General features: G+C 39.9%; 56 protein-coding genes (1 of these 56 running past the window's edge). 19 read left to right on the top strand and 37 right to left on the bottom strand.

Features of this window, described 5'->3' with window-relative positions:
* Window positions 1-793, top strand: partial view of a phosphoenolpyruvate carboxykinase (ATP) gene (pckA, locus tag NON16_RS20420; protein WP_257351267.1) — the 3' portion only. Its footprint begins 791 nt before the window's first position; the window shows 793 of its 1,584 coding nt (coding positions 792-1,584); its start codon lies beyond the left edge, outside the window; it ends in the stop codon at window positions 791-793.
* A gap of 79 nt (window positions 794-872) precedes the next feature.
* Here the strand turns inward: pckA and NON16_RS20415 are convergent, their stop codons facing one another.
* Window positions 873-1,643, bottom strand: coding sequence for an alpha/beta hydrolase family protein (locus NON16_RS20415; RefSeq protein WP_257351271.1), 771 nt, complete (start codon window positions 1,641-1,643; stop codon window positions 873-875).
* Between the two features lie 209 nt (window positions 1,644-1,852).
* On the opposite strand from NON16_RS20415, the gene NON16_RS20410 reads away from it, so the two are divergent.
* From NON16_RS20410 to NON16_RS20400, 3 genes are read left to right on the top strand one after another with little or no spacing between them, the layout of a single operon-like run.
* Window positions 1,853-2,863: an ABC transporter substrate-binding protein gene (locus NON16_RS20410; RefSeq protein ID WP_257351266.1), complete on the top strand. Its 1,011-nt coding sequence runs from the start codon at window positions 1,853-1,855 to the stop codon at window positions 2,861-2,863.
* Window positions 2,864-2,880: 17 nt separating this feature from the next.
* Window positions 2,881-3,654, top strand: a complete 774-nt coding sequence (locus NON16_RS20405; RefSeq protein WP_257351265.1) for an ABC transporter ATP-binding protein — start codon at window positions 2,881-2,883, stop codon at window positions 3,652-3,654.
* Window positions 3,638-4,435 (top strand): ABC transporter permease, encoded by a 798-nt coding sequence (locus tag NON16_RS20400; RefSeq protein ID WP_257351264.1) that lies wholly within the window; start codon window positions 3,638-3,640, stop codon window positions 4,433-4,435. The genes NON16_RS20405 and NON16_RS20400 overlap by 17 nt, the downstream gene beginning before the upstream one ends.
* Before the next feature lie 134 nt (window positions 4,436-4,569).
* On the opposite strand, the gene ytkD is transcribed toward NON16_RS20400, so the two are convergent.
* The 4 genes from ytkD to NON16_RS20380 all read right to left on the bottom strand — a co-directional run bounded on the left by ytkD (window position 4,570) and on the right by NON16_RS20380 (window position 7,701).
* On the bottom strand, window positions 4,570-5,052 hold the full coding sequence (gene ytkD, locus NON16_RS20395) for an RNA deprotection pyrophosphohydrolase (RefSeq protein ID WP_257351263.1): 483 nt from the start codon (window positions 5,050-5,052) through the stop codon (window positions 4,570-4,572).
* A 794-nt stretch (window positions 5,053-5,846) separates the two neighbouring features.
* Window positions 5,847-6,476: a hypothetical protein gene (locus NON16_RS20390; protein ID WP_257351262.1), complete on the bottom strand. Its 630-nt coding sequence runs from the start codon at window positions 6,474-6,476 to the stop codon at window positions 5,847-5,849.
* A 353-nt stretch (window positions 6,477-6,829) separates the two neighbouring features.
* Window positions 6,830-7,315 carry a hypothetical protein gene (locus NON16_RS20385; RefSeq protein ID WP_257351261.1) on the bottom strand — a complete coding sequence of 162 codons (486 nt, stop codon included), beginning with the start codon at window positions 7,313-7,315 and terminating at the stop codon, window positions 6,830-6,832.
* 119 nt (window positions 7,316-7,434) lie between these two features.
* Entirely contained in the window at window positions 7,435-7,701 is a 267-nt protein-coding gene (locus NON16_RS20380) for a holin (protein ID WP_372508852.1), read from the bottom strand.
* Window positions 7,702-8,088: 387 nt separating this feature from the next.
* Here NON16_RS20380 and NON16_RS20375 point away from each other — a divergent pair, with 387 nt between their 5' ends.
* The gene (locus tag NON16_RS20375) at window positions 8,089-8,301 is read left to right on the top strand and encodes a hypothetical protein (RefSeq protein WP_257351260.1); all 213 of its coding nucleotides are present in this window, start codon (window positions 8,089-8,091) and stop codon (window positions 8,299-8,301) included.
* A gap of 138 nt (window positions 8,302-8,439) precedes the next feature.
* On the opposite strand, the gene abbA is transcribed toward NON16_RS20375, so the two are convergent.
* The 6 genes from abbA to NON16_RS20345 all read right to left on the bottom strand — a co-directional run bounded on the left by abbA (window position 8,440) and on the right by NON16_RS20345 (window position 16,324).
* Complete coding sequence (gene abbA, locus NON16_RS20370; protein ID WP_257351259.1) at window positions 8,440-8,637, bottom strand: antirepressor AbbA; 198 nt, start codon at window positions 8,635-8,637, stop codon at window positions 8,440-8,442.
* Between the two features lie 314 nt (window positions 8,638-8,951).
* Window positions 8,952-11,735, bottom strand: coding sequence for a dynamin family protein (locus NON16_RS20365; RefSeq protein WP_257351258.1), 2,784 nt, complete (start codon window positions 11,733-11,735; stop codon window positions 8,952-8,954).
* Window positions 11,736-12,150: 415 nt separating this feature from the next.
* Window positions 12,151-12,987 (bottom strand): SDR family NAD(P)-dependent oxidoreductase, encoded by an 837-nt coding sequence (locus NON16_RS20360; protein WP_257351257.1) that lies wholly within the window; start codon window positions 12,985-12,987, stop codon window positions 12,151-12,153.
* Window positions 12,988-13,034: 47 nt separating this feature from the next.
* The gene (locus NON16_RS20355) at window positions 13,035-14,195 is read right to left on the bottom strand and encodes a thiolase family protein (RefSeq protein WP_257351256.1); all 1,161 of its coding nucleotides are present in this window, start codon (window positions 14,193-14,195) and stop codon (window positions 13,035-13,037) included.
* Window positions 14,192-15,655, bottom strand: coding sequence for an AMP-binding protein (locus tag NON16_RS20350; RefSeq protein ID WP_257351255.1), 1,464 nt, complete (start codon window positions 15,653-15,655; stop codon window positions 14,192-14,194). The genes NON16_RS20355 and NON16_RS20350 overlap by 4 nt, the downstream gene beginning before the upstream one ends.
* Window positions 15,656-15,784: 129 nt before the next feature.
* Window positions 15,785-16,324 (bottom strand): biotin transporter BioY, encoded by a 540-nt coding sequence (locus tag NON16_RS20345; RefSeq protein WP_308216640.1) that lies wholly within the window; start codon window positions 16,322-16,324, stop codon window positions 15,785-15,787.
* Window positions 16,325-16,483: 159 nt separating this feature from the next.
* Between NON16_RS20345 and NON16_RS20340 the strand changes: the two genes are divergently transcribed.
* Window positions 16,484-17,092 carry a DNA-3-methyladenine glycosylase gene (locus NON16_RS20340; protein ID WP_257351253.1) on the top strand — a complete coding sequence of 203 codons (609 nt, stop codon included), beginning with the start codon at window positions 16,484-16,486 and terminating at the stop codon, window positions 17,090-17,092.
* Between the two features lie 163 nt (window positions 17,093-17,255).
* On the opposite strand, the gene NON16_RS20335 is transcribed toward NON16_RS20340, so the two are convergent.
* Window positions 17,256-17,930 (bottom strand): hypothetical protein, encoded by a 675-nt coding sequence (locus tag NON16_RS20335; RefSeq protein ID WP_257351252.1) that lies wholly within the window; start codon window positions 17,928-17,930, stop codon window positions 17,256-17,258.
* A gap of 220 nt (window positions 17,931-18,150) precedes the next feature.
* On the opposite strand from NON16_RS20335, the gene NON16_RS20330 reads away from it, so the two are divergent.
* Entirely contained in the window at window positions 18,151-18,348 is a 198-nt protein-coding gene (locus NON16_RS20330) for a hypothetical protein (RefSeq protein ID WP_257351251.1), read from the top strand.
* Between the two features lie 538 nt (window positions 18,349-18,886).
* Here the strand turns inward: NON16_RS20330 and NON16_RS20325 are convergent.
* Window positions 18,887-19,636, bottom strand: a complete 750-nt coding sequence (locus tag NON16_RS20325; RefSeq protein ID WP_257351250.1) for a GDSL-type esterase/lipase family protein — start codon at window positions 19,634-19,636, stop codon at window positions 18,887-18,889.
* 51 nt (window positions 19,637-19,687) lie between these two features.
* Window positions 19,688-19,846 (bottom strand): hypothetical protein, encoded by a 159-nt coding sequence (locus tag NON16_RS20320; protein WP_257351249.1) that lies wholly within the window; start codon window positions 19,844-19,846, stop codon window positions 19,688-19,690.
* Window positions 19,847-20,005: 159 nt separating this feature from the next.
* On the opposite strand from NON16_RS20320, the gene NON16_RS20315 reads away from it, so the two are divergent.
* Window positions 20,006-20,614, top strand: coding sequence for a superoxide dismutase family protein (locus tag NON16_RS20315; protein WP_257351248.1), 609 nt, complete (start codon window positions 20,006-20,008; stop codon window positions 20,612-20,614).
* 407 nt (window positions 20,615-21,021) lie between these two features.
* On the opposite strand, the gene menC is transcribed toward NON16_RS20315, so the two are convergent.
* The 6 genes from menC to NON16_RS20285 all read right to left on the bottom strand — a co-directional run bounded on the left by menC (window position 21,022) and on the right by NON16_RS20285 (window position 28,640).
* A complete protein-coding gene (gene menC / locus NON16_RS20310) occupies window positions 21,022-22,131 on the bottom strand; it encodes an o-succinylbenzoate synthase (protein WP_257351247.1) in 1,110 nt (369 codons plus the stop codon).
* Window positions 22,121-23,599 carry an o-succinylbenzoate--CoA ligase gene (locus NON16_RS20305; protein WP_257351246.1) on the bottom strand — a complete coding sequence of 493 codons (1,479 nt, stop codon included), beginning with the start codon at window positions 23,597-23,599 and terminating at the stop codon, window positions 22,121-22,123. Before NON16_RS20305 ends, menC begins: the two co-directional genes overlap by 11 nt.
* A gap of 241 nt (window positions 23,600-23,840) precedes the next feature.
* Window positions 23,841-24,662 carry a 1,4-dihydroxy-2-naphthoyl-CoA synthase gene (gene menB, locus NON16_RS20300; RefSeq protein ID WP_257351245.1) on the bottom strand — a complete coding sequence of 274 codons (822 nt, stop codon included), beginning with the start codon at window positions 24,660-24,662 and terminating at the stop codon, window positions 23,841-23,843.
* 2 nt (window positions 24,663-24,664) lie between these two features.
* Window positions 24,665-25,483 (bottom strand): 2-succinyl-6-hydroxy-2,4-cyclohexadiene-1-carboxylate synthase, encoded by an 819-nt coding sequence (gene menH / locus NON16_RS20295; RefSeq protein WP_257351244.1) that lies wholly within the window; start codon window positions 25,481-25,483, stop codon window positions 24,665-24,667.
* Entirely contained in the window at window positions 25,480-27,228 is a 1,749-nt protein-coding gene (menD, locus tag NON16_RS20290; protein WP_257351243.1) for a 2-succinyl-5-enolpyruvyl-6-hydroxy-3-cyclohexene-1-carboxylic-acid synthase, read from the bottom strand. The genes menH and menD overlap by 4 nt, the downstream gene beginning before the upstream one ends.
* A complete protein-coding gene (locus NON16_RS20285) occupies window positions 27,225-28,640 on the bottom strand; it encodes an isochorismate synthase (protein ID WP_257351242.1) in 1,416 nt (471 codons plus the stop codon). Before NON16_RS20285 ends, menD begins: the two co-directional genes overlap by 4 nt.
* Window positions 28,641-28,953: 313 nt before the next feature.
* Here NON16_RS20285 and NON16_RS20280 point away from each other — a divergent pair, with 313 nt between their 5' ends.
* Both NON16_RS20280 and NON16_RS20275 read left to right on the top strand, forming a co-directional pair.
* Window positions 28,954-29,898, top strand: a complete 945-nt coding sequence (locus tag NON16_RS20280; protein WP_257351241.1) for a 1,4-dihydroxy-2-naphthoate polyprenyltransferase — start codon at window positions 28,954-28,956, stop codon at window positions 29,896-29,898.
* A gap of 260 nt (window positions 29,899-30,158) precedes the next feature.
* Window positions 30,159-30,338: an H-type small acid-soluble spore protein gene (locus NON16_RS20275; RefSeq protein WP_257351240.1), complete on the top strand. Its 180-nt coding sequence runs from the start codon at window positions 30,159-30,161 to the stop codon at window positions 30,336-30,338.
* Between the two features lie 84 nt (window positions 30,339-30,422).
* On the opposite strand, the gene NON16_RS20270 is transcribed toward NON16_RS20275, so the two are convergent.
* The 5 genes from NON16_RS20270 to NON16_RS20250 form a co-directional block, all read right to left on the bottom strand.
* On the bottom strand, window positions 30,423-31,061 hold the full coding sequence (locus NON16_RS20270) for a response regulator transcription factor (RefSeq protein WP_257351239.1): 639 nt from the start codon (window positions 31,059-31,061) through the stop codon (window positions 30,423-30,425).
* Window positions 31,045-32,103 (bottom strand): sensor histidine kinase, encoded by a 1,059-nt coding sequence (locus NON16_RS20265; RefSeq protein WP_257351238.1) that lies wholly within the window; start codon window positions 32,101-32,103, stop codon window positions 31,045-31,047. The genes NON16_RS20270 and NON16_RS20265 overlap by 17 nt, the downstream gene beginning before the upstream one ends.
* Window positions 32,104-32,112: 9 nt before the next feature.
* A complete protein-coding gene (gene liaF / locus NON16_RS20260) occupies window positions 32,113-32,871 on the bottom strand; it encodes a cell wall-active antibiotics response protein LiaF (protein ID WP_257351237.1) in 759 nt (252 codons plus the stop codon).
* 299 nt (window positions 32,872-33,170) lie between these two features.
* Complete coding sequence (locus NON16_RS20255) at window positions 33,171-33,617, bottom strand: TraR/DksA family transcriptional regulator (RefSeq protein ID WP_257351236.1); 447 nt, start codon at window positions 33,615-33,617, stop codon at window positions 33,171-33,173.
* 55 nt (window positions 33,618-33,672) lie between these two features.
* Window positions 33,673-34,029 (bottom strand): hypothetical protein, encoded by a 357-nt coding sequence (locus NON16_RS20250; RefSeq protein WP_257351235.1) that lies wholly within the window; start codon window positions 34,027-34,029, stop codon window positions 33,673-33,675.
* A 143-nt stretch (window positions 34,030-34,172) separates the two neighbouring features.
* On the opposite strand from NON16_RS20250, the gene NON16_RS20245 reads away from it, so the two are divergent.
* The 4 genes from NON16_RS20245 to moaA all read left to right on the top strand — a co-directional run bounded on the left by NON16_RS20245 (window position 34,173) and on the right by moaA (window position 37,605).
* A complete protein-coding gene (locus tag NON16_RS20245) occupies window positions 34,173-34,358 on the top strand; it encodes a cold-shock protein (protein ID WP_257351234.1) in 186 nt (61 codons plus the stop codon).
* Window positions 34,359-34,665: 307 nt separating this feature from the next.
* Window positions 34,666-34,941 (top strand): HU family DNA-binding protein, encoded by a 276-nt coding sequence (locus NON16_RS20240; RefSeq protein ID WP_257351233.1) that lies wholly within the window; start codon window positions 34,666-34,668, stop codon window positions 34,939-34,941.
* 834 nt (window positions 34,942-35,775) lie between these two features.
* Window positions 35,776-36,573, top strand: a complete 798-nt coding sequence (gene fdhD / locus NON16_RS20235; RefSeq protein ID WP_257351232.1) for a formate dehydrogenase accessory sulfurtransferase FdhD — start codon at window positions 35,776-35,778, stop codon at window positions 36,571-36,573.
* A gap of 24 nt (window positions 36,574-36,597) precedes the next feature.
* Window positions 36,598-37,605: a GTP 3',8-cyclase MoaA gene (gene moaA, locus NON16_RS20230; RefSeq protein ID WP_257351231.1), complete on the top strand. Its 1,008-nt coding sequence runs from the start codon at window positions 36,598-36,600 to the stop codon at window positions 37,603-37,605.
* 441 nt (window positions 37,606-38,046) lie between these two features.
* Here the strand turns inward: moaA and NON16_RS20225 are convergent, their stop codons facing one another.
* Window positions 38,047-38,406: a DUF4383 domain-containing protein gene (locus tag NON16_RS20225; protein ID WP_257351230.1), complete on the bottom strand. Its 360-nt coding sequence runs from the start codon at window positions 38,404-38,406 to the stop codon at window positions 38,047-38,049.
* 309 nt (window positions 38,407-38,715) lie between these two features.
* Complete coding sequence (locus NON16_RS20220) at window positions 38,716-39,135, bottom strand: organic hydroperoxide resistance protein (RefSeq protein WP_257351229.1); 420 nt, start codon at window positions 39,133-39,135, stop codon at window positions 38,716-38,718.
* A 412-nt stretch (window positions 39,136-39,547) separates the two neighbouring features.
* Between NON16_RS20220 and NON16_RS20215 the strand changes: the two genes are divergently transcribed.
* Window positions 39,548-41,929 carry a M14 family metallopeptidase gene (locus NON16_RS20215; RefSeq protein WP_257351228.1) on the top strand — a complete coding sequence of 794 codons (2,382 nt, stop codon included), beginning with the start codon at window positions 39,548-39,550 and terminating at the stop codon, window positions 41,927-41,929.
* A 192-nt stretch (window positions 41,930-42,121) separates the two neighbouring features.
* Complete coding sequence (locus tag NON16_RS20210; RefSeq protein WP_257351227.1) at window positions 42,122-43,054, top strand: thermonuclease family protein; 933 nt, start codon at window positions 42,122-42,124, stop codon at window positions 43,052-43,054.
* 105 nt (window positions 43,055-43,159) lie between these two features.
* Here NON16_RS20210 and NON16_RS20205 read toward each other — a convergent pair whose 3' ends face one another.
* The gene (locus NON16_RS20205; protein ID WP_257351226.1) at window positions 43,160-43,639 is read right to left on the bottom strand and encodes an HIT family protein; all 480 of its coding nucleotides are present in this window, start codon (window positions 43,637-43,639) and stop codon (window positions 43,160-43,162) included.
* A 1,128-nt stretch (window positions 43,640-44,767) separates the two neighbouring features.
* Between NON16_RS20205 and NON16_RS20200 the strand changes: the two genes are divergently transcribed.
* Window positions 44,768-45,583 (top strand): GNAT family N-acetyltransferase, encoded by an 816-nt coding sequence (locus NON16_RS20200; RefSeq protein WP_257351225.1) that lies wholly within the window; start codon window positions 44,768-44,770, stop codon window positions 45,581-45,583.
* Between the two features lie 199 nt (window positions 45,584-45,782).
* Here NON16_RS20200 and NON16_RS20195 read toward each other — a convergent pair whose 3' ends face one another.
* The 7 genes from NON16_RS20195 to NON16_RS20165 form a co-directional block, all read right to left on the bottom strand.
* Window positions 45,783-46,130, bottom strand: a complete 348-nt coding sequence (locus NON16_RS20195; RefSeq protein ID WP_257351224.1) for a VOC family protein — start codon at window positions 46,128-46,130, stop codon at window positions 45,783-45,785.
* Window positions 46,105-47,190: an S-adenosylmethionine:tRNA ribosyltransferase-isomerase gene (locus tag NON16_RS20190; RefSeq protein ID WP_257351223.1), complete on the bottom strand. Its 1,086-nt coding sequence runs from the start codon at window positions 47,188-47,190 to the stop codon at window positions 46,105-46,107. The genes NON16_RS20195 and NON16_RS20190 overlap by 26 nt, the downstream gene beginning before the upstream one ends.
* 1 nt (window position 47,191) lies before the next feature.
* On the bottom strand, window positions 47,192-47,920 hold the full coding sequence (locus NON16_RS20185; protein ID WP_257351222.1) for an SDR family NAD(P)-dependent oxidoreductase: 729 nt from the start codon (window positions 47,918-47,920) through the stop codon (window positions 47,192-47,194).
* Window positions 47,921-48,101: 181 nt separating this feature from the next.
* The gene (locus NON16_RS20180) at window positions 48,102-48,413 is read right to left on the bottom strand and encodes an MGMT family protein (protein ID WP_257351221.1); all 312 of its coding nucleotides are present in this window, start codon (window positions 48,411-48,413) and stop codon (window positions 48,102-48,104) included.
* 13 nt (window positions 48,414-48,426) lie between these two features.
* Window positions 48,427-49,854: an alanine/glycine:cation symporter family protein gene (locus tag NON16_RS20175; RefSeq protein ID WP_257351220.1), complete on the bottom strand. Its 1,428-nt coding sequence runs from the start codon at window positions 49,852-49,854 to the stop codon at window positions 48,427-48,429.
* A 516-nt stretch (window positions 49,855-50,370) separates the two neighbouring features.
* Complete coding sequence (locus NON16_RS20170) at window positions 50,371-51,993, bottom strand: long-chain fatty acid--CoA ligase (protein ID WP_257351219.1); 1,623 nt, start codon at window positions 51,991-51,993, stop codon at window positions 50,371-50,373.
* Between the two features lie 112 nt (window positions 51,994-52,105).
* On the bottom strand, window positions 52,106-53,671 hold the full coding sequence (locus NON16_RS20165; RefSeq protein ID WP_257351218.1) for a fatty acid--CoA ligase: 1,566 nt from the start codon (window positions 53,669-53,671) through the stop codon (window positions 52,106-52,108).
* Between the two features lie 414 nt (window positions 53,672-54,085).
* Between NON16_RS20165 and NON16_RS20160 the strand changes: the two genes are divergently transcribed.
* Both NON16_RS20160 and NON16_RS20155 read left to right on the top strand, forming a co-directional pair.
* Window positions 54,086-54,427 carry a hypothetical protein gene (locus tag NON16_RS20160; RefSeq protein ID WP_257351217.1) on the top strand — a complete coding sequence of 114 codons (342 nt, stop codon included), beginning with the start codon at window positions 54,086-54,088 and terminating at the stop codon, window positions 54,425-54,427.
* 383 nt (window positions 54,428-54,810) lie between these two features.
* On the top strand, window positions 54,811-56,055 hold the full coding sequence (locus NON16_RS20155; protein WP_257351216.1) for an esterase-like activity of phytase family protein: 1,245 nt from the start codon (window positions 54,811-54,813) through the stop codon (window positions 56,053-56,055).
* 89 nt (window positions 56,056-56,144) lie between these two features.
* Here NON16_RS20155 and NON16_RS20150 read toward each other — a convergent pair whose 3' ends face one another.
* Both NON16_RS20150 and NON16_RS20145 read right to left on the bottom strand, forming a co-directional pair.
* The gene (locus NON16_RS20150) at window positions 56,145-56,990 is read right to left on the bottom strand and encodes a prohibitin family protein (protein WP_257351269.1); all 846 of its coding nucleotides are present in this window, start codon (window positions 56,988-56,990) and stop codon (window positions 56,145-56,147) included.
* Window positions 56,965-57,138: a hypothetical protein gene (locus NON16_RS20145; protein WP_257351215.1), complete on the bottom strand. Its 174-nt coding sequence runs from the start codon at window positions 57,136-57,138 to the stop codon at window positions 56,965-56,967. Before NON16_RS20145 ends, NON16_RS20150 begins: the two co-directional genes overlap by 26 nt.
* Between the last annotated feature and the right edge of the window lie 533 nt (window positions 57,139-57,671).

Below are 57,671 nucleotides of genomic sequence, written 5' to 3'. Positions count from 1 at the left end.
TAATATTGAGGGCGGTTGCTATGCAAAATGCATCAATCTTTCTCAAGGAAAAGAACCTCAGATTTGGAATGCAATTCGCTTTGGTACCGTTCTTGAAAATGTTGTTTCTGACAATAAAACACGGGTGGTAGATTACAGCAATACGACGCTTACTGAAAATACTCGTGCTGCATACCCGATTGATGCAATACCGAATGTAATTACGCCAAGTGTGGCTGGTCATCCAAATACAATTATCTTTTTAACAGCAGATGCATCTGGAGTCTTACCTCCAATCAGCAAGCTAACGAAAGACCAAGCAATGTATCACTTCTTATCTGGATATACAAGTAAATTGGCTGGAACAGAGCGTGGTGTAACTTCACCTCAAGCAACGTTCTCGACATGCTTCGGCTCACCGTTCCTCCCTCTTCCTGCCGTACGTTATGCAGAAATGCTTGGAGAAAGAATTGCTCAACATGACGTCGATGTTTATCTAGTCAACACTGGTTGGTCTGGAGGCGAATATGGAGTTGGGAAGAGAATGGATCTTCCGCACACTCGCTCAATGGTGCAAGCGGCACTTGAAGGAGAGCTTCGTTCAATCGATACAGTGAAGGATCCAATTTTCGGACTTCATATCCCAACCCAGTGCCCTGGCGTACCAGATCACGTTCTACAACCAAAGAAAACATGGAGCGATGCTCATGCGTATGACGTGAAGGCAAAAGAACTTGCCGGAAAATTCAGAAAAAACTTCAAGAAGTTCACAAACGTTAGCGAAGAAATCAAAAACGCTGGACCAACAATATAAGCAGGTAGGTAAGACCTGAATGGAGGAGAATTTGATCTCCATTCAGGTCTATTTTCTTTACCTCTAAAACCGATTGGAATCACCCCCTCTTTTTGTCACTTAGCATCCAGTCGAGTAAATCATGAGTGACCTGACGCTTTTTTCTCAGTGAAAAGTGATGATCACCCTCGTAATACCACGTTTCATAAATTTTCTGATGGTCCTTTAAAGCCTCTTCTAAACGCTTTGCATGCTCAAAGCCTACATTTTGATCGTAAATTCCATGAATAATTAAAACCGGAGCTTTTATATTCAGAACATCATGCAAAGGAGTACGTGCCTCATATCGTTCAGGAAATTTATACACAGAGCCTCCGACAACCCGCTTTAGCATTTTCCTTAGATCATTCCGCTCCTCATAGGTAAGCTTCATATCTGAGACACCACCCCAAACAACAACCGATTTGATCAGGTTCGGATAATGAGCTGCCGTAAATAAAGCCATCGCACCTCCACGTGAAAAGCCGAATACATGCAATGATTCAGAATTCACCTTCGCTAGATTTTGTAAGACAATTAACCCTTCGTACGCATCATTACGATCTTCTTTACAGAAATCCTCATTCCCCTCCCCGCCTTCATTCCCACGGTAATAAGGTGCAAAAACGACAAATCCTCGTGAGGCAAACTGAATAATTCGCGCCACTCGGACCTTTCCTACTTGTTTAATGCCTCCCCTTAGATAAAGCAATCCGGGAAATCGCTTTCCCCAAGTCGGTTGAGCAAGCAAGCCTTTTACACGATAGCCTTGACTTAAATAGGTCACCACGAATAATTGAATTTCTGGATGAGGGGAGGGATATCGTTGCATATGTTCAATGGTTGAATGACTCACTTTAAAGACCTCCAAATTTTAAAGAAAACTTGGTAAAGCCAAGCCTTTGGCGCCGGCTGAGCCTTAGTTGCGCTTATACTATAGAAAGTATTTTTATACTTTCTTAACGTGTAAAATAGGCGAACACACATATTCGAGTACCTTCATAGACTACTATATCTATAAGTGTGTGGAGGGAATAACGAATGAACAAGAGGTTTAGACGCCGATTTATTGGAGTATTTACAGCTTTATTCGCCCTATCTCTATTAGCTGTTGGCTGCTCAAACGACTCACAACAAAAGACGGATAAAGTACAAATTGCAGAAGTAACCCGGTCAATTTTCTATGCTCCCCAATATGTAGCAATCGAAAAGGGTTTCTTTGAAGAAGAAGGCATAGAAATTGAACTTACGACGACATGGGGCGGTGATAAGACCATGACCACCCTGTTATCAGACGGTGCCGATATTGCGTTAGTGGGATCTGAAACATCCATTTATGTCTATGCACAGGGCACAAATGATCCCGTAATCAACTTCGCCCAGCTTACACAAACAGATGGGACATTCTTAGTTGCACGCGAAAAGCAAGAGAACTTCTCATGGGATCAGCTGAAAGGCAGTACATTTCTCGGCCAGCGAAAAGGTGGTATGCCTCAAATGGCTGGTGAATTCGCCCTTAAAAAGCATGGGATTAACCCACATGAGGATATGAACCTCATCCAAAACGTAGATTATGCAAATATCCCAAATGCCTTTGCTTCAGGAACTGGGGATTATGTACAGCTATTTGAACCAACTGCAAGTAAGTTTGAAAAAGAAGGCATTGGTCACATTGTCGCTTCATTTGGTAAGGAATCCGGGAAAATTCCTTATACCACTTTTATGGCAAAAGAAAGCTATCTGAAGGATAACAAAGACCTGGTTGAACGTTTTACTCGCGCCTTATATAAAGGACAACAATGGGTGGATAGCCATAGTGCGAAGGAAATCGCAACTGTCATTGAACCTTACTTTAAGGATACCCCTACTGATTTAATCGAAACCGTAACAGATCGCTACAAAAGTCAGCATAGTTTCGCGACTAACCCCATTCTCGATACTGAGGAATGGAAGAACCTCCAAGAAATCATGAATGAGGCTGGTGAATTACCTCAACAAGTGGATCACAATGTACTTGTTAATACAGACATAGCAGAAAGTGTCGCTAAGTAAGAAAAGGGGGGATAAAGTTGCCGTTCTTGACAGTTGATCACTTAACCCATGCCTATTTCTCAACAAAGTCAGTCACCACAGCGTTGGAGGATATTTCACTTGAGATCGAAGAAGGCGAATTTGTCTCTTTCTTAGGTCCTAGCGGATGTGGCAAAACAACTTTGCTCTCTTTAATAGCGGGTTTATTACAACCGACTTCCGGTGAAATTACGATTGATCATCAGACCATCCATCGGCCACATAAAAGGATAGGTTACATGTTTCAACAGGATTATCTCTTGCCATGGAAGACGATTGAAGAGAACATCTACCTTGGATTAAAAATAAGGCGTACCTTGAATGACTTTAACCGTACACTTGCGCTTGGCTTACTAGACCAAATGAATCTTAAAGAAACACAATCAAAATTCCCACATGAACTATCAGGTGGGATGCGACAACGTGTGGCTCTTGTCCGCACATTAGCCACGAACCCATCACTTTTACTTTTGGATGAACCATTTTCAGCACTTGATTATCAAACAAAACTAAAGCTTGAAAATCTCGTATTTAAAACACTCAAGGAACATAAAAAAACAGCGCTTCTCGTTACCCATGATATTGGAGAAGCAGTAGCAATGTCTGACCGGGTTCTTGTATTTTCTGCGAACCCAGGCAGAATAAAGTCGATTTACACAATTCCTGAGCATTTACAGCGAATGAAGCCATTCGATGTAAGGCACCACAAGGATTATAACGAAATCTTCCAGAGTATCTGGGAGGAGTTGAACCAGCTTGAAGACAAAGATTGATCAGGCACACAAACATTTTTTACAAAAAGAACGCACGATAAAGTCACACGTTTTCTTTACACAATTACTGATTTTGATTGCCTTTATCGGTCTATGGGAGGTTGCTTCTAGGTTACAATGGATTAATCCACTTCTTTTCAGCTCTCCTTCAAGTATTGGAAGGCTATTTTATGAAAAAGTAGTGGATGGTACCCTTTCCATACATGTCGTCGTTACCCTAACTGAGACATTAGCAGGGTTTGTCATTGCAACCGTCCTAGGCACAACATTCGCGGCGATTCTCTGGTGGATCCCGTTCGTTTCCCGCGTTGCAGACCCTTACCTTGTTATTATGAATGCCATGCCTAAAGTCGCACTTGGACCGATATTGATTGTCGCACTCGGTCCTGGTTATTCTGCAATCATTGCGATGGGAGTATTGATTTCACTTATTATCACAACACTTGTCGTATATAATTCATTTCGGGAAACCGACCCAAACTATATTAAAGTCGTTCAAATGTTTGGTGGGAAGAAAATACACATATTTAAAGAGGTGACTTTGCCTGCTTCACTGCCTGCCATCATCTCTACGTTAAAAGTGAATGTAGGGCTTTCATGGGTCGGTGTAATCGTCGGTGAATTTCTCGTATCCAAGCAGGGCCTTGGCTACTTAATGATTTACGGCTTCCAAGTATTCAATTTCACGCTCGTTCTTTTGAGCTTATTGATCATTGCCATTATGGCGACAATCATGTATTCAGGTGTAGGTATCCTTGAACGAAAACTTAGAAACCGATGATGTAGATAGTCCTTATAGAAGGGTTCAAATAGGAGGATAAAAAGAGCCCCGTCGGTAAAAGCGATACGTCCTTCCCCTTTTTCAAGGAGGAAGAAATTCGATCGCTATTCATAACGGTCATTTTGAACATCCTCCTATAGTTCAATCTGTTGATCCGATAAATATGCCAAACTACGTTGAAGAACCTGATCTTTCATCATAAAACTATACTTGTTGTTATTTTCAAAAGAACGAGGTAAGTGTTTCAGTAGTAAAGGTCCATTCGTCTCGAAATAGTGGGCCTTTACTTTTAACTTTTCGATGGTTGCAAAGTATACATTCTTAATAATTGTACCGCCTTTTCCTCTCACTCGATACTGACCAAGATACGTTAATGCATCAACACTTGCACCCGTTTCTTCAAAAACTTCTCGTACAGCTGCTTCCTCCGCTGTCTCACCTTCTTCTACCTTCCCACCAGGGAACTCAATTCCCCTTCTGGGATGTTCAGTTAAAAGCCACTGACCTTTAAATCGGCAAAGCACCCAAACATGTTTCGGTGCTTTTGAATAAGGATGATCTGTAAAAGATAGTTCAACTGTATTCCGATAAAAATCTTGAAATGTGTATTGTTTCATATCAAAACTCCAATTGTCATTTGCCATATATCATATAACTTCCTCTTTTAACTATTGTATGAAAACTTATTAGCAATTGTCCAATAATCGTGTAAAGAAAACTTGGTAATGCCCTTAATCTATTCAACAAAGTTTCATACTACCTCACCTATAACCACCTAAGAAGGAACAGATCGGTCCTCGAATGTTGATCCGTTCGTTTTCTTGTACATTAGGAGTTTACATTTTTTTCATCAAGGGGGAAGTTAAATCGGGGCCATTTTACTATGCGTGGTCGATATATCAGATTCCGTGAACGATATAATTCAATCTGTGACCGAAATATCGGATTGCGTGGCCGAAATAATTCAATCCGTGGCCGATATAACGGATTCCATGTTGAATTAATGTTTGGGGTGGAGGTTAAAGCTTATTAAATCCCCAAAAAGGCATCTCAACTCAACCGTTATTTGACTTTCCCACCTAAATGGGTTGCAATGGATGAACTTTACATCGTTAAGTTGACGTTCCTTCGATTTATTCCTTGTAATAATCCAATACGTCATCCAAAAGCCCACTACAAATTTCAAAAAGACAACCCTAAATCCCTTTCAACATATAAATTCTGATCCTATAGCGCCAAGCTTGGTATAGTCATTATCTTAATGTACCAAAGAAAAACCTGAGAAGGGCGAAATCACTCAGGTCATTCTAGTTTCAATTTTAGGTTATATGGGCGAAAGTCAAAATATATGGACGAATTCGTACTTTTTTCTGCGAACTCAGAATTTTATGGGCGAAATACTCATCAAGTATTACTTGTACGTATATTGGACATCATTAATGATCCACTTTTCACCCTGTTGGCTAAAGGAAAGTTTAATTTGGTAGTTCCCGTAATGATCCGTAGTATTTTCCTGAGTTAACGTATAATGATCGTCATTTATTTTTGCTAATTTCGTAGGTTCTCCCATAACAATCCATGGGGGTAATTCAGTCGGAATCATATATAATTGGCCATTCTTTTCTTCATATAAACCATCAACATAATACCTTGCAACATCAGAGGCTGCATATTGATTTAAGTGATCAACAAGTTGTTCCTTATCTTTAAATGTTTGTACTTTATGTTGTTCGCTCGTTGGTTGTACAATTTTATCTATAAAAGATTCAGCGGCTTTAAGAAAGTCACCTTTTGTTGGTTGATCTCCTTGTGGTTGGTAGACTGTTGTAACTGTTTGTACTTTTCCTTTAGGTTCCTTCTCAACATTTACAGCTTCATCTGACATCGCCATTTCAGTAGGAAGTTCAATAGGTTCTATTGCATATTCTTTTTTTGAAAGTTCACCAGATGCTAAGTTTTGAGGTGTAGATGGTTGCCAGAACCAAAAAGCACTTAAGACGATTACAAGACTAGCACTAAATGAAAGAATTCCTTTCTTCACTTTTCTCTCCCCCTCTAAATTTGCATCATTCCTATTTTAAACAACTATTAAAAGTACTATACCTGTTCTATACCAAGCTAAAACATTTTCTAGACTCCTTTCAGTTCTGAATTTCGATAATATCTGAATTCCACTGAAAGTATCCGTTACCCTTCCCTAATCTCACAAAATCGTTCGTCAACTTTTTTAGTGTATAAGACATCCTGTTGAATATTAATCATATTACCTGAATAATGTATAAACATGCCGATTCGAATTACACAACATAAACTTCTGTATATAAAAAGGGTTGACTTATACATGCCCCGGATCTCTGTTAGAGCTCCTGACTGACATATTGAAATCAACCCCGCTTACGTTTTTAATTCATTGATGATTTTCTCACAGTTTTCCGTGAAATTATGAAACCCCAGTCTATCGATTCTAAAAATTGGTGATTCTGCCAGACTGTGAGCATATAGAACTTCAAGCTGCTGATATACTCGGAATAGCTGATCGGCCAAACTTGGATCTAGTTTTGCTATTTCATACTTAACCTCGTCCCATTCGTCGAGCCGAAACCAATAAATATCCTTCCACACCTTCTCGTTTCCTTGAATTTCTACATTTCCGTGTTCTAAAAAATCCTGAAGGCTTCCACCATTGGAAGGTTCCTTACGTAAATATAATTTCAAGTTTTCCTGCAGCTCCTGTAACAAAGTCGTTTTTGCAAGTTCCTTCGCTGTTTGCTGACGTTCAATTTTATCTGCTTTTGTTTTTAACTTTTGTCTTAACATAACAGCACCTACAGTAGATAAAACACTGACCAACATGGACACGATGAAATATGTCCATTCCATTATTAATACCTCCAGCTTGTACTTCCCCATTACATTATATGTTGCAGACATCTAAAGGAACTCAACGTTTTGCAGAAAAAATGAAAAAGGGCAAGCTGGAGTGTGTTTAACTTTTTACCTTATTTCCGTCTTCGTGTACCAACTCTATATTTACCAAATTCATATAAGCCTGTTGCCGCCAAGCCAGAAATTACACCTGACCAGATTCTTAGCACCCATTCTAACTCCGTTAATGGGTATGCCAACAAACCAATTCCGATTCCCATTAATAAACTAACTAATGAAACGTAACGCTTTGGTACCTTAAACGTTCGTTTTACCACTTCAGTTACACCCGTCACAATCGGAGCCATTAAGGAAGCAAACAATAATACTTGTTCAATCATCGCAATCTCCCCCAACATAAGTGGATTTTTGTTTAACTATTCCACGCGGCGTTTCTACTTTCCTTTATTTTCCGGCTAAATGGTCTAATCGTATGAAATAGCACATATAAATATTATATTTTGACTCGAACTTTTAAGAACATGAATACTTTTTCAATTAATTGAAATAATTATTATTAGAGGTTATGCACTAATAGTACGTGTTCAAAAAGGAGGACAAAAAGAGCCGAGAAGTTCGAGGCACGAAAATCTCGAGGACCGGAACGTATGCTATTAATACATGAGGACCGGAGAGATCGAGCAACGAAGAAATTCGACAGCTATTTTTACCGGACTTTTTGAACAACCTCTAATAGAGTTAACTTTTGAACCCCAGGAGTGAATAAAATGACAAAACAATATGACTTCTACCTTATTCAGTTAGAAAACAACAAACTAAATTGGTGGGAATATGCAAGAAAAGTTCCGACTAAGTTCCGTCCACCGATTTATTCGAATTACTGGACATATTTACGAAACAGGAAGACTGCATCTAAACGTTGGATTAAAGAAGCAGAATGGAGAATGGAGGCAAGAAGAAAGGGACTGCTAGACTATTAAACCGATAAAGGAAACTTGGCTATCATAAAGCTATTGCGCAGGTGACCCCCTTAGTTACACTTTACTTTCTTAACGTACGAAAAAAGGACCGACACAATGGTCAGCCCTTTTTAGAGTTTAAATTTGATTTTATTCGAATTAGTACCCTGCCTTATGTAGCCTCACTAATAAGTTGTTTAGCATTCGGACACGACTTTCTTCACTATTTTTTTGGCCAGTTTCAATGTCCGTTAGTTCACTGCTTACCAATTCAGACGCATATCTTTGTTGGACAACCACATCTAACAACAAAGCTTTTTCTTCTTCAGATAAACTGAGCATCGTTAAAGTCTCCATAAGAATCCCCCTTAAAAAGTTTCTTACTATATTATAAACATATAAGATAATAGTAGGAAGGGTTTTCATTAAAGTTATAGGGGGTCAAAATAATGGAAATCATTGAAACCTTTGGCACATAAGGATAACAACGTTTTTTAAAAACTAAATTTTCTGAAAAGATATTCTAATCCCATTATTACGATCGGGTTTACATTATTCCAATAAAACAATATTCGACAAATTCTACCTATGTGTTTTTTAACTTGTATGAGTTTCCAAATAGAAAAAGCCGATACCCGAATAGGAGTATCAGCTTTTTCTTTGGTATAGTTCTAATATGTTGTATAGGTTTGCTGAGAAACAAATTCTTTTTTACCCGTTATCATTAATTCATAATGAAGAAGTCTCAATTTAAATAGTGTTAACGGATCGTAGTATGCTTCAGGGTTTGCTTTCATTCTACTTAATACTTCCCGTTTTTCTTGTATTTCTAAGTGAGTTGTTTCTACCGTCTCATTCAGTACACGGAACGGACTTCTAAAGAATATCGTGATATCATTCTCCAAACCTCTTTCAAACAGCTCGAATTGCTGGAGAAACTTGCTTCTAATAGAGGCTGTTACATCATCATAATTTTCGTTTTCTAAATACTTTTTGTATTGGTTATACAGAATTGTTTTGTTTTGCGGAATAGATCCCAATAGCTTTCCTGCACTTTTCAACAAGAACTGAGCTGGCTTAAATCGCAGCAAAATATTCTCGTCTTCGATTTGAAATCTGCTTGTCATCCTGTCAATATCTCGCCGCCAATCATCGAGAATCTTAAAGTCGCATTTCAATTTTAATCGCTCTTCTTCACACAGTGTACTAAATGCTTCACACGTTTCATCTAAATAAGATTGACTTTGATTAAGCTCCTCATTCGATTTGAAAATCCATTCCTGAAGCAAATTCTTAAATTTAGGTAATGTTACTTCTTGTAAATAGCTTCGGATTTTTCCATTCATCTTTTCATTCAGTTCAAGGTGAATTTTTTGAAAACTGCTCTCTTCGGTAATTAAGTCTGAACAATCGCGTAATAGTTTCGGAATATTCTCTGTAAGTTCTTTATCAATATCCTCTTTGACTTCACAATAAGATTCTATAATTATATTCATTTTTTCCTTCTCTAAATCACCAAGATTCGTGTTGAAGCCATTTAACCTAACTAAAATATCTTCATTCCACCTAATCGATTCGAGTAATCCGTTTTCGACCTCTGCACGCTTTTCCACTAGATATGTTAAGATCTTTCGCATGAAAAATAATTGTTTGCCAATCCTTTTATCATCCTGACGTTTGTTGCTAAAGTGAAAGTTAGGTTTTATAAAATCGGCCAATGTACTTAGCTGTTGACCGCTTGAATCTAATGAAGAATAAGGGAAAACCTTTGCATTCGGGAAATATTGATTTATTCTGGTCTCGGTATCGTCTATGACTCTGATTGCTTCCTCTTCGCCATCAATCGCATCCGCTTTATTTAACAGAAAATGAACTGGGAAATCGGGCGCATTTTCTTGGATTTCGGCTAAAAATTCTTGTTCCTTCATCGTAAAAGGTGTGTTTGCATTCAGCACAAATAGCATGCCATCAGCCATATATGAATACTCTGAGACATTATTTCTTTCATTACCCGTTCCGTCAAGATTAGGAGTGTCAATCATTGTAAGCTTGTTTTCGTTTAAAAATTCACATGGCAGCCTAAATTCGATATATGCTTTCTCTTCATCTGTTTGACGGCTTTTCGTGTTTATATCATGAAAATTAGAAACGTCTGTAATAGCTCTTATTTCTGTGTTTGTTATTTCGTTAATTTCTGTACAAACATCATCATGAAACACAACAATGCTTGATGTTGGGCTTCCCACTATTTTTTCACCAAGTACAGAGTTAATAAATGAAGATTTTCCACTCTCGCTAGAACCGGCTATAAGGAGATGGTTCGTTCCAAAGTCGGTTAGCTTATTAATCCACCATTTAAATCTACCCTCGACTGCTAAGTCATTATTCTCCGCCCATTCCATAATAGATTCAAACAGGTTAAGACTATCTTCTAAGCGATTATTGTAGTTCCCGGAAACACGAGTCAGATTTCTTTGCGCATCCTTAATAACCGATGGGCCTATCCCCGAAGGAAACACTTCACTCCATGCCAATACTGCTGATGATACAACTAAAGATTGAGAGGAATTTGTAATGTTAAACCAATTCGTTAAAAGGTTTGGAATCACATGGTGCAGCTCTTTAACAAAATACCGTCCCCCAATCAATTCGAAGAATGCTTCCTGATAAAGAGCAGTAACCTTGTTCCAGGAATCTTCCTGCCTTACCTCAATATTCAAGAATAGATTATTAATGGTCTTCATCCATAATAAATACGTTTCTTGATCTTTGTAGTTGTGCCAAAGTGATGAAACTATTTCTTCAAAATATACTTGATCAACCCTAAATAAGGTCACTAATGGTTTATAAAAATAATCCGGGGCAATCGTTTGAGTTAGCCCGTCATCCACATATCCTTTTAGAATTTCAAACCAGTGTAGTGATTCCGATCGAATTGCTTCATCAACGGCAAGCTCAACTGCGCTATTCCAATCTGATTGCTCTTCATAAAAGCTACGGGCAAGTGCCGTCACATTCGGATAATCCGGATTTAAGGAAACAGCTCTTTTCATAACCTCATAAGCACGCTGGACCTTGTCTTGTGCGATGTAAAGTGAAAATAGTTGTAGCGCCACTTCAGCAGTAAGCGTCTTGCAGTCTGACGTAATTGATGAATAGATCTCTTCAGCGGTTGATAATAAACCCACCTCGAAATAAGCATCCCCAATATTCTTCTTTGCCCACGGCTCCAACTCATTACTAATATTCTCCCATTTAAAAATGGAAGCTTCAAAATCCTTGTTATGATAATAGATCTCACCTTGAGCAAAACGAATATAAGACAAATCAAACAATTCGTTCTCTTGTTCTGCCAAATAAGCTTGCCCAAGCACTTGAACAGGATGATTCTCTTCATTTTCCTTCATAAAAGCATTATAATACGTCTTTTTAATCAGATTTTTTTCTAATGTCATTTCTTCCCCCACCATTTATTTATAAATAGAAATTTATGAAAACCCCGCTATCGATCCTGCATGGTTCTATATTATCTCAACTTTCTCATCTCTTTCTATTATTCTAACAGAAATATTCACTGCATAATTTCTTATGTTCTTTTCTATTTAATATTAAACGATTTGTAAAAATATCAATACTAATTCATAAATTTTATATTTTCTTATTGGCTAAAGAAAACTTGGCTAGCGCCAAGCCTTAGCGTAGGCGATCGCCGTAGTTGCGCTTATACTATAGAAAGTATTTTTATACTTTCTTAACGTGCACTAAAAAACAACCCTGCGCTTGCAGAGTTGTTTCAAATAATTTAATCAAAAAAGGGCTGATCAGTTTTATCAAAGTCGGTTCCGTACTTCTCTTAATGTAACCCAAAAGTTACTGCGTTTTCCCGTTAAAAGAACGAATAATGTTGTCGTACTTCCCTTCATTCCCAGATAGATCCAGAGTATGATGCTTTGGTGGTTCCCAAATACCTAACCGGTTCCCATTCACCGAATAGATTGAACCAGAGTCCGGGCGTTCCGATAGGAGGGTTGAGATTAGAGTTGCAACATCATCTGGAGTTCCCATTTTCCAGTCTGAGGGAAATGGTTTTCCCTTTTTCCTGCTCTCCTCAAGAATCCACTCAATCACTGGTTTTGTCATATCGGTTTCAGCAACTGGGGCTACTCCATAAACGACAATACCAAATCGCTTTAATTCTTTGGCAAGTGTCCACGTCATCCCACCGATTCCTGCTTTGGCAGCACTGTAGTTTAATTGACCAGCTAGCCCTTCCATACCTGACTTCGAAGTTAGATTGATAATGACACCGCCGGTTTGGCGTTCTTTCATAGCAAGAACGGTGTATTTCGTACAGCCGAACGTTCCTTTCAGATGGGTTTCAATGACGTCATCCCACTCCTCTTCCGTCATTTTATATGAAATACGATCCCTTACAATGCCGGCGTTGTTAATTAATGCATCAATCTTACCGAATTCAGCTAATGCTCCATCAACCACCTGCTTACAGCCTGATATTGTGGCAACCGATGTTGAAATCCCGATTATTCGCGAGTGGTGCTTTTTCAAATCCTGCACGACCGCTTCGACTCGATCACGATCCCTGCCGTTTACAACGATTGATGCTCCTTCCATCGCAAGCCTTTCTGCAATAGACTTTCCAATTCCTCGTGTTGATCCTGTAATGATGATGACTTTATCTTCGTACACACTATACCTCCTAAACTTTAAAACAAACCAGTGTGGTCAATTTCCAACTAAATACAACGTTGAACCAGAGTCGCGATTCCCATGCCGCCACCAACACCAAGTGTGACAAGCCCATTGTTTTTGTTTCCCTTTTTCATTTCGTGCAACATCCGTGTCATTAAGACCGCACCTGATGCCCCGTATGGGTGGCCGAGTGCAAGCGCACCCCCACCGAGGTTGACAATTTCCTCAGGGATATCAAGCTCACGTAATGATGCTAACACTTGAGCAGCAAACGCTTCATTAAATTCCACAACATCAATGTCGTTTATAGTGAGATTCTGCTTTTTAAGTAACATTCGAACAGCGGGTACAGGGCCGATCCCAAGTAAATTCGGATCGACTCCCGCTACGCTAGAATCGACGAATCTAATTGATGGTAATAGGCCAAGTTCATCACTTTTGGTCCTTGAAGCCAAAAGTACAATCGCTGCCCCGTCGTTCATTGGACAGGCATTCCCTGCGGTTACCGTACCGTTTTCTAGAAAAGCCGGCTGCAAACGACTTAATTTTTCAATCGAAGTATTCGAACGAGGACATTCATCTGTCTCAATCAGGGTTCCATCCTGAAGCTTAACCGGAACAACTTCTTGTTCATACCTGCCTTCGGATCTTGCGAGAACAGCTTTTAGGTGGCTTTCGTATGCGTATTGATCTTGATCTTGACGGGAGATGTTGTATGCTCGAGCAACATTCTCAGCTGCAATTCCCATATCTGGATCACCTATTTCATCAGTAGAAAATCTCGCTCTTCCATATGTAAGCGGTCCAGAAGGATCATACAGATGGCTTGGTTTCTCCATTTTCCAGGGAGCAAGACTCGTGCTTTCTACACCTCCAGCAAGAACAAGGTCCGTTGCACCCGTTTGGATTAATCTTGCACCCATATTAATAGCTTCAAGACCTGATCCGCATTGTCGGTCTATCGTTAACCCTGGGACTGTTACAGGTAGTCCTGCTGTTAGACTAGACAACCTAGAAATATTCCCCCCAGGACCGACAACATTTCCTAAGATCACTTCGTCTACGTCCTCAGGACTTATACGATTGTTTTGTAGAAGGGATTGTATAGTCAGTGAAGCAAGCTGTTCAGGACGGACATTCCGCAAAACTCCGCCCATTTTACCAATCGGTGTCCGTTTCGCATCAATTATGAACACTTCATTCATAAGCTTAATCCCTCCTTTAAGGACTTTCTCGCTATTTTTCCGCTCGTTGTATAGGGAAAGTCAGTAACATTTCTATATTCCTTTGGCCATTTATACCGTGGAAGGCGTTCATTGCACACAACGTTTACTTGATCCAGAAGCTCTTCTTGATTCGCCCATTTAATATAAGCAACAATCCGTTCTCCCCAATAAGAATCCGGAACTCCTAAAACAGCACATTCTTCAATCTCTGGAATCGTTAACAGAACCTGCTCAACTTCCTCAGGGTAAACATTTAGCCCCCCACTAATAATCATCTGATTGGCTCTTCCCACAAGATGAATAAACCCATCTTCATCGAGGTACGCAATGTCACCAGCGGTTACCCAATCATTTTGAAAAACACGTGCTGTTTCTTCTGGTCTTTGATAATATTCTTTGAACACCATATTGCTTTTTATAAAGAGGGTACCAGGGATACCTGCAGCTACCTCATTAAAGGTTTGATCACGAATCGAAATTTGCACCCCAGTGAAAGGTCGCCCTACCGAACTAGATTTTGCGTTCGCTTCCGTATGCTTGAGAATGGATACAAAACTAAGTTCCGATGCACCGTAGAACTCGATACACTGGGCGTTCAGAAATTTGTTCTCAATATATTTTCGTCTTTCATGATTCCATTTTGCTCCTGAAGAAATGATCATTTCAACCGTTGGATAATGCTCACCTGGTAGATCAAACAAGGGTTCTAACATCGTCGGGACAACATAAAGAACAAGGCCTGTCCGTTGCTCAATCACCCCTCGAATTGTCTCTGCTGAAAAGGATTCCATTAAGTATACTGTTGCACCACTTGCTAAGGCATGGAACGTCCCATATAGGAACAAGGAGTGAACAAGAGATCCTGCTATTAACACCATGTGCCCTGAATTGATTACATATTCGAAGTCGGTATTCCGAAAGCTTTCTGTCCATGAATTTTGTGTACGAAGAAAGCCTTTCGGTTCGCCCGAAGTTCCTGATGTATAGCCTAAGTAAAAAACCGATTCCGGTGTTACTTCTGGGTATTGGCGCTCGGAATCGATATCCAAATGCTCGTCCCTTTTATTATCGATAAATACGACATGCTCGCCCCACGTAAGATGCTGATTTTTGTAAAATGAAAACTCCGTTACCAGTACATCTGGAGCACAGTCTTCTAAAATATTCTCAACCTGCTCCCGGGGAAGCTTTGGGTCAAGAGGCACCGTTTTCCAGCCTAATGAAGTCGCAGCAAGGAAATAGGTTATGAATTCAATTTTATTGTTTCGAAAAAAAAGTGCTATTGTACCTGATTTTTTGGGTGTTTTAGAATATAGAGTTCGCTTACATCGATCGATATACGTTATTAATGCTTCATAAGTAAGTGTTTCTGTCTGTGTCTGTATCGCAATGGCTTTTGGATTTCTTTTAGCCTGTTTTTCAACCCAATCTATAATCATTTTCATTTACCACCCTGTTCTTAATACTTGTCTCAATTAAACGGAAAGAAAGAGGCCGCCATCCAGTCTGGACGATACCTCTTTCAATAGCGTATCATATTCGTTCAAGTACATAGTCAGAAAGTTAGATTATGCAGCAAGTTTTTTCTCAGTCTTCTTTTTCGTAAGAACCGGATTGCTTCTTTTCATAGCAACGACAATAAAAGCTGCAGTTCCGGCCTTAATAAGGTCTCCTGGTATAAATGCAAGTGCAGAAATGGCCGTTTGCCCGATGGAAAGATCCAAGACAAAAGCCATAACCGGAATTCCAGCAGCATAAACGATGATAATGCCGCCAATAATGTTAAATAGAACGACCTTCCATACTTTTAACGATTTCCAGCTTTTTTCAACAAAATATCCAATGACAAACGCAGCGATCGGCCAGCTTAAAATATAGCCTGCACTTGGACCGACTAATTCATCAATTCCACCACGCATCCCTGACAACACAGGTAATCCAGACATAATTAATCCAATAAAAACAAGGAGGCTTAGAGCACCTAGGCGCGCTCCTAATAATCCACCTGCAAGCATAACCCCTAACGTTTGTGCGGTAATGGGTACAGGCGAACCGGGAACTGGAATCGGGGGGACCATTCCAAGAGCCCCGATAACCGCAGCGAGCATCGCGGCATATACGAGTTTAGCTGTTTTATTCAATTTCGTTCACTTCCATTCTTGACGTAGCATGTTTTTTGTACAAGACTAGTATGAAAGAATGGGATAGAAGTGTCAACCTAATTTTGTTTTATGTTAACACATTATAAAATCGTAGGTGAGTACACGTTGAAATGTTCAGAGACGTTTTATCAACAACCGACCTTAAAGCTAGCAACGGATTTACTCGGTAAAGAAATTAGATACCATAGTGAAAAAGGACAAGTAGCTGGAATAATTGTAGAGGTAGAAGCCTATAAAGGACCTGAAGATAAGGCAGCCCATTCCTTCGGTGGGAGGAGAACAAAACGAACTGAAATTATGTACGGACCACCTGGAGTTGTTTACATGTTTATGATTTACGGCATGCACCATTGTTTGAATATCGTATCTGGTCTAAAAGGGAACCCAGAAGCAATTCTGATCCGTGCGATTGAACCTACAACTGGAATTGATAGGATGCTTAAAAATCGATTCCCGAACAACTCTGGCACACTCGTCAAGTCAAAGTTCAAAACACTAACCAATGGACCAGGAAAACTGTGTAAAGCGCTTGGGTTAACGATGGAACAATACGGATGGTCGTTAACGGATTCTCCCCTCACCCTTCATCAAGGCATTGAAGTTGAAGATAAGGAAATTGAAGCAGGACCCAGAATTAACATCGATTATGCGGCTGAACATGTACATCTTCCATGGCGATTTTGGATAAAGGACAACCCATTTGTTTCGAAATAAAGAAAACTTGGCAATGCCAAGCCTTCAGCGCAGGCTGAGTCTTAGTTGCGCTTACACGTTAAGAAAAGTGCAAGCGCCTTGAAATAAAGGTTGCCTCTTAACCCCGATGTATTTAATCAAGGATTTTAGAGACAACCTTCGCTCTACACTTACTGCTTACTTGTTAATGAGAAGGATTAAATTCCTTAATTTCCAGATCGTCGCTAGAAAGCTTTTGCTTCTCTTTAGAACTAACGGAAATCAAGCCAACTAATTGAGCAACCTTCTTCTTCCGATTCGTATATCGGAATAGGGTAATCAAGTACCAAAACAAGATAATCGTTCCTGTTTTCAACACAATTTCAGGACTTATCGTTAACCCATTGAAATCGATAATATCTAAAATATACGAAGCTGCAATTCCAAATAAAAAGGCAACAATCCAGACACCAGGACGTAAATCCCGATAACCCCTGTGAAGCGTATGTACAAAGGATGTAAGCAATCCTAACTCTGTTGCATTATACTGATGTAATCGGTTTTTCGTAAACTTCAGATCGGGAACAATCCCATTTGACCTTTTACCATCGGCTAGTTCTCTGAAAAACAGCTCAAAATCTATGAAACTCGCAAGGCTGTTTTCAACGTTGCGATGCATGTAGTTATGATACATGTACCATCGATAAACAGCTTCGACAACTCTTAATCCACTGTAAAGAAGTAGAGTAACGAGAGCAAATTGTACCCAGAAGTTTTCTAGCATAAAATCAAGAAACGCCCATATCGCTACAAATAACGTTTGGAGCTTTGTCATGAATAATGAAATAACTAGAAGAATGAGATCTGTAAACGAATCCACGAAAGTAGCCTCCTGTTAACCTATTAACACCATCATACCATTTCCATAACAAAAAATGACAGGCTTATTTTTTGTTTTCTGACAATCATACAAAACAAGAATATTATCCATGATTGTGTACATGGTTACCCCCCATCCTCCCGCACTACAAGCGAAAACTATTTAAGTGTAAGTGTGAACATCCTATTTAAGGGGATAGTCTTATTTTGGAGGTATACTAATGAGAATAGTGTTTTTTGAAAAAGGGGAATTAATGATTATCGTCGGTTCTTCTAAGCTAAAAGGAGAACTAACTATAGAACAAATCAAGTCTGAAAGTGAAAAAAAATCAAAAGAACTTTCGCAACTTCTTGGGCGTGAAATTGGATTTATGATCGATATGAACGGAAAGCTAAATTCAGATATGTCAATTAAATAAGTACGATTAAGGGACTGACCACTAATTCGATTGAAATCGATGTATGGTCAGTCCCTTTTTTTCCACATTAAGAAAGTATAAAAATCAGATGCATAGATGCAATGTCTAGCTCCAGCGCCCAACCCCTTGGAACACTTCAGGCCACNTCAGTCCCTTTTTTTCCACATTAAGAAAGTATAAAAATCAGATGCATAGATGCAATGTCTAGCTCCAGCGCCCAACCCCTTGGAACACTTCAGGCCACCTGTCAGGTTACGAGAAGCGAGAAGTTCAAGGAAGTGAAGTTCAGAGGACCGGAGTTTAGTTTATCTAAATGAGGACCGTATGAACAAAACTGACGAAGAAATTCGACGCTAATCGTAGGCTGACTCAGGCGGCGACAGCCTCCTCGTCGGCCTTCCAGTGATCTTCGGGGCTAACCCGGGCGCTTGCGCTTTTCTTACCACGTTAAGAGAGTATAAGTACAACTAAGATATGCCTACAAAGTTTGCGTTTCCAAGTTTTCTTTATCGTACCTGAACAGGGCGCTTCTGCTTTTCTAAGGTATCAGACCCTGCTCCTTCATTCCTTCAACAACCCTTTCTGATATTAGTTCATACCCTCGAGGATTAGGATGGATAAAGTCGCTGAAGTACGACTTTTTATCTTTCCGCAAAAATATATTTGAAGTTGGGATAAAATAGGTGTTACGAAATTCTTTTGTCATTGAAAACGTCGTATTGTTCCATTTCTTCAATACTTTACTGATTTGATTATGATTCATCAGGTTACTGTAAGGATCATACATCCCCAACATGATGAGCGGTGCGTGTTGATTATCTCTCCGGATTTGGGCAATAATTTGGTTTAAATTCATTTCAAATTGTTTTCTTTTTCGCTCCATAACCAATGGGTTTATGTTTTGAAAATCCCGTCTTGCTGCCTGTATAAAGTCATTCGTACCGATAAATAGAAAGATATAATCCGCCTGCCCTATCGCCTGCTGGGCCTCTACATTTTGAATGTGTACCATAATTTGATCTGACCGATATCCCCGTACAGCATACCGCCGTAAATAGACCTCTTTATTCCATGCATAGCTTAATTGTTGTTGCACACGACCAATATACCCAACCTTCTTGGGATCACCACTGCCAAAGGTTAATGAATCTCCAATCGCCACCACCTGTATCGCATTTGGATTTTGTGCGGCATTCACTGATAGCTTATTATCGATGTAATTAATCCCGATGATGAGTCCTGTAATAAGACAAACCCATACACCGTTTCGAATAGTCTTTTGAAGCATCGTTCATTCCTCAATTCTAACAGTTAGGACATGTTCTAAACGTTCAACATCCTATTTATGAAAGTAGTCTTCCCTTGTATAGCCAAACTCTTCCCATAAATGATAGACATCATGCTCGATTGTGTCAACTGAAGTCAATCTTTTCACTAAACCACATACCCCAAATGTTACTAATAAAAACGCAACACAAGCAAAAATCAATGTTGCCATCCTAGTTCCCTCCCATTTTTCAAATCTTGTTAAGACAGTGTATGGACGGGATCAGGATAGTAGAACAGATCAGAAAAACACAGGAGAGTAATTTACATATTTTTTAACAAAACAGTAAAAGCTAGATAGGAAAATATTAGAAAAAGGGAGATTTTTGCGATGAATAAAAAGATTGTATCTCTGTTTTCAGTTTTTGTTATGATGTTAGGACTTGTAACAGCATGTGGGAGTCAAGGTACCTCAGAAGCAGAACAAGTAGAATCCAAGCCAACTGCTTCACAGTTTGCAAGTGAAAATTCAAACCATCCAGCTTCTGCAACGGCGGAGCTTTATAATGCCCAAAAGGAAAAAATCGGAACTGCACAATTTACTGAGACAAAGCAAGGAGTTGAGATTCACCTAAAAGCCTCCAAGCTTTCTCCAGGGAAACATGGATTCCACATTCACGAAACAGGGAAATGTACACCGCCTGATTTCAAATCTGCTGGTGAGCATTTTAATCCAACTTCAAAGGAACATGGATTTGAAAACCCGCAAGGATTCCATGCTGGTGATTTACCAAACATCGAAGTTGGCCAAGATGGCATGGTAGAAACGACAATGGTGACTAAAAAGGTAACGCTGCAAAAGGGTAAGCCGAATTCACTTTTTGATAAAGATGGCAGTGCACTTGTCATTCATGCAAAACCAGATGATTACAAAACAAACCCAGCTGGAGCAGCCGGAAAACGTGTTGCCTGTGGTGTGATTAAACCAGCGAAACACTGATTAGGAGCTAAAAAACCGGTGGCTTCAGCACTGTACTCGTAATGTTCGGTGCTCGGATTTGCGATGATTCAGCGCTTGAACCCTGATATCCGGCGCTTAAGCCCTTTTGTCCGGCGTTCAAACCCTTTTGTCTGGCGCTCAAGCCCTTTTGTCCAGCGCTGAAACAAGTATACATTATGAAGGCCTGAGGGAGATCCCCTCTCTCCCTTCAGGCCTTTGTTTCACGTTAACAAAGTATAAAAGTTTGCTGCATAGATGTGATGTCTAGCTCCAGCGCCCAGCCACTTGGATCACTTCAGTCCCTCTGCGGCGGCGACAGCCTCCTCGAAGGGACTTCCAGTGACCTTCATGGCTACCCAGGGCGCTTGCGCTTTTCTAATCAAAAATCATATTTAATTATACAAAGTCTATTCAAAAGTTAACATGTCCGTTCGATACCGTTCGATTTGTATTCTCGATACATCATACCCGATACCTGCTTGTTTTGAACAGATGATGGAACCTTGCTCCACAATAATCTCGGGATCAATAATATCTTCACTCCAATAATTTGCTGATGCTGAAATATCACCAGGTATCGTAAAACCCTCGAGTGTTGCAATGGCGATATTGTGAGCCCGTCCGATACCGGTTTCGAGCATCCCCCCAGCCCATACATTCACACCATGTTCCATGCAAAAGTTATGGATTCGGATCGATTCAGAGGGTCCGCCCACCCGACTCATTTTGATGGCGATAACCTTTGAACTTCCCAAGTTAATCGCTGTTTTTGCATCATCTAAAGACGAAATACTCTCATCTAGACAAATTGGGGTGGATAAATGCTGTTGTAATTTGGCATGATCCACAAAGTCTCTGTGCCCAAGTGGTTGTTCAATCATCATAAGCCCATACTGATCCAATTCTTTTAAATAGTCGAGGTCATTCAAAGTATAGCTAGAGTTCGCATCTGCCATTAGAGGAACGTACGGAAATCTATTACGAATCGCCTGTACTGTTCTAATGTCAGAACCTGGCTGAATCTTAACCTTAATCCGCTTATACCCTTGCTCAACAGCAGCTTCAACTTTTTGTAGCAGCGCACCTTCATTAGACTGCATCCCAATTGCAATGCCAACATCAATATCTCCCTTAATTCCCCCGAGCATTTTATATAGGGGCATTCCTTGATCCTTTGCAAATGCATCCCAGAATGCCATTTCCATACATGATTTCGCCATATGTTGACCACGGTATTTATTGAAAATACTTCTTAAATCATTCGGGTGTTGATAGATTCTTTGTTTCATGATCGTTGGAATTAGAAATGTTGAGAGTGTATAACGACAGCTTTCAATCGTTTCTTCGGTATACCACGGAGTGCTGAAGGCTGAACATTCCCCCCAGCCGACTATACCATTTTCAAACTCAACTTCACTAATAAGAAACTCCCTTTTTTCAACGTTCCCAAGGGCGGTCACAAACGGACTTTTCAGTTTCATTTCCACTGTATGAATAGTGATCTTCTTAACCTTCATTATTTACGTCCTTTAATAAACGATGGAGCTCTCTTCTTAACAACTTGTTGGAGGCATTCCGAGGTAAAGCATCCACAAACTGAACCCTACTCGGAACCTTATACTTAGCGAGCCGCTTTTCACAATAACCGACAAAATCGTGTTCAGTCGTATTCGTTCCATCCATCAAAACGATAAACGCTGCGGGAGTTTTGCCCCATTTTTTATCGTCTATTCCAATTACTCCAGCTTCAGCTACATCTTCATGTCCTATAAGACACGCCTCTACTTCTGCTGGATAAACATTCTCCCCTCCAGAAATAAATAAATCATTGCGACGATCGAGAACATACAGGAAGCCTTCTTCATCCAGATAGCCAATGTCACCCGTTGCAAGCCAACCATCATTGAACCTTTCATTGTTCACCGCTTCTTTTTTGTAATAGCCAGTCGTAACATTTGGTCCCTTAATAAAAATTTCCCCCTCACCTGTATTCACGTGATCTTCAGTTACAATTTTAATTTGGGAGGGGAATAACGGTTTTCCAGCTGAACCAAGTTTTCGTAAACTATCTTCAGGTGCAAGTGTCACAATTTGTGAGGAAGATTCTGATAATCCATACGTTTGGTAAACAGGAATGTCCTTTGCCTTACACGTTTCTAGAAGGGGGAGCGGTGCTGGACCTCCTCCTAAAAGCATACATCGGAACGACGATGGATAGGGTAGTTCGCTCTCCAAGCCAAGAACTTTTGAGAGCATTACCGTAACGACTGAGGCAATTGTAATACGCTCCTCATGAATGGATATATTAAATTTAACAGGGTCAAACGAAGCGTGGAGAACCATGGCTGTTCCGTACATGACGCTGCGCATAACGATCGACAAACCGCTTACATGAAAAAGGGGAACACAGCAAAGCCACCTGTCATCTTCTTGAATGCCAAGATTTAAAGCTGAGCCTGTTGCACTCCACCAGTGGTTTCCATACGTCAGCATAACCCCTTTTGCATAACCGGTCGTTCCAGATGTATAAATAATGGAGTGTAGGTCGTCGAGATTAATCGTATCAAAGAGCTCAATATCTTCTATTCGAGTACGTTTTACATCTTCAATAAACAGAACATGATTAAAAGGTAATTGTTCAGCAATCGAAGTATGGTGTTGGTCGACAATAAGCCAGTCCGCATCAGAATCCCCCAACTGGTAGGACAATTCTCTTATTGATAAACGTTTATTAAGAGGGATTAATACAGCACTAAGATAATGAATCGCATGGATTAAAATAACGGTATCCGGGGTATTATCCATCAAAAACCCTACATGCTTCCCTTGCTTTACACCATGAGTAGATAGCTTTTTCGCCAATTCTCTAGCGGAATGATCCAGTTCTTCGTAAGTCCATTCCATCCCTTCATAAACGAGCGCGGTTCGGTTTGGTGTTATGTATGCCCGCTGGGAAAGCCAATTTTTCATTTCTAGGTTCGCCATCGTATTTTTCCTCCAAAATTGTTTGTACGGAGTTTTATGTAAATATGTTGGGCATGCGCCGCCCAATCTAAACAAAACGTTTGCCCAAAATTATTTTGTTTCATAAATATGTAAAAGGATGACCCAATTCGACCGAGTCACCCTTCTCTTGCAATTATAGAAGTCTTATAATGTCTGTTCAAAAGGTTGACGGTTCAGAAACGCCGTTTATCATTCAGTGACTATTGAACTTCCTATTTTCTTAAGGGAAACGAGGGAACTGCTTAAAATCCGGCTTCCGTTTCTCTTTAAACGCATCTCGTCCTTCTTTCGCTTCATCTGTAGTGTAGTAAAGCAATGTTGAGTCTCCACCCATTTGCTGTAGCCCAGCCAATCCATCTGTATCTGCATTTAGGGATGCTTTTAGGAAACGTAGTGCTGTTGGGGATTTTTCAAGCATTTCCTCACACCATTGGATCGTTTCTTCTTCAAGCTTCTCAAGTGGTACTACTGTGTTCACTAATCCCATATCCATAGCTTCCTGTGCACTATATTGGCGGCAAAGGAACCAGATTTCCCGAGCTTTTTTATGACCAACAATACGAGCAAGATACCCAGCACCATATCCTGCGTCAAAGCTTCCTACCTTAGGACCCGTTTGTCCGAACACCGCATTATCTGCAGCAATTGTCAAGTCACATACCACGTGAAGAACATGTCCACCGCCAATTGCATAACCCGAAACCATTGCGACTACTGGTTTTGGAATAACACGCATTAAGCGTTGAAGGTCCAAGACGTTCAGACGAGGAATTTGATCTTCTCCTACATAGCCACCATGGCCACGAACTCGTTGGTCTCCGCCCGCACAAAATGCGTCATCTCCTGCACCGGCAAGTACGATGACCCCAACGTCTGAATCATCACGTGCATATGCAAAGGCATCAATTAATTCGTGAACGGTTTTAGGCCGAAATGAATTGTGTACTTCGGGGCGATTAATTGTAATCTTTGCTATCCCGTTATACGTTTCATAAATAATATCTTCGTAACTTTTTTTTGCAACCCATTCTACTTTTGACAAATCTAATCATCCTTCCTATTATGTAACTCTTCAATTACTATTTTATCAAACTTTTCGATTTCTTCCAGATGTACGGTATGACCAGCATTTTCCACGATAATCATTCGGCTGTTCGGGAGCCTTTCTACCATTTGTTCAGCAATTGCGCAGAATTTTTGATCAAGCTCTCCAACAACTAATAATGTCGGAACTGAAAAACGGGCTAACCTGTTCCACAAAGATGGCTGCTCACCCGTGCCCATGCCTCGTAAGCTGTTCGCAAGTCCAATCCTTGAATTGTTCATTCTTCTTGAATGCAGTGCATCCCTTTGTGTTGCTGGTATGTGTTTTTGTGAAGCAAAGAGCGGAATCGACTCCCAATATGTGACGAACGCTTCCATTCCCTCAGCTTCAATTCTGTCCGCTAACTGTAGGTCCTGAGTCCTTCGTTGGACCCGAGCCTTTTCTAAATTAAGACCTGGGGAGCTGCTTTCGAGAATTAAATGTTGGACTCTGCCTGGATAAGTCATCGCATAGGATAACGCGACCCGTCCTCCTAGAGAATACCCTAAAATGATCGCGGTTTCAATAGTGAGACGGTCGAGAATTTCATTGATATCCTCAACTGTATTCTCCATCGAATAACGTTCCCAATCAATGGGATGCTCACTTTTCCCATGTCCAATCAGGTCAATCGCAATGATACGAAAATCTCTTTTCCACTTTTCGATTAAAGGTGACCACTCTTCACTTGAACCGGTAAAACCATGGAGTAAGACAAAAGCAGGTCCCTCCCCTTGAACGTCAACGTGAAACTCGACCCCGTTAACTTGGATATTCATAAACGGTTTTCCCACCATTCCAGTAAAGAATGATGGACGCCTTCCCAGTATTTTCGGTGCATCTCAACATTACTCTCACGATTTGTCTGCATTTCAATGACATGTAAGCCTTTTTCTGCAAAGCTTCGTTCACACGCTCTTTCGAAGGCATTCCAACTTTCAACAAGTGTATATTCCCCATCATACATTAAGGCTGCTTTATCAAAAGAAAGCCCAATAGGTGTCCCGAATAGATCTTCAAAATGATCCGTGTGTTTCGATTGTGGTAAAAAGGAGAAGATCCCCCCACCACTATTATTCACAAGGATGATGGTTATATCCAATTCGTGAAGCTTTGCCGCCAATAATCCATTCATATCGTGATAAAAGGAGAGATCCCCTATGACGAGAACCGTTCTCTTTCCTGTTGCCGCTACACCGAGAGCAGTTGATATCACCCCATCAATCCCATTTGCACCTCGATTTGCAAAGGCTTGAATGTGCTTTCCGGTTTTTCCAAAAAAGGTATCTAAATCACGGATGGGCATACTGTTCCCAACAAAAAGATTCGTTTGTTCAGGTATCAATTTCTCTAATTCTGAAAATATCTTCCCTTCAAACTTGTCTTCAAAAGTTGTGAATTGTTCTTTCACACACTTAACAATCTCGTTAGTACTTTTCCAATCGTTGAGCCAATTCGGAGCATCATCGCGATTTGGAATGTACTCAAGTAATTGCCTTGCAAATCGATTTGGATCTGCATAAACGATGTTTCCTCCAAGGTGCGTCGGCTCCCTCCAGCCATCTCCTTCATCTATAATAAAATGCATACATTCTTTTTGCTTTTTTAAATAAAGAAGATACGGCTTAGAGACAGGCATTGCACCGAACCGGATAATAACTTCAGGCTTCCAACCTTGGATCAACTCACTTTTTAGAAGCGCATCGTAATGTTCGATGACGTTCCCTTTTGAATGTGAGCCATACCGTATCGGGGAAAGAGGATCAGCCAGTATTGGAAACTGAAGATCCTCAGCAAGATCGATAATTGATTGATTAGCTTTCTCGTAGTCCCCAGGGCCACATACAATCAAGCCTTTTTTCAATTGGGAGAGTTGATTGCCTAATTGTTTATATTCAACATCCTCAAGCTCTCTGAGCCCTGTTGTTAACTCGACATAAGGAGTGTTGTTCCCCTTCCCAACACTAAACGCTTCCTCATGTTCATAGGAAGGAACGAGAGGTTCGCGAAATGGAAAGTTCAGATGCACCGGACCTTGTTTCCCAGTAACTGTTGTTGCACTTGACCTTGCTGCAGTTGATCGAACATAACGGAGAAGCGAATCGTTGTTTTCAGGGATAGCCATTTCGTGAAACCACTTTACATACTTTCCATATAAATGAAGCTGATCAATTGCTTGGGGTGCACTGACATCACGAAGCTCATGTGGTCGGTCTGCCGTTAGAACGAGAAGTGGTACGCGAGATTCATACGCTTCAATTATTGCTGGGTAGTAGTTCGCAGCTGCGGTACCTGAAGTACAAACTAAGGCAACTGGCTGATGTTTCGACTTCGCAATCCCAAGAGCAAAAAAGGCTGCTGAACGTTCATCAACATTCAGCCATACACGAATATCAGGGTGTTGTGCGAACATCATTGCTAGTGGAGTCGAGCGGGAGCCTGGACTGATTACTACGTCTTTTACTGTATAGCTAATCTCATCGATAAATGCCCCTACATAAGCTGTTAATGAATCCAGTGTCATGTTTGTGCTCCTCCTAATGCATGAAGCATCGGTCTTAGTTTTATCTTGGTTTCTTCGTACTCATTCTCGGGATCTGAATCAGCAACAATCCCGCATCCAGCAAATAGGGAAGCGTGATTGTCCGAAACAAGGGCAGAACGAATACCTACCGCAAACTCACCCTGATCAAGGTAATCAACCCAACCGATCGGTGCAGAATACCACCCACGATCAAGCCTCTCGTTTTTTCTAATAACATCAACAGACTCCCTTTGAGGAAACCCTCCTAGTGCAGGAGTTGGGTGCAATTCCTTTACAACCTCGAAAAGTGGAACCTGCTTAGCCTTTTTTACAATGACAGGCGTATATAAATGTTGGATGTCACGTCCCTTGTATAAAGATGGTTCAGTAGGGACTTGAACAGAAGAAGCAACTTTTTCAAAAGCCTCGCGAATCATTTGTACAACAAACGCGTGCTCCTCTCTATTTTTCGGATCAGAAAGCAGCTCATTGCCTAACTGTTCATCTTCTTTAATGTCCTCACCACGCCGAATCGATCCAGCAAGACACGTCGATAGAAATTCTCCATTCTGTTTCTGAACAAGACGCTCAGGTGATGCTCCGATAAAGCAATGTTCACCACGCTCGATAGCAAAAATAAAACTCTGTGTTTGTTTTTCCCTCAAATTGAACAGCGTTTCATAAATTGGAATTGCCTCAGAAGCGTTTACAACCACTTCTCTAGCAAGGACAACCTTATCAATCTTACCTTTATTGATTAAAGCGGTAGTTTCCCTTACGGTTTGCTTCCAGTTATTTTGATTAATTTCAGTTAAATCAAATACAAGCGGAGAATTCGTAGGATAACCTTCTTCTATTTGCGAAGAAAGAACTTCAGCCTGTTGATTCATAATACGGTTAAAAATATGGATAAGATCTGTTTCGGCATCGACTAAAATATTTTGAGTTAAATAAGCGGCTTGGTTGGTTATCGTATACAAATGGCTTGGTAGTACAAAGCTCGCATCTGGAAAGTTCATCCACAATGGTGTTCTGTCTTTTAATGGATCAAAAGAAAAACCACCTAGTAAAAGTGGACCTGTCCCAGGGATGTATTTCATGGTTTCAGAATAATCGATACTATTTTCGAGAATCGTCTTCCACTTCGTATTGATCTCCTCAAATCGTTTGTTGCCGTTAGCATCCAGTCTCAACATTTCCCCAAGTCCAACCATTTGAATTCGATTGTTCGAATCGGACCAATACGATCGCTTACCTTTAAAGTTCAGTTGATTATTCTTATATATAAGAAGTGGATCTATTTGTTCTACCTGTATTCGATGACTAACTAGGATTTCTTTATCTAAATCATGTGCTTTTTCTTTTGCACGCTCTAAACAATCTAATAATTCATGTTGTTTTACTGCTGTCACAGTTTACCCCTCCAGCATCTTTCCGACGTACTATATATATTATATGAAGGTTCCGAATCGTCACCACTTATCAATTGGAGACTTTTTTGCACAACCTATTAAAAGCTTATTATCCGATATTATTATAAAGGAAATAAGCGTGATTTTCCATCAAACGACATTCACATGTATTTCCAGTATAGAAGTTGACACACATTCGCCATTTGCATAAACTTAGAAGGGATTAAAATTGCTAGATTAGGGGTCGACAAATAATAAGAGAATGGGTCGCTGTAATTGAAAAGCTCATTCTTGTGATAAAAGGTGAAGGAATATGCAACAAGAACACATGGAAACACCCAATTCAACACAACCAAAGGATTCACGTATGAAGGTATGGTATCGGCAGTTACGACCTCATACATTAACCGCTTCATTCGTACCGGTGTTTATCGGAACGGCTTTAGCTATGTATTATAGTTCGATCAATTGGTTCCTGCTCGCGGCGATGTTACTAGCCTCCATGCTCATACAAGCAGCGACCAATATGTTTAATGAGTATTATGACTATAAACGCGGACTTGATACAACCGATTCAGTCGGTATAGGTGGTGGAATCGTTCGGGATGGCATTTCACCTCGAACAATATTGAATGTCGCCATTCTTTTTTTCATCGTTGCGATTTTATTAGGAGCCTTTATTAGCGCTTCGACAACCTGGTGGATTGCTATTATTGGATCACTTTGTATGGCTGCTGGTTATTTTTACACTGGTGGTCCTTATCCCATTGCATACACGCCATTGGGAGAACTTGCTTCAGGATTTTTCATGGGATTTGTCATTATTTTAATTTCATTTTACATTCAGACAGGATTTGTTACGACTAATAGTATGCTCATATCGATTCCAATATCTGTGTTGATTGGTGCCATCCTCATGGCCAACAATATTCGGGATTTAGATGGTGATCGTGAAAAGGGTAGAAAAACACTTGCGATCCTACTGGGACATAAAGGAGCCGTTCAATTTTTAGGCGGAATGTTCGCCTTTTCATATGCATGGGTCTTATCGATGATTCTTGTAGATGCTGCTCCATTTTGGTTACTACTCGTGCTGTTAAGTATTCCGAAAGCAATAAAAGCGATTAAGCTGTTTCGTGGTGAGCGAAAGCCAGCAAAGCTTATGCCTGCGATGGGAGCAACTGCTCAAATGCATACCGTTTTCGGATTTGCACTCGCAGTCGGGCTCATCATTAATTACCTGCTTAATTTTTCATGAAAAGCGATAAAAAGAGATGTCCTCCAAAATAGGAGGCATCTCTTTTTTACACGTTTAGAAAGTATAAGCGGAACTAAGGGATCGCCTGCGCTAAAGCTTAGCGCTAGTCAAGTTTTCTTTATTGGGCAAATTACACACATCAAACACTATTGTTAATCCGTATTTTCATTAGTATAAAGCACGGATACATGCAAGCGTGTATAAAACCTTCAAAAATACAAACGATAGATGATAGAAATCGATGAAGGGGTGGCTAACGAATGGATACTGGAAGAGCGAAGCAAATACTTGAATCACCAAGAGAGATCGGAGTTCAATACAATGGGAGTCCGATTTGGATACAACAAGTAGATGAAACTGCCAATACCGCGCGAGTTTATTTGAAAAATGATCCCGATAATGAAATGACAGTGAATGTTACTCAATTGGATGAGCTGTAGGTATTGAATAGGAAAATCCTTGAATTATAAAGAAAACCTGGCGATCGCCAAGTTTTCTTTATACGGTAAAAGGCAGAACTCTAATTATAAAAGCTTGTTACGATTCGCATAAATCGCCGCTTGTGTGCGATCCGATACATCCAGCTTACTAAGAATATTACTTACATGCGTTTTCACTGTCTTAATTCCTATGAAAAGCATGTCACCAATTTCTTGATTTGTTTTTCCTTCTCCGAGCAGAATAAGCACTTCTCGCTCCCTCGGGGTTAACTCATCATGTAGTAACCGCCGCTCATTACCTCTAAACTGATTCATCATCTTCTGGGCAACCTTTGACTCGATAACAGATTCACCCGCATATGCTTTTTTTATCGTAGAAGTAATCTCTTCAGCAGAAGCTGTTTTCAGGACATAGCTAAACGCCCCCGCTTCAATCGCTGGAAACACCTGCTCATCATCATAGAAACTCGTCAAGATAATTATTTTACTATTTGGTTGACGTTTGATGATTTCTTTCGTCGCTTCTATCCCATTACCATTGTCCATTATTAAATCCATCAATATGACGTCTGGTTCAAGGGTTTCCAATCGTTCAACCGCCTCATTTCCACTAGACGCCTCTCCGATAATCTCAAATTCCGGTTCTGTTATCAGATAAGAACTTAAACCACGTCGTACCATCTCGTGATCATCAACAAGAAATAATTTAATCGTCGTTTCCATCATTCCCCACCTTTTCTACTGGTACTCGAACATCGATTGCAGTTCCTTGGTTTTTTGCAGATTTTACTGAAAATGTACCACCAATCTCATCACAACGCTCTTGCATCGTTTTTAACCCATAAGAGGTCTTTTTCTTTTGTGACAGATCAAAGCCGATACCATTATCTCGAATATGTAAAAGAATCGATCGTTCCGTTTTATTTAGGTTAACAGTTAGCTTTGTTGCCCTGGAATGGCGTAGTGCATTCGCTAGACTTTCCTGGATCATTCGGAATAAATGATCTTCAATCCCGCGAGGAAGAGGAAGAATGTTTGCAATTTCCGACTCGATATCTATTCCGGATTTGGACCTTAATTCACTAATCAGCCCTTTCACCCCATCACATAAAGATTCGCCAGATAGCTCAACAGGTCGAAGGTGAAGCAACAACGCCCTCATTTCGCCTTGGGCTTTATTTGCTATTTCAACAACCTGCTGGAGTTGCTCTTTAGCTACCTCATGTTTTGTGTCAAATAGCTTCAAAGCTGCTGAAGACATCATATTTAAAGCGAAGAGTTGTTGACTAACGGCATCATGTAAATCCCGGGCTAATCGTTGCCGCTCTTCAATTGTTGCAGCATTATGTGCTTTTTCAGCAAGTTCAGCCTTTTCGTTCGCGAGCTTCTGCAACGAGTACACTTGCTTCTTTATCCTTTGTGAAAGATCATTAATTTCATGTGAAATCGTTCCTATTTCGTCCTGTTCGCCATCTTCAATTCGGTAGTTATAATTACCACGTGACATCTTCGCAACGCCTACTAGTATCTCATTTAAACGGTGCACGAAATGCTGACTCTTTTTGAAACTAAAATATAGACCAACAACAAGAGATAACAAAAGGACAGCGCCTGAAACAATTAAGCTCACAGCAATACGATTTACACCTGGGCTATAATAATAAATAATTTGAAATAGGAAAAAGATGAGAATTGTTGTATAGACCGATGTTATGATGTGTGTCCGGTATATTGTGGCTCGAACACCACTATACTTGTTTTTCATCTAACCCTCCTAAACCCGATCTATCCGTAAGTCTAATACCTGAAACCGAAAATTAAATGTGAGTTTACGTGTCGCACTTTCATATCCATCCGTTTTATAGCCATCATTCTTCATTATACCGTCCCTTTTATATTTTCCGATTTTGATGTCACCGACTTTTGAATTCGAAGTTACGGAAAATTCAACATCCTCTGGAATTAAAATTTTAATATCCCCGACCCACCCAGAGAGCTTGATTGGGGTATCATTATCAGGGATAAACGCACGCGTAAAGTCAAAATTGAAGTCTGAAACTCCATTCCATTCATCAATTGGCTCAACAGGCCAGTTATCTTCCTTCATCGAAACATCGGCTACAATATTCGAGACCCCAGAACGGTCCCCTTTTGCCATACTTTTTTTATGATCATTGTCATGGCCCGACCTTCTTCCCCAAAGCATGATAATTCCAATATAGACGATAATGATTGGCCAGAGCTTCCATACATCCAGTAAGCCAAATTGGGTGTAACCAAAGCGATCTGCAATTAACAAGACGCTTAAACCGGTTAAAATTAAGCTCCAAAACCAATGACCATGTCCTCCATTGCCGAAAATTGCCTTAAGCAGCCACATTAGTCCTAATAGCAAAATTACAAAAGGATACAAAAAATGAAGCGCTTCGTTTATTTCCATGGAAATGGCTCCTAAATTGACAAGAAGCAACATGACCCCAATTAGAACAAATATGATTGCGATAACAAATTGTCCACCAGATCGTACTTTCATAACCCACTTCACACCCTTTGATGTTCTTTATCTTTTTGAAAATGAAGGGTACGCTTATATCATTTAGACAAAACCCTTCAAATCCCTCTTTTAGACTTTATATCCTCCTACGGCTCATCTTAAGAATACATTTCAGCTCAATTCAATGATACAATCTCGAGAATGTTTTCGTCTCCGTCTTGAGGCTGAGGTGAAACCTAATAAAGGGATAACTCAGTAAAGAGCTATCCCTATCCTTCCCTTATTAATATTTATAAGTTCAAAAGGTGAATGAAGAAGGGTCCATTAAAGTGTTACGTTTAACTTTTAAATGCATCCTGCTCCGAATTCAGTTGTTTAATTGTTTCAGCTGGGTCGCTATGCAGATTTGGTGATTTATCTCCTCGATTGTTACGCCCCTTATCATAACTCTTTTGTGCTTGGATCGTTCTTTTCGCATAAGGAATTGCATTTAACCGTTCCTTAGAAATATCTTCACCCGTATCAATACATATCCCATACGTGCCTTCATCAATCTTTTCTAACGAATCATTAATTTCTTGTAAAAGTTCAGCATCATTTTCCTTTAATGAAAGATTTTTTTCCTGTTCATATTGAGCCGTTCCTGAATCTCCCATATGGTTGTCTACTCCATGGCTATCTTCATTATTTTCTACGGTTTGATTGTTATACCGTTGAACCACTTCACGTTTCATAGATTTAAGCTCTTTTTTATAATACTTCAATTCACTTTCTTTTAACGACATACTAACTCTCCTCCTTGTTACCTGTTCTTACCCTTTGTCCTTGTAAGATAAACTGTTAACTAAACCAAATTGCCCATAGAACAATAGCAGTTACCATAAGTCCAGGCCATACCCAGAGCCATATCTTAGCCACAATATGGTGTTTAGAATTCACATACAAAAATGCACCAGGTATACAGGTCCATGTAAGAAATAAAACAATACTTATAACAAACTGGATTACGGATGCCCCACTAAATTCATCAAAAGCAGCAATCCATAAGTAAACAGGTACAAAGGCGATAAATGGGGTGAACACACTACAAATCCAAGCACGGACCCGATACATCTCAAAATACTCTTGATTATCTGCTATAAAATCAGTAACATTTCTTTTAGTAAAATCAACAGATCTTTTATATGAAAGTTCCATATTCACCTCCAGAAAGTGCCATTATGTAAGTACTTTATTACCTAAAATACAACTTTATGAAACAAGCTTGAGCGGATTACCTATATTATTTTCAATAAAAGGGTATACTTAGAGTAAATACATTTATTGAAGGTGGAATATATATGGCGTTTTTTTCCAAGAACCAGCAAGAACCAGTACCAGAAGTTGAAACAAAAGTGTGGTCTTGTTCCAATAAGGAATGTTCAGGCTGGATGCGAGACGGACTGACATTCGATACCACTCCGGAATGCCCACTATGTAAGTCCCCGATGGAAAGCGAAATCCGTATATTGCCTGAGCTTCAATAAGGGTACCGCTTTTTTACACGTTAAGAAAGTATAAAAATACTTTCTATAGTATAAGTGCAACTAAGGCGATCGCCAGCGCTAAAGCTTGGCGCTAGCCAAGTTTTCTTTATATTCTACATTCACATATTCAAGAGGGTGCACCATGATCGTGCCATCCTCTTTTTTTCGTGTTAAATGTATAAAAATACTTTCTTAACACGTAAAAAAATTAAGCCATATAATGACCATCATGTATATTTTCTGAAAAAGCGGTAAGAATGATAGATACATATTGTTTCACCAAACTGATTTGCAAGGAGGAAAAACAATGAACAAACGTGATTTAATCCAAAATGTCGCTGATCGTACTGGCTTATCAAAAAAACATTCTACAACAGCAGTTAACGCGGTGATTGATGCTATTACTCAAGAGTTAACTGCAGGAGAAAATGTACAACTGATTGGTTTTGGTAGTTTTGAAGTCCGTCAGCGTCAAGCAAGAACAGGTAGAAATCCTCAAACTGGGGAAACGATCCAAATCTCAGCAACACGAACTCCGGCATTCAAGCCTGGCAAACAACTTAAAGAAGCTGTCCGAGCTTAAATAAAACTTGGTTAGCACCAAAGCGATTATACATTATGGCCTGACGGAAACTGCTATTTGAACAACTTGTGTTCTGGCGGCGACGTTGGGCTTTTTCTTTTACAAGGGGTGACTCAATTGAAATTGAGCCAACCCCTTTAACCGTGTTGTCTTACATACGCTGGTACTGGTGTACAATCTTAATTACCCCGAGTTAAGTACGTTTAAACCATCTGCCTTGAGAAACATCTTGATATTTGGTCAATCTACTTACAAGATTGGATTCTACACCGTTCACCAGTTCGCTGCACTCTTTTAAAAATAGGCTAAGAAAAGCACAAGCACCAAACCTTTGCGCTGATGATCGCGGTAGTTTCTAAAGGGATGACGTAAAGGCCTTACTTTATACTTTCTTAACGTAAAAAAAAGGGTGCAAGCTACTGGAGCTTGCACCAAAAGGTATGGGCGGTGTCAGAGTTTTAAGGGGATTGTCTACTTCAGTATAGCATGGATTTTACCAACTGTTTATTGGGAAAACTCCTTATTATTACTGCTTAAAACGCATTAAAAATCCGCCCGATTTTCCCAACTATTTTATGCATTTAGACCCCTGTACTTAGACCCCTAGAACACGTTAACTAGATATTTTCCACTTCTTTTGCTCATACACAACTCTGAGAATATATGTTATATAATAAGAGTAAAGGTTCCATTGTTATAGCAATTTCTGAACCGAGAATCTTGGCACCAAAAACAGAGCGGTTAGTAACCTGGAGTTTCTTGGACCATGTCTCAACATAGGGATCCATAGACGCATCACTTTCTTATAATTTTTTTAGAATGAGGGATACGATAATGAGCGACATGATAATCAACCGTAAAATTTTATCCTACAGAAATGGTGAACTTAAAGAAAAGGAAGACATTATCGTTACAGAGTTCCCACTCACAATAATGCTAAATGGTGTCGAATTTGCTACAATGGTATGTACGCCTACTGACATCGAAGAAATGGTCGTTGGATTTTTGGGATCCGAAGGCGTGATTTTAAATTATCAAAAAGATATCCAATCGATTTCAATCGATGAAAGCAAAGGGTTCGCCTATGTTGAAACAACTAGAAAGGTAACTCCATCGGTTGAAAGCCAGACGAAACGATTTATAGGCTCTTGCTGCGGAAAAAGTCGACAATCCTTTTATTTTCAAAACGATGTCAAAACAGCAAAGACCGCAACAACAACTCAAACAATTACTTATCACCAATGCATAGAGCTCATGCAATCGCTTCAATCCACCAGTGAGATATTTAAAGAAACTGGAGGTGTTCATAATGCGGCTCTTTGCACACAAGATAAATTGATTCTTTCAAGAACGGATATTGGTCGGCATAACGCACTAGACAAGCTTTATGGAAACTGTTTAATGCATAAGATTATGGTTCGAGATAAAATACTGATTTTTAGTGGACGGATTTCCTCAGAAATTTTATTAAAGGCTTCAAAAATCGGAGTAGGAATTCTACTTTCAAAATCTGCACCTACAGAATTAGCACTTCAAGCTGCAGAAGAGTTGAATATTTCGACCGCTGGGTTTATACGCGGTAATAGGGTTAATGTATACACACACCCCGAGCGATTCGTGCTAAACAACTAACAATCAAAAGGTGGTGATGGAACGATGGATATCAATGATCGTCTTAGAAGGCCCCTTCGCGATCTAAGAATTTCCGTTACAGATCGATGTAATTTCAGGTGTCATTATTGTATGCCTGCAGATATTTTCGGTCCAAACTATGATTTTTTGAAAAAAAACATGTTACTAAGCTTTGAAGAAATATATCGATTGGCTGTGGTTTTCCGAAAGACATCCGGCATTAAGAAGATACGAATTACCGGTGGAGAACCGTTAATGCGTAAAGATCTCCCTATATTAATTGAAATGTTAGCCTCAATTGATGGAATAGAGGATATTGCGATGACCACAAATGGTTCCCTTCTTCCGAAGTATGCAAAGGCATTGAAAGAAGCCGGCCTACATCGGGTCACAATCAGTTTAGACACCCTTGATAATAGACGCTTTAAAAAGATCAATGGACGGGATGTTTCAGTCGATACCGTTCTTAAAGGAATTGATGCTGCTGAAGAAGCAGGATTAGGAATTAAGATCAATATGGTCGTACAAAAAGGGATAAATGACTCAGACATTGTTCCAATGGCAGAATTTTTCCGTAAAAAGGGGCATGTGCTACGGTTTATCGAATACATGGATGTTGGGAATTCGAACGGTTGGAAACTAGATGATGTTTTCCCGAAAAAAGCAATTATTGAGCGAATTAATGGGGTTATGCCGATTGAACCAATCGATCCAAATTATACAGGTGAGGTTGCTACTCGATACCGATATAAAGGAACCGATGAGGAAATTGGAATCATCTCCTCAGTAACCGATGCGTTTTGCTCAACCTGTAATCGATCCAGATTATCTGCAGAAGGAAAACTGTATACTTGTTTATTCGCATCGAAAGGGCATGATTTAAGAGGGCCATTACGCAATGATGCATCAGATGCAGATATGGCAAAAATCATTACAAACATCTGGTCCAACCGCAATGACCGTTATTCCGAGGAACGGACCGAACATACGAAACGGTCATCTAAAATTGAAATGTCCCACATTGGCGGGTAGCCTTGGAGTTTGGCTAAAGAAAACTTGGCATAGCCAAGATTTGGCGCCGGCTGAGCCTTAGTTGCGCTTATACTATAGAAAGTTATTTTTATACTTTCTTAACGTGCAAGAAATGCCGCCTGGGAAGCCCTGAAGGTCATCGAGGAGGCTGTCGCCGCCGCAGGAAGAAGGGGCTGGGTACTGGAGCTAGACATTGCCTCGATATAACTAAAATTTATACTTTCTAAATGTGTTAATAAGAAAAGCGCAAGCGCCCTGCTTAGCCACGAAGGTCACTGGAAGACCGACGAGGAGGCTGTTGCCGCCGCAGGAGGCCTGAAGTGATCCAAGTGGTTGGGCGCTGAAGCTAGACATTACATCCATGCCGCAAACTTTTATACTTTCTTTACTCACAGAAAAAGCGACGGGTTTCAGAACCCATCGCTTTTTCTAATACCATTGTTACTGTGATACAGAGTGTCCTGCTGACTTTGATGCAGGTGATGCAAATCCTACATAAATTGAAGCAAATGCAATAATGAAATGCAGGATGTTATCTGCCATTAAGAAAATAATTCCTAAAAGATCATGTGTGAACAATCCGACGATTGCTACGAGCAAATAAACAAAACCGAATACTTTCGCATACATAGCTGCTTTCGATTCAGTCCCACACATCAATAGAGCTACAATACCTGATGCAAGGTGAACAATATTATGCATCGTTGTGAGGTGGAAAATGCCTTCCATCGGTAAAAAGAATCCGACAATACCTAAAATGATAAATATAATACCTAACGTTTTTACAAACTTTTGCGCCATTTCCTCTCATTCCTTTCAGATATAAATTTTTTTATTTCATAAAGTAAACGATTAGACTTATAGAATGGATCATTTCTTTATCAGAAAATTTTCCATCCTATACACCATATTCCACTATTATTTTAAAATGAAACCATTTATTCATGACTATTGAGATTATCGAGAATTAAAGAAAACTTGGAAAAGCCAAGACTTTGGCGCCGGCTGAGCCGTAGTTGCGCTTATACTATAGAAAGTATTTTTATACTTTCTTAACGTGTAAAATACGGGGTTAGCCCAAAAGAAGGCTCAACCCCGTAACGCGTTTATTTATACTGCTTTTGTGTTTAGTTTAACTTCAATGTTTCCTCTAGTTGCTTTTGAATACGGGCAAAACTTATGGGCGGCTTCTACCAACTCTTCTGCATCTTCTTGACTAACCCCATTCACTTCAGCATTTAACACTACACCAATTTTAAAACCCTTATCTTCAGGATCTTTCATAAAGCTGACGTCTGCAGTGATACTCGTTTCAACATTCTTTTTCTTTTTAGAAGCAACAAGATTCAATGCACCATCAAAGCATGCTGAATATCCTGCTGCAAATAATTCTTCGGGGTTTGTTCCTTTTTTATCGGTATCATCGGTCGGCATAACCAGATCATGATCAATTAATCCACTTTCTGATTTAACATGACCTTTTCGTCCACCTTTTGCAGTCGCATGGGCTGTAAACAATACATCACTCATTTATACTTCACTCCTTCTATTCACTTCAAATTTTTCTACACTTCTACATGTACCTTGTTCATGTCTTTTTGAAACATCACACCCCGGTTTTTCTTACTACTTACATAAAAGTTACATAAGCGCCTTTCCTTCTTCTCTACTAGTCACTTGTACAACGAATTTCCTAAATTATCACCAAATTTTGTATTAATTCGACTTATTTCGACTCACCCTTATAGCTTTGCCACACTCTCTTCAATTCATATTTCCGCCTTTTATCCTATTTAGCGATCCATTTTTTTGAAAAAAGTCTATTATCGTACTGCAGTATTTGACATATTTTTTAGATCGTATCATTTAGACTATTTCGTAACACGAAGGAAAGGAGCTAACATGCTTGATGGTACTTAACTTAGGAGGTGCAGTTTTTTAAATGCGTATGAAAAAACGATTGACGACCATTTTATTTTTGATCCTATCATTAGTATTAATCGCGACTCCTTTTTGGAATACGAAGGTTACAAACGCGAACGAATCTAACATCTTAAAATTTGAGGAAAAAGCAGCACTTGTTTCGATTCATGTCCCAAATCAGGCTGAACTAGATAAACTAGTGGCTTCTGGAATCGATCTAACCGAGCATCTTCACAGACATAAAGACGGTTCTATAGAGGCGGATGCAATTGTCACACCATCGGAAATACAAATGCTCCGACTCCAAGGCATTGAGCTCGAGACTGTATATACTAAGAAAGATGCTCAACTTCGAATAACGAAACGACAGAAAAAAGTACAAAAGCTAAATCAAGTAACTTCTGAACAGGATACTCTTAACATTTTACGGGCGAATTTCTTTGAAAACTACTCAGGAAAATTCCTATATGTTGAAGTAAAAACAAGTGCCGGTGAATCCAAAGGGGTGGCACTAACCGCTAGTTGGGATTCAGGGAAACAACAAGCAACCCTACAACGCCTTGAAGATATGGGAGAATATTTATATCACAAACTACTGATTCCAATTGATGAAGTTCCTAAACAAATTATGATTGAAAGCAGCCTTGGTGGCTCTGCAACTACTAATGTAACGGAATGGCTGGATGAAGGTAAACCAGATCATAAAAACAAGCATTATGTAGAAGACTTTATTGACCACTATATGGATCCGACAGAAGTAACAAATCGAATTGAACAGCTTGCAAAGGAATATCCCGAGCTTGCAGAAATCGTGGAGCTTCCGAATCAAACGAACGGATATCGAAGGAAAGCACAGACCGTCTTAGGTGAAAAGCCTGATTCAATCGTTGTGGTCACATCTCAAAAATGGGGGCACGAAGGCGGAAATGAAATTGCGATCACACTCGCAGATCCTGAAAAAGAAAATGCTAAACTATCAGTTGATGTCGATGGAAAATCAATAACAGTGTCTCTTGCCACGGATGCTAACGGTGAACCTTCGAGTTCAGCAGCCGATGTTGTACAAGCTCTAAATAATGAAGCTAGTAACCTTGTACTTGCAGATACGTTTAGAGATTCTGCTGGGGAGGATCTTGTCACAGCATCATCATCCAAACAACTGGACAACCACTTAAATGCACCTGATTCCATTTCACGGGATCCTTATTCAGTAAAAGCGATTCGTATTGGAAAACACAGGGACGGATCCAGGGTTGGTGTACTAGCTTATTCTCAGGAACATGCTCGTGAATGGGTCACACCACTTGTATCGGTTGAGACAGCCGAGCGATTGTTGCGAAACTACGCGACAGACAGTGAAACACGTAAACTCGTAAACAACTTGGATATCTTCATTGTTCCAACCGTTAATCCAGATGGTGCCCATTACAGTATGTATGACTACAACTGGCAACGAAAAAATATGACTAATCATTGTGTCGATACACCCTACACCGATCCATATGCACGAAATTATTGGGGTGTTGACTTAAACCGAAACCATACTGTCGGTTCCGTATATGACGGCAATATTGGTGCATCAACCAATTGTACAAGTGCGGTTTTCGCAGGCCCTGAAGAGCTATCTGAGCCTGAAGCACAAAACTTAATTTGGTTAGCGGAACAGAATCCGAACATCAAATTCGGCATGAATATTCATAGTTATGGCGGATACTTCATGTGGCCTCCGGGATCCTATAATGAAGACAGAGAAACGCTACCACGTCCAACAGCTGGTGAAGAAGCTTATTTCTGGCAAGCTTCAAATACAATTTTAGACGAGATTAAAAAATATCGCGGAACTGTTATCCTACCAAGCCGCACCGGTCCAATCCCTGACGTACTCTATTCTGCAGCGGGAAACTCTGCTGATGCTCTATGGTACGATTATGGAATTTATGCCTGGGATTTTGAGGTAGGTGCGGACATTTGGAATGAAGAGGAAAATCGTTGGGAGGCAGTCGGATTCCAGCCTCCGTTTGAGGAAGGGCATGCAGAAGCAATGGAATTTGCTAACGGAATGATGGGCCTATTTGATGTCGCTTATCAATTTGCAAAAGACAAGAAACCACCAAAATCAAAGGTTACACCTAATAAGGGACACTATAAGGACTCTGTTGAAATCTCGTTTGAGTCCAGTGAACCAGCCACCATATTTTACACATTAGATGGATCTCGCCCAACCTTTGAATCTAGGAAAGTACAAATAAAAGGAACTCGTGAAGGAGCGGAAACATTCACTTTAGAAGAAACCACTATAGTTAACTGGTTCTCGATGGATGCTGCTGGAAACGTTGAAAAACATTATGATCCGGATGGCAAAGGAAAGAACTACAATACAGCTAAATTTAAAATCAAGTAATATTGTATAAAGGACTGACCTACTAAATTGTCAGTCCTTTAAAATTGTAAAGAGAATTGAGTCCATGGATTCATTTATATTAATATCAGCTTATGTGCAAATACTCATTTTTTGTAATAGTGTCCATTTTTAATGTTTGATTGTTCACGATCTAGTAAACTTAATATAATCTAATGAAAGTGGGTGAGAAGATTGACAAATAATTCGGACATGAAAATTGAAGATTTAGCTAAACAAAACCATGATGAATTAAGAGGACAAGACGTTACATTTAATGGATACCTTATCAAAAAAGCTGAGGAACCACTAGAAGACGGCTATAACTATCCATTTATTGATAACGACATGAATGGAGTCCTTGTTAAATCAAAGTCACCGCTTAATGAACTTCAAACTGGAAAATGGTTTGATGTAAAAGGAAAAATTGACACCACCAACCATCTCGAATTACATGTGGCTTCTAACAAAGACGTAAGAAAATCAGAGGACCAGTCAGATTCCCCTTCCCTATCACGTCGGTTTTCATCCTCTGTAAAAAGTGTGGTAGATGGTGATACCCTTCACCTGCAGAAGCCTGTTCTTGGGGCCACCAAAGTTCGGTTAGTCTCAATCGATACCCCTGAAACCAATTATCAGGGTGATTCACAAGGATATTATGCAGAGGAAGCCACAAGAGTACTGAAAGACCTTTTGAAAGAGGGAGATAAAGTAGACATAAGTGTCGGGGACGATCCCTTTGATCAATATGGCCGCCTCCTAGCAATTGTTATAGAAAAGAAAGAAAACATAAATAAAGAGCTGATTGCAAAAGGTATGGCTGTTCCCTATTTCATTTATCCAAATCTAGAGAACTTTGAAGAGTATGGAAAAACCGTTGTAAAAGCAAAAGAATGCGGCAAAGGATTATGGAATCCAGACCGCCCAATTGATGAACTGCCATATGAATTCCGTTTCAATAAGCGCGGAGGTCCAAATAAATTTGTAGGAAACTATCAAACTAAGGAATACGTTGAACCAGAAAAGTGGGAAAGTGTTGCTATTGAAAATCGGGTCTTTTTTCTAAAAGAAAATCATGCAAAACAAGCCGGTTATTCGAAAAAAACACAGGATGATTCAACATGTTGATGACCAATTGTTAATATAGGTAAAAAAAAGTGTCAGGTCCTCTCTTATCGCAAATGGATGGAATAGGAGCCTGGCACTTTGATTTACCTTCCCCGCTTGTACCCACTAATAGGCATCTTTCATTCTTTCATGAAGTTTATGTTTCAGCTTTTCTTTCATATGCGCATGCTGCCCCTCGGTGAATAAATACTTATCGTCCTGCCAGTGGTTTCCTGGGTATAACCAAACCGGTTTTGATATGCTTTCTGCTGATTCCCATTCATATCTTGGGAAAATATGAGTGTGCAGGAAAGCGTCTGTATTACCGTATATCGAATAATTTATTCTGATTGGATTACAAACGTACTGAATTGTATCCCCTATTAGACTACCATCCAGCAAATACTCCTCACGTTGTTTCACGGATAAATCATTTAAGCTATCAACCTTCTTAAAAGGCAACAATAAACAGTAGCCGGGTAAAAATTGCGTATCACCGATGACCGCAAAATCGCTTCTCATTTCTGTAATCACCATCGGATTTTCACCGTTTCGGGCTGATGCGACTCGATCATCTTTCCAATTTTCTTTACTTAGTTTTGGCATTGGTTCTCTCCTGAATCGTAAATTTTTCACACCATGATCCATTTGCCGTTCACTCCTAATTTGTGAGCTTCAGATGATTAAGAAAATTGCAGGCTATAGATCTTTCTTATAAACAAATCCTTCCTCCAAATACACTTTTAAAAGAGTCATCGCCTCTACCCAACCGGTCGAACAATTGATGCACGCAGCCAAGTCTTTATCAGTATTGGAGTATCCTGACTCTTTCAAGCTAACCAGAGTACCGTCCCTGTATGGTTTAAGTGTAAACGGAACTTGTAGTATTGCCTTCTCCAGGGGCCCATTGGAATACAAATGATTTTCCTAGAATGGCCTCCACGATCTTCCCGCCATCTTCATAATCTTCTTGATTGACACCGAAACTTTCCCACCGAAACTGAATTTCTCCTGTCCCGTCAGCATGCCATTCATGGTTGTTTTGTCAGTGAACCAAGCATTCCACCCTTCATCTTGAAATTGTAAGTTATTCAAGAAAAGAGCAGTTTGAATTAGAAGTGATAGTAAAGATTGGCAGTTAGTAGTTCAAAGTTTAGTTAACTTAAAGTATGATAAATACCTTCAAAGGATCGTATCGTAGAAAAAAGACGCCCAATAGGACGTCTTTTTGTGCGTTTTGCCGCGAGAGACAGCACTCCACATAGTGCATTGCCCAAAAGGCGTGTCAATCTCGTCTTATGCAAAATTAGCTCATCGCCAGATTAGTATACCACTGTTCATGTTGAAAGAGAAGTGGCATTCATAAGGGTTCATACCCCCCCAAGAGAATAATTGCTAGTAATTTTGAAGTATAGTTAGAAACAGCACTAGAAGAAAGGAGAATTTTACACATTTTTTACTAATAATCCAAAATTATTTTGATGAGGAAAACTGATTTGCATATACGAAGGGTTGGTTACTTAAAGGGCAAGCTGTCATCTCATGTTGCTTTTCTTATTGAACTATTCATTTTTTCAAAAAGGAGAAATGCCTTTTTTATTGAATTAAAGTACAGTGATGTTTAATAGGCAGTTTGTTTCGAATGTCATAAATTAAGATTTAACATAGCCTTATTCAACAAATTTTGGATTGTGGAAAAAGTAATTTTAATAAAATATAATCTGAGGTGAATTTATGTCTTTTGTATTATCAAAGGAAAACGCTGTACTAATTGAACAATCAGAAATAGACACATTAGAAGATAGGTTAAAAGCAGTTAAAGAAATAAAAGGTAATCCAATGGGTGTTGAAATTAGAAAATTCAGGAATGCATTCGTATTTTCAGTGAAAAATATTCCAGGTCCTTCTTTCAACACTGTTAAAGGGATTAGTAATAATGATGTTGAGGATATTGACTCCATCTTAGATTTTTACTTAGAAAGAGATATTCCTGCCCGTTTTGAACTTACTCCAGCCAATTCTACTACAGACCTCCTAAGAACATTGAGTAAAAAGGGGTATTTTCATAGCGGATTCCACACGGCTCTTTACCGAAATTTAAATGTCGACCTCATTTTAAATAAAGAATTGAATTCATCAATACGTATAGAGGAAATTAAGAAAGATGAATTTGATACTTTTGGAGAAATTTATACAAAAGGGTTTAATATGCCTTCGTTCTTAAAGGAGCATGTTACAGAAAACAATAAGGTCCTTGATGATAAAGACAATTGGACATTTTATGTGGCAAGTGTAGAAGGTGAGCCTGCTGGAGTTGGAGTACTATTTGTGAAGAATGGGATTGGAACCTTAGCTGCATCAGCTACAGTTCCAGAACTAAGGAACAAAGGGGTCCAAAGTGCATTAATAAATAAACGTATAGAAACAGCAATTAAGCTTAACTGTAATTTAATAGTTGGACAAGCTGCATATGGAAGTGTGAGCCAAAAGAATATGGAACGAGCTGGGATGAAAATTGCTTACACCAATGCGATTTGGGAGGAAATATAATTAATTTTATACATCATATATAAACTGGTATTTGTTAAAGAAAAGGGGGCTATGATATAACACTTTTTATCACAAATCCCGGATTGTAATGCGCAACAGCCGCAGTTTTCAACGGAAGAATGCGGCTTTATACTGTCCAAAGTAAAGGACTTTATCTAAACTGTTCAAGACATCCAATTTGCGTGATCCTCTTGATAAATTAATTCACTTGTAAAAGCTCGATGTTTTCACCGTTTGGGCCGATAATAAATACGGTTTTCCAGCCGTTCTCGAGGTTATATGGACCTTCGTTTACTACGATGTCCTCTCCCAACTTTTCCAATGACTGTTCGAGGTCCTTTACTTCCAAAGCAAAATGGATCGTGCTTGTACTTTCTCCTAAAGACTCAACTTGGGTGAGTTCCAATCTAAAATCATCAAGAGTTAGAAAGACAAGCGATTCCCCCATCAGGGTTACTTTTTGCTCAACTTGAAAACCAAACCGTTTAAAAAAGGAAATTGATCGTTCTAAGTCTGTCGTTTCAATACCCAAGTGATGGAATTTCATCCGAACGTCTCCCCAAGATCAGATTCATATCTCCAAATTCATGCCATAGATAGCGTTGATCAACGGCTTCCTTGTATGCAGTTTTTAAAATGAGTTGCGGAACAAAGGCTGACAGCATATCGAGGTGACTTGCTTCTGGCTCATGGAACCCAGTGATCAAACCATCTACGATTTGCAGCTCGAAGTCTCCATGAATGTGTAAATTTGTCCATCCCTTTTGTGAGATAGATCTTCCGTTTCCATCAACCGCTGACTCAAGTGCTCGGACAACCGTGGTACCAACTGCGATGACTCTCCCTCCTTGTTCCTTCGTTTTACGAATCAATTCTGCCGTATCTCCAGGCACCTCATATTCTTCAAGACTTTCAGCTGGACCTACCTTCCATTGATCATTTAGGAAATAGCTCAGCCCTGTATGAAGTGTGATTGTAGCAATCTGAATCCCTTTCTTTTTTAGACGGAACAGCATTTCCCAACTGAATGCTCTCCCTGCTGAGGTCATTTCAACTGAACCCGGTACCGTTCCATACACGGTTTGATAGTAATCGAGCGTCCAGTTTTCCTTAATATACTCATAGCGGATCGGTTCCCCAAGCTTGTATAATTGATCGTACAAGTCATTCCCTCGCTTTGAAAATGAAATCGTCACGAGCGGTGATTTTGGATTGCAGGTACGGACTCGTGCTCGGAGTGTAGGTGAAAAAGTTAATTCATCTCCTTGCTGAACCGTTTGACCGACAACCAGCACTTTCCAAACTGAATTGCTTTTTCGTTGTGCAAGTCTAAGCTCGACGTCTTTTACATTGACGCCTTTCGCTCGCTTTAATTCCACTGTAAAAGCGGCTGGAAGGGTTCGACTGGTGTTGAGAACAAGCAGGTCACCTACCTTCAAGTAATTTTCCAATTTATAAAACTGATCATGGTACGTATTGCCATTGTTACGATCTAAGATCATCAACCGTACATGATCCCGGTTTACTCCGCGTCTTTCCGCCGGAATCGATGCATTTAATTCACCTGGTAGATCAAAATGGATTGGATCCCTTGCAGCTAGTGCCATGTTAATCCCTGCTTTCTACTGTGAAATTTTGTGCTTCTAATCGTTTTCCGTTCACGTTGTTCGCTTCATCCGATGCGAGGTATAGAAAAACATCTGTTAGGTGTTCAGGATCGGCCAGTTCGTAGTCACAATCAGGGACTGCACGGTCATGCATTTCCGTGTCCATTTCCCCTGGATCGATCATATTGATTCGAATACCGGTTCCATCGAGTTCATCTGCCCAGATTTCTGTCTGTCCTTCGAGTGCAAATTTCGATACACCGTATGCACCCCATCCAGCATAGCCAACATTCCCAGCTTCTGAGGTCACATTAATGATCGACCCAACACCACGCTGTAACATCCCCGGTAATACCCGTTTGGTGACATAAAATGGACCCGCTGCATTTACACGTAATACTTCTATAAAATCTTCCGATGGATAGTCCGCAAGAAACGGAATCGGACTTGGTCCAAGAAATGACGCATTATTGATCAATACATCGATTCTTCCGAAGTTCGACTCTGTAAGGGAAACAAACCGCTCAATATCACGAGGATCTGAGGCATCAGCCGTAACCGCAAGAACATCAGCTCCGAGTGCTTCTAATTCTTTTGCGGTTTCCATCAATTTCACTTCTCCTCTTGCACAAATGGCAAGATCTGCACCTTGTCTTGCAAATGCTTTTGCTGCTGCCTTTCCTAGTCCCATTGACGCTCCAGTTATCATCACAACTTGCTTTGTATTCATTTATATCACTCCTAAAAGGTTTGTTTTTATCTTGATTTAAGTGTAAATCAGAACAAGAGCAATATCGTCGGAACGTGGATGGAACTTTACATACAAAAAAGGCCTTACTAAAAACGTAAGACCTTACTCAGACTTTAGATGTAGGATAGGATGAACTACCACAGTTAAAAAATTGTGGTAGTTAGTTTTCTGGATTATATCGATACCGCTTCAAATCAAGCTTTTTCTCTGAAATAAATTCAATACCTTCACTTTCCAAAGAGAGCCTTTGTACATTGAATCCTTCGTCATCCTGGAACCCGATTTCTCCTTTTGAGTTGATGACTCGATGCCATGGAAGATTGTACTTTTTACTTGATGAATGTAGTACTCGAACAACTTGCCGCGCTCCTCTAGCACTTCCAGCTAGTCTTGCAATCTGCCCATAAGTCATCACTTTACCCTCGGGAATATTTTTGATAAGTTCAATCACTTTTTTCGTAAATGGAGTCATCTGTCACTCCCTCTTATTTATCAGTGGAATAATCCTTTGATACCTCATCCCAAACCTCGGTATTTTTCAGACCGATCGTCCTCGGGTTAAAAACAGGATTTTTACCAGCACGCTTTTGATCTAGATAATCCTTCAGAGCGGCAAAGGCAATTTTTCCGAGCATCGTAATCGCAATCAAGTTCACGACAGCCATTAACGCCATGAACAAATCTGCTAGACTCCAAACAATTGAAATCTTAGCAATGGAACCGAACATAACCATTCCGACAACTGCTAAGCGATAAATTAAGATCAAACTTTTGTTATCCGGCTTAATGAATTCAAGGTTCGTTTCCCCATAATAATAGTTCCCGACGACTGAACTGAAGGCAAATAGGAAAATGAAAACCGAAATCAAAATCCCTGCCCAATCACCTACGTGTGTCGTTAAAGCATCTTGGGTAAGTTGAATACCATCACTAGATCCTTGATATACACCGGATAAAATAATCATGAATGCTGTTGCACTACAAATGAGGATCGTATCCGTAAAAACACTTAACGTTTGAATCAAGCCTTGCTTAGCAGGATGTGACACACTGGCTGTTGCAGCAGCATTCGGTGCACTACCCATACCAGCTTCATTCGAAAACAGACCACGTTTGATTCCATTCATCAAGGCCGCACCAATACCACCGCCAATTGCTTCTTCTAGACCAAATGCACTACTAACAATCAGCTGAATGACAGAGGGAATCTCCGAAATATTCACAACGATAATATAAAGTGCGAGCAATAAATAAAGAACTGCCATAACCGGAACAATCGCCTCTGCAACACGTGCAATCCGTTTGATCCCGCCAAAAATGATAATCGCAGTAATGATACTGATGACAATACCAAACACATAACGGTCGATCCCAAATGAATTTTCAAAGGCTAGTGAAATCGTATTCGTTTGCACCGCGTTAAAAACAAGACCGAATGTAAACGTAATCAGAATTGCGAAAAGAATCCCCATCCAGCGTTTGTTTAGCCCTTTTTCCATATAATATGCAGGACCGCCGCGGAATCCAAAATCGTCTTTCACCTTATAGATCTGTGCAAGCGTACTCTCTACAAATGCAGACGCTGCACCAATTAATGCAATGAGCCACATCCAAAATACTGCTCCAGGTCCTCCAAGCGATATTGCTAGAGCAACACCCGCTAAGTTTCCTGTTCCAACTCTAGATGCTGTACTAATACTAAAGGCTTGGAATGATGATACCCCTTTTTTCTTTTTATCCCCAGAAGCAGTCGCGCCTTCCCCTAGCAGTTTCACCATGTCCCCAATTAAGCGGAATTGAACAAATTTCGTTCGAATGGAAAAATATAAACCTAGGATAATGAGCATTGCAATCAGTACATACGTCCAAAGAATGTTATTTCCCCACGATACAATGGCTTCTAACCATGCCATAATTCTTCACCTCTTCATCTGTAATTCTCTAGTTGATTATTCTCTAGTTCTCTCTTATAAACCGACCTTTCTATTGTATAACACAAGAACTGATTTTTACATGTAAAATATAGGTACGATTCAGATGGAGTGAATATGTATTGTCCATTTACAGGATACGGACAAACTCAAGGAACTTATCAATACGATCGATACAGATATAGCCCCTATCCTAGTTTTTTTAACTTCTAAAAACAGAAGGATAGATCATCTCACTTTGATCTATCCTTCATTTTTCACACGTTAAGAAAGTATAAAAAATACTTTCTATAGTATAAAGCAAGGGCCTTTAGGTCATCCCTTTAGGGACTAAGGCGATCACCAGCGCTAAGGCTTGGCGCTAGCCAAGTTTTCTTTATACGTTAAGAAAGTATAAAAATACTTTCTATAGTATAAAGCAAGGGCCTTTAGGTCATCCCTTTAGGGACTAAGGCGATCACCAGCGCTAAGGCTTGGTGCTAGCCAAGTTTTCTTTATTTAGGTTGTCGTATTCATCTGCTTTTTCAGTTGTTCACGTAATGCCCTCTTCAAAAACTTTCCAACTGATGTCTTCGGGATTTCATCCATAAACACGATGTCATCGGGTATCCACCATTTGACGAATTGTGGTTTTAAAAAGGCCAACAGCTCTTCCTTCGTTACTTTTCCTTTCATTTCATCTTTTAAAACAACGCATGCAATTGGTCTTTCTTGCCACTCATCATGGGGTATAGCAACCACAGAAGCTTCGAATACACTGTTATGGGTCATTAAGGCATTTTCGATATCTACTGAAGAGATCCATTCTCCACCGCTTTTAATCAAATCTTTCGTCCTATCCACAATCTTAATAGAGCCTTCCTCGTCAATGGTTACAACATCGCCGGTATGAAGCCATCCATCTCGAAACGCCTCATCCGTCCGCTCATCTTGATAATATTCATCCGCGACCCAATTTCCTCTCAGGAGTAATTCGCCCATTTCTTTTCCGTCCCATTTCACATCACCATTTGGACCCATCACTTTCATATCAACACCTGGAACGACATAGCCCTGCTTACTGCGGACCTCTAGGCGATCCTCTTCTTCTAGATCTGATTGGTAGCTTTTAAGTCTCGAGAAGGTCACAAGCGGACTCGTTTCTGTCATTCCGTACGCATGGATAAATGGGATTTTATGCTTTGATTCGAACGCTCTAATCATACCTTTTGGAGCAGCAGCCCCTCCGCATAATACCGCTCGCAAACTACTTGTGTCGTATTTTCCTGTATCGAGTTCTTTTAAGAGAGCCATCCAGATTGTCGGAACACCCCCGGTTATCGTAACCCCTTCTTGTTCGATCAACTCCGCTAGAATAGTAGGTGTAACCATCGGGCCTGGAAGAACTTGTGTCGTACCAAACCAGAGAGCCGCAAACGGTAAACCCCATGCGTTCACATGGAACATTGGAACAACAGGCATCGCAACGTCTGACTCGGAAATCGCAGCACTATCTGCTAATCCTAATGCCATACAGTGTAATACGATGGCACGATGCGTATAAACGACTCCCTTTGGATTGCCTGTAGTTGCAGATGTATAACACATACCTGCCGGCGCATTTTCATCTATATTCGTTAAAAGTTCAAAACGATCATCCGCTTGTTCAATCAATTGTTCATAGTGGTACACATTTTCAATTGTTGTTTCCGGTAAGGTTTTTTCATCCGTCATAATGATAAAGGCTTCAACTGTAGTAAGTTCATCCTTCACTTTTTCAATTAGAGGAAGCAGTTCTGCATCAATTAATAGCGCCTTGTCCTTTGCGTGATTAATAATGTACGAAATATGGTTTGGGGACAGACGAATGTTGATCGTATGCAGAATTCCCCCAATTCCAGGTATGCCGAAATAGGCTTCGAGATGACGGTGATGGTTCCATGCGAATGTGCCAATTCGATCCCCTTGTTTCATCCCGAGCATTGTTAACGCACTCGACAATCTACGAATCCGCTTTCCAGACTCACCATACGTCAACCTTGTAATTCCTGAGGCTGTTCGTGAAACAATCTCTTTTTTGGAAAAATACTTCTCTGCATGCTCGACCATTGCTGATAGCGTAAGTGGAATGTTCATCATCATAGTAATTTCCTCCCTTGAATGGTTAATCTATTTGTACTAAGAAGGGCTGCAATCCTTGCCCAACCACTAACTCATTCCTTTAACATTAGACTAGACCATCTATCTTCCGTTCTTACCGTTGTGATTCTTTATCCTTCTTGAATTCGTTTCTAAGTAAAAACTTCTGGATTTTCCCGCTTGCATTACGGGGTAATTCTTCCGTGAAAATATAACTTCGCGGTCTCTTAAAACCTGCTAATGTACGACTTGATCTACAAAATTGGTCAAGTTCATCTTCAGATAATCTAGGATCTTTTTTTACAATAATAGCAGTTACACGTTCTCCCCATTTTTCATCGGGAGTTCCGAGAACCGCGACATCAAGAACGCCTTCATGCTCATAGAGAAGATCCTCCACCTCTCTCGGATAAACATTTTCTCCTCCAGAAATGATCATATCGTCTACTCGATCGGCTATATACAAATACCCTTCTTCATCTAAATAACCTAAATCCCCGGAATGGTACCAGCCCTTATGCATTGCCTCATTGGTTGCCTCTAGCCGATTATAATAACCGACCATCATACTTGGTCCTCGAACGATGATTTCTCCAATTTCCCCTGGTGGCAACACATCCATAGGATCAGATGGACCATGCTCATTCGGCCGAACAATCCGAATTTCATGATTAAAACACGCTTTACCAGCAGAACCTGATTTAGAAATTTGCTCATCCTCGTTTAAAAAGGTGATTGCAGGTCCCATCTCAGTCATTCCATATGCTTGAACAAGGTCTATTCCGAGCTTTTCTTTGCACGATCTAACAAGTGCAGGAGCCATCGGTGCCGCCCCGTAAAGACCTAGCCTTAAACTGCTTAGATCATACGTTTTGAGTTCTTGCTGTAACATCATATTCCACATCGTTGGCGCACCGAACATTTCAGTAATTTTTTCACTTTCTATAGATTTTAAAACGTGAACTGGATCAAAATGATGAATGATCACATTCGATGCACCTACGTGAATCCTTGGCAGGAAACAACAGTGCAATTCCGCACAATGAAACATCGGAGCAGCTACTAATCCTCGATCAATAGCCGAAAGCTTTTTGACAGCTGCGCAAACGAGACTTTGCTCAACCATATCTCGGTGACGATGCACGACACCTTTTGGCCGTCCTGTCGTCCCACTCGTATACATAATTGCGTATGGGTCATCTTCGTGAACCTCAATATTCGGTTCCTTGGATTGTGCTTCACTAACTTGTTTTTGGTAATTAACAGCATAAGTTGGAGTGTCTGGGCTAATACACCAGAATGAGGTTTCCGGGAACTCGTTATAAATTTCAGCGACATTCGGTTCAAGGGCGGTTTCAAATAAGAGGATCGCGGGGTTCGCATCTTCGAGAATATAGGCGACTTCCTTTGCTTTTAAACGAAAATTAATCGGATTTAATATAGCTCCAATTTTGGCACTGGCGAAAAAAGCCACAGCAAGCTCTGGTGCATTAAACAGATACGTTGATACCCGATCTCCCTTACGAACACCTGAGGCAATCAATGCATTTGCGAGCTTGTTCACCTCATCGTTCCACTGATTAAAAGTCCAACGTTCCCCCGTTTCTGCATCAATAATTGCCTCTTTATTTGAAAACTTTTGCACCGTCTGGTTGAATAACCTACCAATCGTTACATACATGAACGTCTCCTCCTTTTACTCTTTTTAGAGCATGCGATATTCATAATCTATTCCAATCGATCGCAATTAAGTAAACGCTTTCAAGAAGCAGGATATTTAGGTTTTATATTCATTGTCGTATTTGACTCTTGGTATTTTTCTTAAGTGAATAATTTGTACCATTAGGTAGGATGAATAGTATGAGGTTTGGTTTGAATAGATTTAGCTGAATACACTTAATTCGTTCTTTTGTCTTATTCCACATGTACGAGGGAAATTCCTACCTTGAAGATTATTTATATATTGTTTATTTAAAATATTATGACAATAGGATTACAATTGCTAAAATTGGGGTATTAGGTTATTATAGTACATCATTAGAATCTTAATACTTGTTGCAATTCATTTTTATCATAATGATAGGGGGAATCTGAAATGAGTAATCTTCAACTACCGATTTTTCAAACTGGTGAATGGGTAAAAGGGAAAACAATAAATGACGAAATGATCCAGGGGTATATTCATTCGATTCATCCACAAAACGGAACAATTCAACTATATGTCACTATATCAGACCATAAAGAAATAATTGGAAAAATGATTGAAACATTCGTACATCGCATCGAACCGTTGCCAAAGTCAATCGACGATCAAGAAGGATATCTCGCGAACCTCATTGATATTGCCCTACTTACCAAAGACAGAGAATGGTTTATGGAAGTATGGAGCAAGTTGAATAACTTGAAGAACAGTAAAGAAGAAACGATGCCATGTTAATATAGTTAATAAGAAAAGCGGAAGCGCCCTGCTTAGCCACGAAGGTCACTGGAAGACCGACGAGGAGGCTGTTGCCGCCGCAGGAGGACTGAAGTGATCCAAGTGGTTGGGCGCTGAAGCTGGACATTACATCCATGCCGCAAACTTTTATACTTTCTATACGTGTAAAGACAAGGACTGACCCAGTAGAACCTGGTGTCAGTCCTTTTTCTGAAACGATTTTTTCCACAGGTCACCCTAAATTACCAACTCTAATGTTAAGGAGATATTTATTTTATGTTATTTTCGTAAAATGAGCGTTAGGACCGTTGAGTACAGCCAATTAATTAACTATACTTTCAGGTAATAGAGGAATCGTATTTTAATAGAGGGGGGAAAGTTGAATGAGCAGAGTTGTCAAAGTATTAGCCACAAGTATGGTTGCGATTTTTTTACTCGTATATTCTTTTGGAGCAGCGTCAGCGGATGATAATAAGAGCCATTACTCGAAGAAAGCGACAAAGAATATCAGTGAAAAGCTTCATCAGAAACCTAGTAAAAGGGGAAAAGACCGGGAATCTGTTCACTCGGTGGATAAGCTGAGATTACTAGGATCAAAAATCGTTTCCAACGACACAAAATATAAAGAAACTGTAGTTGGCGGTCTTTCTGGTCTAACCTATGACTCTAAAAAGAAAAAGTGGTACATAGTTAGTGATGACAGGTCTGAAATCAATTCTGCACGTTTTTACACTGGAAAATTGAAATATAGTTTAAAAGGGTTTAAATCTGTTCACTTTACTGGCGTGACATTTTTACGACAACCGAATGGATCCCTCTACCCTAGTTCTAAAACATATAGTTCTGACAAAGAAGGCTATGTTCCGGATTTTGAATCGATACGTATAGATCCTAGGAATGGCGGAATTTGGTATACCAGTGAGGGAGACAGGGCGCTTGGTCAGAATCCTGTCATCCGTCACGCTACTGTGAAAGGAAAGTATTTATCGGGACTACCCTTGCCTGAAAATGCAAAAATGGATGATCAATCAACGAAAGGATTCCGCAATAATCTTGCACTTGAAGGAAGTACCTTTTCTATAGATGGACTTTCCTTCTGGACAGCAATGGAAGGACCTCTTCTTCAGGATGACAACATCCCAACCGTAGATTCCGGATCTGTTTCACGTCTCACTCAATACAATAGAGACGGCAATGTCATCGCACAATACGCGTACAACATAGATGCCATACCTGCAAAGCCAGGACCCGGAAAATTTGCCGATAACGGTGTGACAGACATTCTAGCAATCAATGAGCATGAATTTCTAATCCTTGAACGCTCAGCGGTACAAGCAGCTGACGGAAGCTTCAAAAATCACATTCGCATATATAAAATAAATACGAAAAATGCCACCGATATAAGTAGGTTTGAATCGATTAAAGATAAAGATTTTGTTTCTGTTGACAAAGAGTTAGTTCTTAACTTAAATGAGCTGGGATTATCCAAACTCGACAATATTGAAGGCATGGCATGGGGAAAGAAACTGAAGAACGGACATGATAGCCTTGTCGTAGTGTCGGATAATAATTTTAATAATTCCCAAGTGACACAGTTTATTGCACTAGAAGTATTACCTGAAAAATAATGATGCGTTAGTTACAGAAATCAAATCTTCATCCGAAATAAAAAAAACAACCCTAAAATTAAAATTAAGGTTGTTTTGTAAATTACAATTTATTGATTCTTAGGTGCTGCCGGTTCATCACCAATTGGAATTTGAATGAGGTTGCCTGTTCCGGTAGCCTTTGGCATTTGTCCATCCCATTTCTGGATCCACATGTATTGAATCACTTCAGGTGTCATTGATTCTCGAATTATTTTATTATAATCAGCCGTCGCCTTTGCTTCAATTCGTTTCTTTTCTGCTTCAGCTTCTGCAATTTTCAACTCAGTCTGTTTTCGTTCTAGTTCTTGAGAAGCTGTCACTCTTGCATTGATCGCTTCTTGTGTCGCTTTATCCGGCTTTGGTACACCAAGTGTTAGATCGTCTATGATAAAACCTAAATCTCCAACATCCTCGGAAAATACCTTTTGTACATCCATACCAGCAGCAGCAGATTTCTGACCATACGTTTCGATTACTGAATATTTAGCGATTGCTTTACGTCCAGCGTCCCAGAGCCTTGTTCGTAAATATGTAGACTCTATTTCAGATACCTCTACAGGTCCAAATTTATTAAATAAAGCGACTACTTTATCGGGTTGAATACTATAGTTGTAAGCAAAATCCATCGTAATGTTCTTACCGTCTGAAGTTGCGACTTGGATATCATCATATTGTACCGTTTGCATTCGCACTGGATATCGTGTGACTTTATCAAACAGACCTACTATATGCCACCCCTGACCTAACGTCTCTTCTTGGACACCACCGTTTGGACTATATACAACACCTACATAACCATTTTGAATTTTTTCAATAAATAACGATCCAACACCAATGATTAATGCAAGTGCAACAGCAATGATAATTCCACCGATTATTTTCCGATTGCTATTCGGTCTCTTTTTTTCTGGCATCTGTACTGTTTCCATTCTCTGTTTCCCCCCAGAATTTCTTATACTTTTTGGCAGTACTACCTACCTTTTTATATGTAGGTGACAACAAAAGCCATAGACCGATACCAAGCAAAATAACAATTATAACTGAGCCTATAAACACCTTCATGTCATCCCCTCCCATCACCTATATTTACGAATTATCAAGGTAAAGGTTTCATTTTCTTTTATCGTTTAATACTGCCCTCTTTCATTGTATCGAAGAAAGGAATTAGTAATGATCGGATTTACTTTTTTACATGTTCAAAATAAGAAAAGCGGAAGCGCCCTGCTTAGCCACGAAGGTCACTGGAAGACCGACGAGGAGGCTCGGCCCAAACGAGTTTGGCCCTGCGTGGGAATATACATGAAGTACTTCAGTGTGTTGCCGCCGCAGGAGGCCTGAAGTGATCCAAGTGGTTGGGCGCTGAAGCTGGACATTACATCCATGCCGCAAACTTTTATACTTTCTTTACTCGCAAAAAAACAACCCCTGTAATGTAGAGGTCACTGAAAAAGTTCCATAAATGATGAAAAGGTATAATTCCTTGTATGTATCGAGGGAATTATACCTTTTTTACTGTATAATTTAAGTATCAAATTTTAGTGGGTGGATACGATGATACGGAAACAACTATCTCTTCCATTAAGTTCTTATACGGA

The organism is Pseudalkalibacillus decolorationis, from assembly GCF_024609785.1.
Taxonomy (GTDB): Bacteria; Bacillota; Bacilli; order Bacillales; family Fictibacillaceae; genus Pseudalkalibacillus; species Pseudalkalibacillus decolorationis.
Note: the sequence above shows the minus strand (reverse complement) of the source record. Positions and strands in the feature narration are given on the sequence as shown.

Coding starts and splice junctions, on each gene's coding strand:
- NON16_RS20145 (WP_257351215.1), bottom strand. CDS start 57,138: ATGAAGGTGTTTATAGGCTCAGTTATAATTGTTATTTTGCTTGGTATC.
- menC (WP_257351247.1), bottom strand. CDS start 22,131: ATGAAGGTTAAGAAGATCACTATTCATACAGTGGAAATGAAACTGAAA.
- NON16_RS20305 (WP_257351246.1), bottom strand. CDS start 23,599: ATGGCGAACCTAGAAATGAAAAATTGGCTTTCCCAGCGGGCATACATA.
- NON16_RS20270 (WP_257351239.1), bottom strand. CDS start 31,061: ATGGAAACGACGATTAAATTATTTCTTGTTGATGATCACGAGATGGTA.
- menH (WP_257351244.1), bottom strand. CDS start 25,483: ATGAATATCCAAGTTAACGGGGTCGAGTTTCACGTTGACGTTCAAGGG.
- NON16_RS20385 (WP_257351261.1), bottom strand. CDS start 7,315: ATGGAATGGACATATTTCATCGTGTCCATGTTGGTCAGTGTTTTATCT.
- NON16_RS20165 (WP_257351218.1), bottom strand. CDS start 53,671: ATGTATGTAACGATTGGTAGGTTATTCAACCAGACGGTGCAAAAGTTT.
- NON16_RS20195 (WP_257351224.1), bottom strand. CDS start 46,130: ATGAAATTCCATCACTTGGGTATTGAAACGACAGACTTAGAACGATCA.
- NON16_RS20175 (WP_257351220.1), bottom strand. CDS start 49,854: ATGGCATGGTTAGAAGCCATTGTATCGTGGGGAAATAACATTCTTTGG.
- menD (WP_257351243.1), bottom strand. CDS start 27,228: ATGACACTGGATTCATTAACAGCTTATGTAGGGGCATTTATCGATGAG.
- NON16_RS20410 (WP_257351266.1), top strand. CDS start 1,853: ATGAACAAGAGGTTTAGACGCCGATTTATTGGAGTATTTACAGCTTTA.
- NON16_RS20265 (WP_257351238.1), bottom strand. CDS start 32,103: ATGAAAAACAAGTATAGTGGTGTTCGAGCCACAATATACCGGACACAC.
- NON16_RS20280 (WP_257351241.1), top strand. CDS start 28,954: ATGCAACAAGAACACATGGAAACACCCAATTCAACACAACCAAAGGAT.
- NON16_RS20185 (WP_257351222.1), bottom strand. CDS start 47,920: ATGAATACAAAGCAAGTTGTGATGATAACTGGAGCGTCAATGGGACTA.
- NON16_RS20225 (WP_257351230.1), bottom strand. CDS start 38,406: ATGGCGCAAAAGTTTGTAAAAACGTTAGGTATTATATTTATCATTTTA.
- NON16_RS20380 (WP_372508852.1), bottom strand. CDS start 7,701: ATGATTGAACAAGTATTATTGTTTGCTTCCTTAATGGCTCCGATTGTG.
- NON16_RS20365 (WP_257351258.1), bottom strand. CDS start 11,735: ATGACATTAGAAAAAAATCTGATTAAAAAGACGTATTATAATGCTTTT.
- moaA (WP_257351231.1), top strand. CDS start 36,598: ATGGATATCAATGATCGTCTTAGAAGGCCCCTTCGCGATCTAAGAATT.
- NON16_RS20415 (WP_257351271.1), bottom strand. CDS start 1,643: ATGCAACGATATCCCTCCCCTCATCCAGAAATTCAATTATTCGTGGTG.
- NON16_RS20220 (WP_257351229.1), bottom strand. CDS start 39,135: ATGAGTGATGTATTGTTTACAGCCCATGCGACTGCAAAAGGTGGACGA.
- NON16_RS20330 (WP_257351251.1), top strand. CDS start 18,151: ATGAGAATAGTGTTTTTTGAAAAAGGGGAATTAATGATTATCGTCGGT.
- NON16_RS20240 (WP_257351233.1), top strand. CDS start 34,666: ATGAACAAACGTGATTTAATCCAAAATGTCGCTGATCGTACTGGCTTA.
- NON16_RS20250 (WP_257351235.1), bottom strand. CDS start 34,029: ATGGAACTTTCATATAAAAGATCTGTTGATTTTACTAAAAGAAATGTT.
- NON16_RS20245 (WP_257351234.1), top strand. CDS start 34,173: ATGGCGTTTTTTTCCAAGAACCAGCAAGAACCAGTACCAGAAGTTGAA.
- NON16_RS20150 (WP_257351269.1), bottom strand. CDS start 56,990: ATGCCAGAAAAAAAGAGACCGAATAGCAATCGGAAAATAATCGGTGGA.
- NON16_RS20355 (WP_257351256.1), bottom strand. CDS start 14,195: ATGAATGAAGTGTTCATAATTGATGCGAAACGGACACCGATTGGTAAA.
- NON16_RS20190 (WP_257351223.1), bottom strand. CDS start 47,190: ATGGCACTAGCTGCAAGGGATCCAATCCATTTTGATCTACCAGGTGAA.
- NON16_RS20180 (WP_257351221.1), bottom strand. CDS start 48,413: ATGACTCCATTTACGAAAAAAGTGATTGAACTTATCAAAAATATTCCC.
- abbA (WP_257351259.1), bottom strand. CDS start 8,637: ATGGAGACTTTAACGATGCTCAGTTTATCTGAAGAAGAAAAAGCTTTG.
- NON16_RS20160 (WP_257351217.1), top strand. CDS start 54,086: ATGAGTAATCTTCAACTACCGATTTTTCAAACTGGTGAATGGGTAAAA.
- fdhD (WP_257351232.1), top strand. CDS start 35,776: ATGAGCGACATGATAATCAACCGTAAAATTTTATCCTACAGAAATGGT.
- NON16_RS20320 (WP_257351249.1), bottom strand. CDS start 19,846: ATGGCAACATTGATTTTTGCTTGTGTTGCGTTTTTATTAGTAACATTT.
- NON16_RS20345 (WP_308216640.1), bottom strand. CDS start 16,324: ATGCTCGCTGCGGTTATCGGGGCTCTTGGAATGGTCCCCCCGATTCCA.
- NON16_RS20275 (WP_257351240.1), top strand. CDS start 30,159: ATGGATACTGGAAGAGCGAAGCAAATACTTGAATCACCAAGAGAGATC.
- NON16_RS20200 (WP_257351225.1), top strand. CDS start 44,768: ATGTCTTTTGTATTATCAAAGGAAAACGCTGTACTAATTGAACAATCA.
- NON16_RS20170 (WP_257351219.1), bottom strand. CDS start 51,993: ATGATGATGAACATTCCACTTACGCTATCAGCAATGGTCGAGCATGCA.
- NON16_RS20325 (WP_257351250.1), bottom strand. CDS start 19,636: ATGCTTCAAAAGACTATTCGAAACGGTGTATGGGTTTGTCTTATTACA.
- liaF (WP_257351237.1), bottom strand. CDS start 32,871: ATGAAAGTACGATCTGGTGGACAATTTGTTATCGCAATCATATTTGTT.
- NON16_RS20255 (WP_257351236.1), bottom strand. CDS start 33,617: ATGTCGTTAAAAGAAAGTGAATTGAAGTATTATAAAAAAGAGCTTAAA.
- ytkD (WP_257351263.1), bottom strand. CDS start 5,052: ATGAAACAATACACATTTCAAGATTTTTATCGGAATACAGTTGAACTA.
- NON16_RS20315 (WP_257351248.1), top strand. CDS start 20,006: ATGAATAAAAAGATTGTATCTCTGTTTTCAGTTTTTGTTATGATGTTA.
- NON16_RS20375 (WP_257351260.1), top strand. CDS start 8,089: ATGACAAAACAATATGACTTCTACCTTATTCAGTTAGAAAACAACAAA.
- NON16_RS20215 (WP_257351228.1), top strand. CDS start 39,548: ATGCGTATGAAAAAACGATTGACGACCATTTTATTTTTGATCCTATCA.
- NON16_RS20350 (WP_257351255.1), bottom strand. CDS start 15,655: ATGATTATAGATTGGGTTGAAAAACAGGCTAAAAGAAATCCAAAAGCC.
- NON16_RS20205 (WP_257351226.1), bottom strand. CDS start 43,639: ATGCCAAAACTAAGTAAAGAAAATTGGAAAGATGATCGAGTCGCATCA.
- NON16_RS20155 (WP_257351216.1), top strand. CDS start 54,811: ATGAGCAGAGTTGTCAAAGTATTAGCCACAAGTATGGTTGCGATTTTT.